Below are 55,260 nucleotides of genomic sequence, written 5' to 3'. Positions count from 1 at the left end.
CCTTGCCGGCGCCGCGGTCAGGCTGTTTTCGCGCGCGTGCCGTCATGGCCCCTGCTCCTGCTGCTGCCCTTGTTGGCGTTGGAGACGTCTCCCTCCGTCATGGCCGCCGGTATCGCATCGTTTCTCTCGCGGGGAAACAGCCGCGGCGGAAATTCCCCGTCATTGTCGAAGACGCACTCGCCGGCCTCAACCGTGCCGGAGCCGTCGGCGGGCAGGCAGACGGTGATGCGCGTGCCCTCGCCCGCATCGCTGCGGATCGTGAAGGAGCCGCCATGCAGGGCGACGAGGCCCTTGACCAGCGACAGGCCGAGGCCGGTGCCCTCGTATTTGCGGGTATACTCGTTTTCCACCTGGACGAAGGGCTGGCCGATCAGGTCGAGCTTTTCGGCGGGGATGCCGATGCCGGTGTCGCTGACGGTGATGACGAGGTCACGCCCGCGGCGGGCCGCATCGATCATGACCATGCCGCCCTTCTCGGTGAACTTGACGGCGTTGCCGACGAGATTGATCAGGATCTGCTGGAGCGCGCGCTGGTCGGCGATCGCCTCACCGACGTCGCAGGGCACGCGGCTCGACAGCTTCACGCCTTTCTGGCGCGCCTGCAGCGCCAGCATCTGCTCGCAGGCCCTGACGCTGTCGGCAACCGCGAAGGGTTCCAGCACCAGTTCGTAGCGGCCGGCCTCGATCTTGCTGACGTCGAGCATGGTGTTGACGACCGACAGGAGATGGCCGCCGGACTGATGGATGAGACCGACATATTCGCGCTGGCGGTCGTTCTCCAGCTTGCCGAAATACTCGCCGGCGAGAATGTCCGAGAAACCGAGGATCGCGTTCAGCGGCGTGCGCAGCTCGTGGCTGACGGCGGCAAGGAAGCGGGTCTTGGCGTCGTTGGCCGATTCCGCCTCGGCGGCCTTGCGGGCGCTGTCGTGGCGCAGTTCCGCCTCGAGCGAGATATCGCGCGACTGGGCGACGACGGAGGCGAGCAGCCCGGCCGTGTCGCGCACCGCCGTCATGTCGGTGCGGACGTGCAGGAACTGCGGGCTGCCCTCGCCGGACTGGCGCTGCTCCAGGCGAAGGTCGACGGTGACATGGGCCTGGCCCTGGCGCAGGCGGTCGATCGCCTGCAGGAAGCCGAGCCGGTCGGAGACGTGGATCTGGTCGATGAAGCCGCGGCCGGCGGGATCGCGCATGGAGCGGAGATAGGTCTCGCGGTCGCGGCCGCGGACGTCGGTGACGTAGCCGCGCGGATCGTGCAGCGTGACGAGACCGGCGAAGAGATCGTAGCAGGCGGCCGGATCAAGGGCGGTGGCCTTCGGGGCGGCTGCGGCCGCGGTCCTGCCGATGCGGCGGCGCGACAGCACCGACGAGGCCGCCGTCGCCAGCAGGCCGCCGGAGGCAGCGAGCGCGGCGCCGGCCGGGAGCGCGGCCGAAACCGGCATGACGGTTGCGAGCGCCAGCGGCAGCAGCGGGACGGCTGCGGCAGAGGAAAGCAGGATCGTGCGCAGGCCGGCGGGTGCCGCGTCACCGTTTGTGGAGACGCATGCCTCACCCGTAACGGCTGCCGCGAAGGCCGCCATCCTGTCAGCGATGTCACTCAAGAGACGCACGCAATACCCTGCCGTCAGTTGTTCTTTTATGTGGCCGCAGAATCGCACCGGCCGCTTAGAAAAGGATAAACAGGCCGGGTCGGAAAAGGGGCAAATAGGCCCAAAAGGGCCGTTTCAAACCGTTGCCGACGGCATTTGAATTTCGTGGTTAATGACGGGTAAGCGTCTAGAAATGCGGCATTTTCTCGTTCGCGTTAACCTCTCGGGCAGGAGGCCGGCGAAGGGAATCCCCAACTTTCCGAGACTTGCCCCGATGCTGCCTGCCTTGATGTTTAACGCCGATCGCTAAATGTTGAGGTAAATGTCCGGCGGCGGGCATTGATTCAAATTTTATGCAGTTTTGAGGAAAAGCCGAGTGATTCCCGCAAAGGGCCGTTTTGGTGTATCCCCTATTGTCACAGCGACGGTCCGAAACGCTTTTGCGGGGCGGACAAGACGGCAGCGGCCGGAAAGAGCGGCGCCGGACAGACAACGAGGATGGGCAAGGCGATGTGGTTTCTGATCAAGGGAGCGTTCTGGTTCTCGCTGGTTCTGGTGCTGCTGCCGCTGTTCGACACGGACGCGACGCAGAAGCTGGAGCAGGGTCCCGCAGTCGAGCTCGGCGATACCGTGAGCGCGGCCAGCGAGGCGATCTCCTACCTGTCGGCCATGTGCCTGCAGAAGCCGGAGGTCTGCGAAAAGGGCGCCGAAGCCTTCGTGGCCCTCGGCCACCGGGCGCGCGAAGGCGCCCACGTCGCCTACAAGCTGCTGGACTCGCAGTTCGCCGACCCGTCCGAACTGGCCGCCGCCCTCGACCAGCCGCTGCCGGCAGCCGCTACCGCCGAAGCGGACGCCGATAACGTCGTTACCGGCACGGTCGCTGCAAAACCGGCAACCCCGGCGCCAGACGCCCTGCTCGAGATCATCGCCATCCCGACGCCCCGGCCCGACCCGGCCGGCTGACAGCATTATCCGCCGCCTTGCCTGGCCGGCGCGCAGAACTGCCTGACTTCTTGCTTTGCAACCGCCGCGAGGACAGCCCATGCCTCGCGGCGTCTTTTTTGTGGCGCGCGATATTCCCGCCGTGCCGGTTCCGCCGCACGGTTCAAATTGCCGTCCAATTGCACTATATGTCCGGCAGGAGCCAATTGGACGCGACATGACAGAGTTTGACCGGATCATCGACGACTTCGCCTTCCTCGACGAATGGGAGGACCGCTATCGCTATGTGATCGAGCTCGGCAAGGCGCTGCCGGAACTGGCCGAAGACAAGCGCACGGCGCAGAACAAGGTGCAGGGCTGCGCCAGCCAGGTGTGGCTCGTCACCCATTCCGACGGCGGTACGGACCCCGTGCTCACCTTCGAGGGCGATTCGGACGCGCATATCGTGCGTGGGCTGGTGGCGATCGTGCTCGCCGTCTATTCCGGCAAGCCGGCCTCGGAGATCGCCCGCACCGATGCGATCGGCGTGTTCGACAAGATCGGGCTCGTCGAACACCTCTCCTCCCAGCGCGCCAACGGCCTGCGCTCGATGGTGCGGCGCATCCGCGAGGAAGCCACGGTCCGGGTCGCCGCCTGATACCAACTAGCCTCGCGCGCCGGTCGCGGCTGCATTCCTCAATCCGGCGCCGCCGGCCGGTCGAGGCGGCCGGCCAGTTCCGGCCGGTATCCCTCCGCACCCCAGGAATGGCTGCGCGGCTTCGGGCTCCTTTCGGGCGCATAGTGGCGCGAGAGCGCCATCAGGGCGGCGCGCAGCATCAGCTTGGCCGAACGCGCCGGCCACTGGCGCTCCCGCTCCACCGTTTCCAGACCCTTCATGAAGCAGCAGACGTCGAGGGCGGCGCCGGACAGCTCCGGCCCCATCGCCGCGATTGCCTGCTGCAGGCGGCCGCGCGCGGCGAGCGCGGTATCGGAGAGTTCGCGCGCCCGGCAGAGGTCGCCGCCGTCGCGCCCGGCGAGCCGCGGCTCCCAGCGCATGGTCAGCCGCGGCTGCAGGCCGGCGCGGGTGAAATCGCGCGCCAGCCGCTCCCCGGCCGCAATCGCAGCCTCGGGAAGAAACGGCGCGCCGGCCTTGTCCTTCAGCCGCGACAGCGCCGCAAGCGGCGATTCCAGCTGGTTGACGCTGACGCGCTCGCTTCCGGCAGCCGTGACAAGGGTGCGTTCGGCGATGTCGCGGTGCTGGTCGAGATAGTTGTCGGCTCCGGCCATGAGCCGCCGCAGGTGGCTGCGGGTCTCGGGGGAGGCGCGCAACATGCCCCCCTCGCGGATCGCAAGGCCAAGGCGAAGCGCCTCGGTGACGACGGAGGCGCTTGCCGTCGCCTGCCGGCCTCCGGCTGCGACGAGACGAACGGGATCCTCGCCGGAGATCTCCGCCTCGCTCGCGGCTGCAAGGAAGCGCAGGAGCGCCGCCAGCGGCCGCTTCGCCGGGATCGCGGACGGCTTGTTCACGCCCGGCCTACTCATGCTCTGCCGCCCCGGAAATGGCGAAGACGGACAGCGTGATGCGCTCGAGCGTCGCCACGAAATCGTCGAAGGCGCGGTCGTCGCGGCGGTCCTCGACCACGTTGCAGGCGTGGCTGACCGTGGTCCGGTCGCGGCCGAAGGCCTGGCCGATGTCGGCGAAGGAAAGCTGCAGCGCCACATGGCAGATATACATGGCGATCTGGCGGACATGGGCGGCCGGCCGCCTGGCGCTGCGCCGCTGCTGCGGCCGGTCGGCGACAAGCTGCAGGAGTTCGGCGACGAGCTGGCGCACAGTGCGGCAGACCGAACGGGCGGACGGTTCGGCGTGGTGGAACCTGCCGGCGCCGGTGAAGGTCACGGCGTGCAGCCGGTCGCTCCTGGCCCGCAGCCTTGCGCCGGCGCGGCTGGTCCGGCCCGGCCGGGCGCCGGGCTCACGATGGACGGGGGTGGAAACGGAAGAGGAAGCTGTGTCTTGCATGGGTGCATCTCCTTTGTAGGAATTTATTCATACACCCTACGAAGGAAACGGGGACGAATGAAGCGTACCGACACAACCATTCCTTGAATTTCCAAAGGAAACCCGAATGATCGTCCCCAATATAGGTTTATTTTCCTTAGATCATATAAAGGCAACGGCCCCGACGGAACCCGCGCGCATCCCCTCGCCGCCGCCGCGGGCCGGAAAACGCCAGCGCGACGCGGACATCATGCCCGCATCGGCGCAAAGGATCGGCTTTTTGGAAAAAGGCGCGCAGGAAGGGACACTGCGCCGGGACCGGGGGAGGTCCCGCAGGAGGCGCGGCGGGGCGATGCCCCGGCCTGCGCATGGTTTTGGCGCGAAGCCCGGCCGGGCTCCGCGGATCGCTTTCTCAGCGCTTGGCGGCGGCCGCCTTGCGGCGCTGGCCGAGGCCCATTTCCTTGGCGAGGCGCGAGCGCGCTTCCGCGTAGGACGGGGCGACCATCGGATAGTCCGCCGGCAGGTCCCACTTCTCGCGGTATTCCTCGGGGGTCATGCCGTAGTGGGTCATCAGGTGGCGCTTGAGCGACTTGAACTTCTGACCGTCCTCGAGGCAGATGATGTAGTCACTCTGGACCGACTTGCGGATCGGAACCGGCGGCTTGGGCTTCTCGGCCTGGACGGGGGCTTCGGCAACGGCGACGGGTTGCGAGGTGTTGTTCAGTGCGGAATGTACATCGGCGATCAAGGTCGAAAGTTCTGCAACCGGAACGACATGATTGCTGACATAGGCGGCAACGATATCGGCTGTCAGCTCAACTAGCAAATTGGAGCCGTTACCGTCGGAAATCTCAGTCATCTTCTTCTCCTGTGGGTCGAACCGCCTGACTCGCGTACGCGAGCGCGGAACAAACTACGCTCTCTTGCAAAGCATACCTTGTTTTGGCTGGGTGAACCTGCCCGCATCCATGAAAGGACGCCCCACGAGGGCAGACTTCACTAATCGCTAATATTACTTCCGTTACCGGAGCGCCCCTCCGCTACCCAAATCTTTGTCACAACCGTGCCTGAAAAAGAGCACTTTAGAATGGTCGCAACTTAGACTGGAGCTCTTCGCGCAAGCAAATTCAACACAGCAGCTTTACTTGAAGTGGAATAGCATCGTTTATCCCAAAGTCCAATATTATTTTGACCAAGATCAAACGATTCTTGTACATCCCCCAGATGGGTGAAATCCCGAGAAAAAAGCGTGTTTTTTGGGGGTGATCGAGCGCCCGTCAGCCCATCACTTCTTCGTGTGATCACGCATGTCGTCGCAGGTGGCGCCGCGCGAGAGGCGATAGCCGGCATGGTGGGCGGCCTTGGCCACCAGATGCGCCGCCACGGGCGCGGTGAGGACGAAGAAGAAGAAGCCGGCGAAGGCGCGGGCGAGCACGGCGAACTCGCCGGCATGCAGGCCGGCGGCGACCAGCATCAGCCCGGATCCGACTGTGCCCGCCTTCGAGGCGGCATGCATGCGGGTATAGACGTCCGGCAGGCGGACGACGCCGACCGCGGCCAAGAGGGTGAAGATGCCGCCGCCGATCAGCATGACGGCGACGACGAGCGCGAGCACGACCGCCATCACCGTGCCCTCCCCCGCCTGGAGGCGCGCTGCTTGCGCGGCGGCGGCCCCTTGCCGTGGCGCGCCGCCGACGCGGCGAGCGGATCCCGGTCGTCCTCCGGCATGCCCTGGGTGAGCACGAAGCGGGCCAGGGCGACGGTGGCCAGGAAGCCGACCAGGCCGAGCGAGATGGCGATGTCGATATAGAGATTGAAGCCGGTCTTAATCGCGATCACCGCCAGGAAGCCGATCGCGATCGCCACCAGCATATCGAGCGCGACGATCCTGTCCGGCAGGGTCGGGCCGCTGATGACGCGCCAGACGGTGAGGAAGAAGGCGACGCACATCAGGGAGAGGGCGACCGAGCAGGCGAAGAACACGACGGTTTGAGCAAAGGTCTCGGCGGTCATCAGCGAAGGGCCTCCAGGATCTTGCGTTCGAAGCCGGTGGCGATGTCTTGTTTGGCGGCTGCGGGATCGGAGCAGTCGAGCGCGTGGACATAAAGGAAGCGGCGATCCTCGGAGACGTCCACCGACAAGGTGCCGGGGGTCAGCGTGATCAGGTTGGCGAGAAGCGTGATCTCGATGTCGCGGTCGACCTTCAGCGGATAGGCGAAGATGCCGGGCCGGAGGTCCATCTTCGGGCTGGCCACGAGGACGGCGACCCGCCAGGCCGACAGCGCCAGTTCCTTGACGAAGAGGACCAGGAGCGAGAGCAGCTTGAACGGCCGGACGACCGTGCGGGTACCGGCGAAATCGCGGCGGATGATCCAGAGCGCGATCAGGCCGAGCAGGAAGCCGAGGACGAGGTTCAACGGCGACAGGCTGCCGGTGACGGCGGCCCAGACGACGGCGAAGACGAGGCCGGTGAAGAGGGTCACCATCATCGCGCTCCTTGCGGGAAGACCGAATTCAGATAGGCGGACGGTTCCACCAGCCCGCTCGCCGCCTGCTGGACCTGCCGCAGCAGCGGATCGGGAAAGAGACCGACCAGCACCGTCACCAGCACCAGCACCGAGAGCGACAGGATGGCGCTCGTGCGGATGGCGTCGTCGCCGCCGGGCGTGGCCGCCGCTCCCGCCGGGCGCCAATAGGCCAGCAGCCAGACGCGGCCGACGGCGATCATGGTGAGGAAACCGGTCAAAAGCACCGTCCCCGCCAGCCACCAGGCGCCGATGTCGAGCGCGGCCCTGGCCACCATCACCTTCGGCCAGAAGCCCGAGAACGGCGGCATGCCGGAGACGGAGAGGAAAAGGATGAACGACAGGGCGGAGAAGAAGGCGGTGCGGCCGTAGAGCCCGCCCGCCCTGTTCAGGTCGAAGGCGCCGGACAGGCGCCCGGCCATGCCCGCCGCCATGTAGAGCGCGGTCATCACCACCATCGAATGGAGCGCATAGAACAGCGCGCCGCCGACGCCGCCGGGGCCGCCGACGGCGATGCCGGCGAGCATCACGCCGATGCCGGAGATCACCAGGTAGCCGAGCAGGCGGCGGGTGTCGCTCTGACCGATGGCGCCGAGCGCGCCGAAGATCATCGTTGCAGCCGCGGCGGCCGCGATCACCACGCTCAGTTCGTCGCCCTCGACCGGAAAGAGCATGACCATGACGCGGATCAGCGCATAGATGCCGACCTTGGTCAGCAGGCCGGCGAACAGCGCGGAGACGACGATGCGCGGGGTGTGGTAGGAAGCGGGCAGCCAGAAATTGACCGGAAAGGCGGCGGCCTTCATGCCGAAGGCGAGCACGAACAGGACGCCGAGGGTCATCAGCGGCAGGCCGGCGCGGCGCTCGACGGCCTTTGCCGCGATGTCGGCCATGTTGAGGGTGCCGAACAGGCCGTAGAGAAAGCCGACCGCGATCAGAAACAGCGTCGTGGCGATCAGGTTGAGGAAGGCATACTTGATGGCGCCGTCGATCTGCTTCGGCTCCGAGCCAAGCACCAGCAGGCCGAAGGAGGAGATCAGGAGCACTTCGAACCAGACGTAGAGATTGAAGATGTCGCCGGTCAGGAACGCCCCGGAGACGCCTGCCATCAGCAGCATCAGGAACGGATAGAAGCCGTAGCGGCGGCCGGAGGCATCGATGCTTTCCGCCGCGTAGATGCCGCCGGCAAGGGCCACCAGCGCCGAAGACAGGGCGAACAGCGCGCCGGCGAGATCGACGGTGAAGGCGATGCCGAAGGGCGGTAGCCACCGCCCCATCACCATGGTCACCGGGCCGCCCTCGACCACCCGCCAGAGCAGGGCCGCATCGAGCACGAGAAGCACGGTCAGGGCCGCGATCGCCAGCGGCGGCTGCAGCCGCAGGTTCTTGCGCAGCATCAGCAGGATGGCGCCGCTCGCCAGGCACCAGGCGACGGGGAGGATCACCAGCCAGTCGGCAAGCGCTGGCGGCGTCAGCACCAGCGCCCTGGAGAGGTCGATCGCGGAAGCGGCAGGAGCGGCCATCTGTCTAGTATCCCGTCGGCGGCGCGCTGTCGGCCGCGGGTTCGGCGACGCGCATCTCATTGGCGTTGTCGGTGCCGAGGTCCTGGAAGGCGCGGTAGGAGAGCACCAGCAGGAAGGCGAAGAACGAGAACGAGATCACGATCGCCGTCAGGATCAGCGCCTGCGGCAGCGGATTGGCGGTGACGGCCACCTGGTGATCGAAGGCGGCGGGCACGATCGGCGGCACCTCGCGCACGATCCGGCCGTTGGTGAAGAGCAGAAGGTTCACCGCATTGCCGAGGATGGCGACGCCGAGCAGGATGCGCACGAGGAACTTCGACAGCATCAGGTAGACGGCGGCGGCGAAGAAGATGCCGATCAGGACGACGAAGGGCACTTCCATCAGATGTCCTCCCTTTCCAACGCCAGCGCGATCGAGGTGACGGCGCCGACCACGACCAGGTAGACGCCGAAATCGAACAGCATCACCGTCGACAGCGGGACCTCCACGCCGAACAGGGCCGGATAGATCCACAGGCCCGTCATGAAGGGGACGGCGGCGAAGATGGAGACGAGGCCGGCGATGCAGGCGAGCAGCAGGCCGAAGGCGGCGATCGTCATCGGATGGAACCACAGCGCCTCGCGCACCGGGCGGATGCCGCGGGCGATACCGTAGATCGCCAGTGCGGAGGCCGCGATCAGCCCGCCGATGAAGCCGCCGCCCGGCTCGTTGTGGCCGCGCAGCAGCACGAAGACGGAAAAGAGCAGCATCAGCGCGGTGAGGAACGGGGCGAGCGTGCGGAAGATGACGGTGTTCACGGCTGACGCTCCTTTGCGACCTTTTCAGCGCCCCGGGCGGCGGACGCGGCGGCCGTCCCCGAAAACCCCTTGCGGATGCGGATCAGCGACAGGATGGCGAGGCCGGTGGTCATGACGACGGCGATCTCGCCCAGCGTATCGGTGCCGCGGAAATCGACGATGATGACGTTGACGACATTGGCGCCGTGGGCGATCGACTTGGAATAGAGGTCGAAGAACTCGGTCAGGACCGGGTCGAAGCGGCCCTGCGTCACCTTCAGGAGATAGAGCGAGAGGCCGAGGCCGCAGGCGATGGCGATCGCCGCATCGGGCAGCCTCTCGGGCAGAGGCCGGGAATCGCGCGGCTGCAGGTGCAGCCGCGTCATGACGAGGGCGAGGATGACGACCGAAAGCGTCTCGACCATGAACTGGGTGAAGGACAGGTCCGGCGCGCCGAAGAGCAGGAACAGCAGGGCGACGGCGAAGCCCTGGATGCCGAGCGCCAGGATCGCGTTCAACCGGTTCTTCGCCGACAGCACGCCGAACACGCCGGCAAGCGCCAGCGCCATCACGGCGAGTTCGTGGAACTGCGCGTCGGCCGGCCAGATCGGCAGCCGCGGCCATTCGCCGTACCAGGCGAGCGGGACGAGGAGCGCCAGCGCCACGACCACGAACGTCACGGTGAGATAGGTCTCCATCAGGCCGGGCTGCAGACGAAGCGACAGCCGGTGGGAGACGCGGACGAGCCCGGCCATGAACTGGTCGAAGCCGCGGTCCGGTCCCCAGCCGAGCGTCAGCACCAGCCGATCCGCGGCGGCGCGCGCACGGTCGAGCAGCAGGAAGGCCGCGATCCCGAGCGCGACCGTGACCGCCGACAAGAGCAGCGGCAGGCTCACATGCGGGATCGCGGAGATGGTCACCGCCTCCGGTTTTCCGGCGATGGCAGTCGCCAGCGGCGAGGAGACGAGCGGATGGACGACACCTGAGAAAAGGCCGGCGCCGAGACCGAGCGCGGCAAGAACCGCCGGCCCCAACCAGAGCAGCAACGGCCCCTCATGCGGCGCCTTCGGCGTCTCGACGCGCGGGCCGAGGAAGGGCTTCAGCGCGACGGCAAAGGCGACTGCGAGCATCAGGGCGTTGCCGATCACGGCCGCGAGCGTGGCGGCGATCGCCGCCAGATTGCCGCCTTCGAGCGCCGCATAGACCTCCTCCTTGGCAAGGAAGCCGAAGAAGGGCGGCAGGCCGCCCATCGACAGCGCGGCGAGCAGCGCTGCGAGGAAGGTCACCGGCATCAGGCGCGCAAGGCCGCCGAGGCGGGTGACGTCGCGCGTGCCCGTCTCGTGGTCGATCACGCCGGCGACCATGAAGAGCGCGCCCTTGAACAGCGAATGGGCCACCAGATAGAGCGCCGCGGCGGCGGCCGCATGTTCCGAGCCGAAGCCGGTCAGCATCACAAGCAGGCCGAGCGAGGCGACGGTGGTATAGGCGAGCATCAGCTTCAGATCGGTCTGGCGGATCGCCAGCACGCCGCCGACCACGAGCGTCAGCCCGCCGAAGACCGGCAGGATCGTCGCCCACGAGGTGGTTTCGCCGAGCACCGGGTTGAGCCGCATCAAGAGATAGACGCCGGCCTTCACCATGGTCGCCGAATGCAGGTAGGCGGAGACCGGTGTGGGCGCCTCCATCGCGTTCGGCAGCCAGAAATGGAACGGGAACTGCGCCGACTTGGTGAAGGCGCCGCCGAGCACGAGCACGAGGATCGCCAGATAGAAGGGGCTGGCCCGCACCGCCTCGCCATGGGAGAGCAGCAGCGACAGCTGCGTCGCGCCGGTGACGTTCCACAGCACGAGCAGGCCGGCGAGCAGCAAAAGCCCGCCGCCGCCGGTGACGACGAGCGCCTGCAGCGCCGCCCGGCGCGAGGCCTCGCGCGCATGGTCGAAGCCGATCAGCAGGAACGAGGTGATCGAGGTGAGTTCCCAGAACACGAACAGCATCAGGAAGCTGTCGGAGGCGACGAGGCCGAGCATCGCGCCCATGAACATCAGGATGAAGGAGAAGAAGCGCCCCTGATGGGGATGGCCCTTCAGGTAACCGCCGGAATAGAGGACGATCAGCGCGCCGATGCCGGAGATCAGCAGCAGGAAGGTGAGCGAGAGGCCGTCGATCAGCCAGGAGAAACTGACATCATAGGCGGGCACCCAGGCATAGCCGCCGGTGACGACGCCGCCGGCTGCCACTTCGGACAGAAAGCCGGAAAAATGCGCAAAGATCGCCGCCGGAAACAGCGCCAGCGGCCAGGCGGCCCGGTGGCCGAGAAGGCGGGTCAGCACAGGGGCAACGAGCGCGCCGAGGAACGGCAGACAGAAGGCGATGAAGGTCATGGCCATCTTATCCGTCTGCATGCGCCCTCCCCCTCAAGTCCTGCGGCACCCGGTCCCCGGCCAAGGCGGAAACCCTCAATTTACGGCCGGCGATCCCATCGTCGCTGTCAGCGGCCGTGCGCCCGCCAACCTCGGTCGCGGGCCGCGATCCCGCCGTGCGGAACGGATCACGGACGCGCGGCGATCCGATTCGGTCGCTCCGTCAACGGGCAGGTTCTATGTCGGTATGGCCGAAATCGCCACCCTTGAAAAGCAGAGGAGCCTGTTTTTCCCGGGCGAGCGCATAGGAGAAGCAATCCCCGTAGTTCAGCTTCGCCGGATGGCCGCTTCCGCGGCCGAAGCGGCGGAAGGCCTCGAAGGCGACCTCGGCCGTATCAGCGCCGACGGGCTCGATCCTGATCGATGCCCGCAGAATGAAGGCATCGACGGCATTCGAGGCCTGCGGTCCGAAGCGGGCGAACAGCACCATCTTCGTCTCGAGCAGGGTCGCGGCGCTGATGGAGCGGACCGGCGCACGCTCGATGATCTCGTTGAAGGCGCGCCGCTCGGGTTCATCGGAGAGAATGGCGACGATCGCAGACGTATCGAGCACGATCATTGCGGCAGGCCATGCTCGTCATAGCCGATGATGTCTTCCGGCGAGCGCCGGTCGAGCACGGGCAAGGCGGCGCAATCCAGCGCAATCCGGTCGAGCTGGTCGGCCAGCCGGGGCACCGGCGCGTCGTCGCGCAGCCGCGCCAGTTTCTCCTCGAGCGCATGACGGACGGCCCGCGTCAGGGATTCGCCGGTCCGTTCGGCCAGTTGCCGCGCCAGCTCATGCGTGGCCTCGTCCTTGATGTTCAGCGGCATTCCACCATTCCTCTCTTTTTTCCTCCAAGCTGGAAGATAGATCGAAGATGCCTGCGGCGCAACGCCCCCCTCGATTGCATTCCGCCCTGCCGGGCCCTACATCAGGCGCAAAGGAGGCTCCCATGAGCGACAAGGCGAACATGAGCGACAATGCGAAGCTGAAGGTCGTCAAGACGGACGAGGAGTGGCGGCAGATCCTGACGCCCGAGCAGTACCGGATCACCCGGCAGCACGGCACGGAACGGGCGTTTTCCAGCCCGGACTTCGACAGTTCCAAGAGCGGCACCTATCGCTGCATCTGCTGCGACCGCCCGCTCTACAGTTCGGAGGCGAAGTTCAATTCCGGGACCGGCTGGCCGAGCTTCACCCAGCCGATCGCGCCCGATGCGGTCACCAACCACCGGGACCTGTCCTACGGCATGAACCGGGTGGAAATCCGCTGCGCCGACTGCGACGCCCATCTCGGCCACGTCTTCCCCGACGGCCCGCCGCCGGCCGGGCTGCGCTACTGCATGAACGGCGTGGCGCTGTCCTTCGAGGAGCAATAGCCAGGCGGTCGCGCGGGGACGAAGACCCCTCCCCACCCTTCCCACAAGGGGGAGGGATTAACCCAGGCGCATCGCCGGGGCTCCAGTCGGGCAGGACGTTGCCGCGGGCTTTCTCCCCCCTTGTGGGGGAGATGCCCGGCAGGGCAGAGGGGGTTGCGCCACCGGCGCCCTGCGACAGGCCACCTGCCCGCACGAAATAAAAAACAATATTAAACAATGACTTGATGGAATCTTACGAGAATTCGATTCCGTTCGGCGGAGCGGTCGGTTCCGCTTCGGATCAGACAAGGATTCGCCTGATCCGCCCACGGCCTTGTCAGGCAACGTTTTTCTGGCGCTTGAGGCAGAGCTCCATGCAGGTCAGGTCGAGCCAGCGGCCGAACTTGGTGCCGACCTCCTCGAACCGGCCGACGACGCGGAAGCCGAGACTTTCGTGCAGGCGGATCGAGGCTTCGTTCTCCGCCTCGATGCCGGCGATCATGACGTGAATGCCGGCATCCTTCGCCCGGGCGATCAGGCTTTCGAGCAGCGTGCGCCCGACACCCCTGCCACGAACGTCCCGATGCACGTAGATCGAGTGCTCGGCGGTGTGGCGGTAGCCGTCGAAGGCGCGCCAGTCGCCGTAGGAAGCATATCCGACCACCCTGCCCTCGATCTCGGCGACGAGCACCGGAAAGCCGCGGGCGCGACGGGTGCGGAACCAGTCGAGCCGGTTTTCCAGATCGACCTGTTCGTCGTTCCAGATGGCGGTCGTGTTGGCGACGGCGTCGTTGTAGATCTCCATGACCGCGCCCATGTCGTCCTCGCGCGCATCGCGGATGAGCGCCGCCTGTTCCGTCGTCGCTTGCCTCATGATCGCCTGTCCACTATTGTTACGATATGTCCATTTTAGCAGATGATTTCGACCGGAGTCTAGGCCTTCGCGTCCGCGCCGAGCGCGAGGGCCGCGGCTGGTCGCTGACCGAGCTTTCCGAACGCGCCGGCGTCTCGCGCGCGATGATCCACAAGGTCGAGCGCGGCGAGAGCAGCCCGACGGCAGCCCTGCTCGGACGGCTGTGCGGCGCCTTCGGCTTTTCCGTCTCCACGCTGATCGCGCGCGCCGAAGCCGGTTCCGAGCGCCTGATGCGCCACGCCGACCAGCCCGTCTGGGTCGACTCGGAAACCGGCTACCGCCGCCGCCAGGTCTCGCCGGTCGCAGCGCCCGCCGAACTGGTCGAGGTGGAACTGCCGCCCGGCGCCCGGGTCGCCTACCCCGCCGCTGCCTTCGTCTTCCAGCGCCAGATGCTGCGCGTCGGCTGCGGCGTGCTGACCTTCGTCGAGGGCGAGACGACCCACCGGCTCGAAGCGGGCGACTGCCTGACCCTCGGCGCGCCGGCCGACTGCGTCTTCGTCAACGACGGCAAGCAGCCTTGCCGCTACCTCGTCGTCCTGCTCAAGGGCGAGCGCCGTTCGCCGGGTCCCTGACCTTGCGCATGTCGTGCCGCAAACCGCAGCCCGGCTTTGGGCGACCTGCCGGCCGCCCTCCCCCCGTCAGGCGCTGACGCAGGAAATCACCGCGGAATAGTGGATGCCGGCGGCTGCGACGACGAAGCCGTGCCAGATCGCGCTCTGAAAGCGCAGGCTCTGCCAGATGTAGAAGACGACGCCGAGCGAATAGACGATGCCGCCGGCGAGGATCAGCAGGATCGTCGTTTCCGACAATGTCGCGCTCAAGGGCCCGGAGGCGATGACGCCGCTCCAGCCCATGCCGAGATAGAGCAGGATCGCCAGCCGGTCGTAGCGTCCCGGCAGCAGGAACTTGAGTGCCACGCCGGCGGCCGCGATCAGCCAGACGGCGACCAGCATGCCCGCCAGCACGGGATCGTGCAGCCCGCGCTGCAGAAACGGCGTGTAGGTCGCCGCGATCAGGACGAAGATCGCCGAATGGTCGAAGCGGCGCAGCATCCACTTCACCTTCGAGGCGGGCCAGAGATTGTAGGCGAAGGATATGCCGAGCGACATCAGCAGGCCGAGGCCGTAGATCCAGGCGGCGGCGATCTGTCCGCTCGTGGTCCAGACGGTGGCGTAGAAGATCAGCGCGGTGACCCCGATGAGGGCAAGCACGACGCCGATTCCATGAACGATGCCGTCGGCGATCAGTTCATGGCGGTCGTAGTCCCATCGGATGCCTTCGAGTTCCATGCGACCCCGTTCCACGCGCTACATTGCCGACGTCAGGCTTCGAAGGCGCGTCCGGCAAGCCAGGACCATCGGCGCCATGCTGCCCCACTCCCCTCCCGGAAGGGAGCGCCCCATAGAGACGTTGCGGGCATCCCATGGTGCCAATTGCGGGCGCAGCCTTCAAGGCCGGCAAGCGCCCGGAAAGCCGCCGGGGCTTCACGTTTGGTAACCTCGGTAACGGTTTGGCGAGGTCTCAAAGCGCGAAAAGCGATCTTTCAGGGTCGCTTCCGCGCTTCGGATTTCTGATCCTGTGCAAGTCGTCGCCGCAAGACCGCTGCACACTTTTGCGTGACATGCATTTTTTGATTGCGCATGTCGTCACCGCAAAACCGCTGCACACTTTTGCGCGACATGCTTGTGAGGAAAAAAACTACGGGTGGATGCACTCCTCGCAGAGCGCCGCATGCGGGACGGCTGCGAGCCGCGCCGGTGAGATCGGGTTGCCGCATTTGGGGCAGATGCCGAAGGTGCCGGCCTCGATGCGGTTCAGCGCGGCGTCGATGGCGGCGAGTTCGCCGAGGCCGGTATTGCCGATCTCCTCCAGCACCTCGTCGTTCTCGCGCTCGGTCGCGCGCTCCTCGGCGTCGGGATTTGGCGTCGCCTCCAGGTCGCCCTCGATCTTGTGCAGGCGGCGATAGAGTTCGTGCTTGCGGCCGAGAAGCCTGTCCTTGAATTGTGCGGTATCCAGCATCGGCTGTCCTTTCCAGAAAATACCCGTCCGTCGGAGACGGCGGGGATGCCCGCCCCGGCGCGGCGGCAACGCGACTGCACGACATGGGAGGAGCCTGCGTCCCACCTCCCATTGCCGCCCCGTCACGGGCCGGCGGTCGGGGCGTCAGCGATCGACGAGAACCGAGATCGGCGCATGGCGTACGACCCGGTCCGCAGTCGAGCCCAGCAGGTAGTTTGCCAGCCCCGGGCGATGCGAGGCAACAATGATGAGATCGCCGCCGTGTTCCTGCGCGGCGGCGAGAATTTCGCGGGCACTGGCGCCGTAGCGGATGTCGATCGTCGCCTTCAGGCCGAGCTTGTCGCGCAGGCGGGCGAGGCGCTCCTCGGCCTGCTTGAGTTCCATTTCGACCATGCCGGCGGGAAACTCGATCGAGATGTAGCTGGTGGCGATCTCGATGACGTTGACCAGAACGACCTCGCCGCCTTCCGACAGGAGTCCGACGGCCCTTTTCAGGATCTGCTCGCCGCGCTCCATCTGGTCCATTGCAACGGGAACGATGATCTTCTTGTACATGCCCGGCTCCCTTTTCTCCTTATCACGGAGCAAACGTCGCATGCCGAGACTGCACGCGACATTGACGAGGATCAAGCCAAAACTGAAGGACCGCGCCAAACCGGCCGCCGGCATGCGGTTACCGAACCGGCGCGGCCTCACCGTCAACTCCATGTTGACAATATTTCGCCGGATCGCCACCTATTCCGAACGACCGCCCGCAGCCATATTCACGACAGATCGGTTTTACCGAAAACCGAAGCCCGAAACCGGCCCGAAGCTCTCGGACCGGCACGATGGAAATCACAGCGGAGTAAGGTTCATGACCGAACAGACGGCGCTCGCCTCGCCCAACCATGCCGTCAACATGCCGGCCCATGTCGACCATGCGCACCTCGTCGTCATGGACCTGCCGATGGTGGCGGACTGGTACCAGAAGATCATGGGCCTCTCGGTGCTGGAGCGTTCGCCATCGGGCCTGACGCTGGGCGTCGGCGGCCGGCCGCTGTTGACGCTGTCCACCGACGGCAAGGCCGCCCGTGCCTCGCGCCGCGCGCCGGGGCTGTTCCACAACGCCTTCCTGGTACCGGACCGCAAGGAACTTTCACGCTGGCTCGCCCATGCCGCCCATGGCGGCGTGCAACTGACGGGCGCCTCCGACCACCTGGTCAGCGAGGCGATCTACCTGGACGATCCGGAAGGCAACGGCATCGAGGTCTATCGCGACCGCAGCCGCGAGGACTGGAACTACCAGCCGGACGGCACGGTGGAGATGGCAACGCTGCCGCTCGACCTGCAGCGGCTCTACGACGAGGCTCCCAAGGACGAAGCCTGGAGCGGCCTTTCCGAGGGAACCGCCATGGGCCACATCCACCTGCAGGTGTCGGACATTCCCCAGGCCGACGCCTTCTTCCGCGACGTGCTCGGCCTCGACCTGATGGCGCGCTATCCCGGGGCAAGCTTCTTCGCCTCCGGCAAGTACCACCACCATGTCGCGGCCAATGTCTGGAATTCGCGCGGGGCGGCCAGGCGGGAGCCGGCGATGAGCGGCCTTGCCGACTACACGATCCGCTTCGCCGAGCCCGGCCGGCTGCAGCAGGCGGTCGACAGGCTCGAGACGATGGAAATCGCAACGACGCGGCAGGGCGGCGTCGTCTCGCTGGTCGACCCCTGGGGGATCGGCCTCAACCTGTCGGCCTGAGGCAAGGCTTCAGGCCGATGCGCCGGGCGTCTCAGTCGTAGAGGTAATGCTCGTCCCAGGCCTCGCGCGGCACCATCTCGCCGATCTTGAACTTGAAGGCGGTAACGTCGAAATGGTCCGGCGTGGTCTCGCACCGGAAGGCGAGTCGATACCATTCGCCCTTGCTGCGGAAGACGGCGCCCTTGGTCTTGAGCATGTTGCCTGACGTCGTCGGATCGCCGAAGGAATAGGCGATCACCTTGTCGGGCTGGTAGCCCTCCTTGGCCTTGCGGATGCGGTTCATCGCCTCCATGTCGCAGCGCTGCTCGAGGCGGGTCTGGGGATCGAGCTTGGACAACTGGCGCCGGATGCTTGCGTCCATTGCGGATGCGGCGGACGCGAGCGCGCAGACGCCGACGAGCAGCGGGATGGCAGTCTTCATGCGTTTGGTTCACTCCGATGCTGGGACAGCCGCTCCTGCGACAGAAATGGGGCGATTACGAGTCCAAAACCGCACCTGGCATGTTTTACACAGGACGGCCGGCCGCAGGATCCCGGCGTTTCAGGGAACCGCGGGCGTTCTTGCGCGTTGTCTTCGCGATCCGGGGACCCGCACCATGCACAAGATTTCGTCGGCAGCCATCCATCAGATTGCGCGCAAGCGAGAAGGACGCGCGCTTGCGCGACAGGACGGCTCTGCGCTGCGCCTGATCGACGGGGCTGCGGAAGACGGGCCGCCGCCGACGATCAGCGGACTGGAACTCTCCTGGCGCTGGGCTATGATCGGCATCTTCGTCATCCTGGCGCTCGGCGTCATCTACCTGATGGCGCATATCCTCATTCCGCTGACGCTGGCGGTCGTCGTCGGCCTCATCCTCGGCGTCGCCGCCGAGAAGCTGAACGACCTCGGCATTCCGCCGCTGCCGACCGCGCTTTTGCTGGCGACCGGCTTCGCCACCGGCGCCTTTTTCGCCGTCGCCGCCCTGTCCGGCCCGCTGATGCGGCTTGCCGCCGAAGCGCCGGACATCGTCAATGCCACGATCGAGCGCTTCGCGCCGCTCCTGGGCAAGCTGGAATGGCTGCATCTCGACCCGCGCAGCCTCACCGCCGGCTCGGTGACGCTGGACGGGCTGCTCGACAAGGCTGGAAGCGTGCTCGGCATGGTCACCGCCGGGATCACGCCCGCCCTGATCCAGGTGCTGATCTTCTTTGCCGCGCTCGTCCTGTTCCTGTCGGGGCGGGTGAAGCTGCGGCGGATGCTGATCCTCGCCTTTCCGCATCGCCGGCAGCGGCTGACGACGATCCGGGTGATGAACGCGATCGACTGCGCGCTCGGCTACTACTTCGCCACCGCATCGCTGGTCTACGGCGCGCTGGGGCTGGTCACGACGCTGATCGCCCTTGCCGGCGACCTCGGCCTTCCCTGGATGTGGGGGCTGTTCGCCTTCGTCTCCTCCTTCGTCCCCTTCCTCGGCGTGACCGTGATGACGCTGGCGCTCGCCGCCGGCGGGCTTCTGGCGCACGACACCGTGCTGCCCGGCCTTATGCCGGCGCTGGCCTTCGTCTCCATTCATCTGGTGATCGAGAACTTCGTGCTGCCGGCGATCATGGGCCGGCGGTTCGAGGTGAACGCCTTCGTCATCTTCACCGCGATCGTGTTCTGGAGCTGGATGTGGGGGGCAGCCGGCGCGATGCTGGCGCTGCCGCTGTCGATCATCGGCATGACGATCGTCGACGAGCTTCGTCCCGGCCGCAAGATCCAGCCCGCGCTTCCCGGCTGACCGCTCCGCGCCTCCTGGCAGACCCGCCGGGACGGCCAGTGCCGGACCTACAGCGCCGGCAGGGCTTCCATTGCCTCGGCATCCGAGAGCCGGACGAAATGCACGCCCCTCGCCTTCAGCGCCAGCCCCCCCGGCCACGCCCTCGCCGGCGGAATGGGTCGGCTGATTGATATGGGCGGTGACGACATCGCCGTCGCGGGCAGCGGCGATGCGCGGTTCCGCCGTGCGGGCGGGCGCCTCCCGCAAGGCGCGCCGGCGCGGGAATATTCGGCGGCCGCCGGTTGTCTGTCAGGACGCCGGGCATAATACGAATGAACAGGGCGTCGACGCGCCGGCACCTGCGCAGGCGGGCACGGATCGGGTATAATGCGGCGGCCGCCCTTTGTCGGCGGCTTCCGGCGCGTCGGCCGGTGCGCCGGTCGGTTTCGGGAGGTCGCGACATGCAGGGGCGACGGCAGGCGGGATACGCCACACCACAGGGCACGACGCAAGACACCCCCTATGGCCCGCTCTCGATCTGCCTGCACTGGCTGATCGCGGCGCTGATCTTCGCCCTGATCGGCATCGGCTTCGCCATGCGCCGGACGGAGATCGACCCGGCGCTGCAGTTCTCGCTCTACCAGTGGCACAAGTCGCTGGGGCTGACCGTGCTGGCGCTCGCGGCACTCCGCGAAATCCATTGGCTGTTCGCCCGCCATCCGCAGCCGGTGGCCGATCTCGGACCGCTCGAACGGCAGGCTTCGCGGACGACGCATGTCGTGCTGGCGCTTCTCTGCCTGTTCGTGCCGCTGTCCGGCTGGGCGGTCGCCTCGACCTCGACGCTGGCCATTCCGACGCTCCTGTTCGACCGCGTACTCGTCCCCGCCCTGCCGCTGGCGCGCAGCGCGGCCGGCGAGGCCTTCTGGTCGCTCGTCCATGCGGGGTCGGCCTATCTGCTGCTGGCGCTCGCGGCCCTGCATGCCGCGGCCGCCCTCCATCACCATTTCATCCGCCGCAACGGCGTGCTCCTGCGCATGCTCGGCCGGCCGGCGGCGGGCAATGCAGGCAGGCCCGATGGCACCCGAGGCCCTGCGCGCAGAGGAACACGACGATGACAGACCGGACCGGCTCGATGGTCGCACGCATTACCCTTCTCCGCACCATGCTTGTCTGCGTGCCGGCGCTGCTGGTCACCGCGCCGGCACTGGCCCGCACGCCGGCGCTCTCGGAAGCGGCCGGGACCTACGACATCAGCAGCGCCTCGCAGATCCGCTTCTCCGTCGACCAGATCGGCGGCGGCGGCATCCGCGGCAGCTTCGGGAAATTCTCCGGCGCGGTGCGGATCGACGGCCGCCGGATCGGCGCCTCGACGGTGTCGTTCACGCTCTACCCGCAGAGCGTTTCCGCCGCGGAGGAGCGTATCGAAAACTTCCTGCGCTCCAGCGCCGTCTTCGACGCGGCCACCTACCCGACCGTGACCTTCCGCTCGACGGCGGTGCGCCAGACCGGCGCGGACGCGGCGGTGGTCGACGGCATGCTGACCGCGCGCGGCATCACCCGTCGCGAGCAGTTCGCCGTGCGGCTGCGGCAGCTCAGCGGCGGCACGATCGCCTTCAACGTCACCGGCAACGTCTACCGCTCGCGCTACCGGATGGACGTCGGCACGCCGATCTACCTCAACGTCGTCAAGTTCGACATGGACATCCGCGCCGTGCGGCGGTGAATGGCGCGCTTCCGGGGCCTGGAGCAACGCCGGACACCTGCGGCCGGCCTCCTCTACCTCCGTCATGCCGGCCTCCGAGCCGGTATCCAGCCCGAGCAAGTCCCTGCGCGAGAAGATCATTCTCCGCGCCGCCGACGCGGCGCCGCTGGATGCCGGATCAGGTCCGGCATGACGGAGGCATATGGTCGCTATCGTGCAGACACCAGCATGCATGCCCCGGTGCAGGGACCGTGGCCGCGTGCGGGGCTCAGGTGCGGTCGGGCATCAATTCAGCGCCGTACACTGCGTTGTCTTTCTCTTCGCGCACCGCCCCTCCTTCGTCATACCGGCCCCCGAACCGGTATCCAGCCCGCGCAAATCCTTGCGCGAGAAGAGCATTTCCCGCGCCGCCGACGCGGCGCCGCTGGATGCCGGATCAAGTCCGGCATGACGGAAGCGTATGTCGCTACCGTGCAGACACCAGCATGCATGCCCCGGTGCAGGGACCGTGGCCGCGTGCGGGGCTCGGGTGCTGCCGGGCATCAATTCAGCGCCGTACACTGCCTTGTCTTTCTCTTCGCACACCGCCCCCTCCTCCGTCATACCGGCCCGCGCAAGCCCTTGCCCGAAAAGAGCATTTCCCGCGCCGCGGACGCGGCGCCGCTGGATGCCGGATCAGGTCCGGCATGACGGAAGCGTATGTCGCTACCGTGCAGACACCAGCATGCATGCCCCGGTGCAGGGACCGTGGCCGCGTGCGGGGCTCAGGTGCGGTCGGGCAACAATTCAGCGCCGTACACTGCCTTGTCTTTCTCCTCGCACACCGCCCGCTCCTTCGTCATACCGGCCCCCGAGCCGGTATCCAGCCCGCGCAAGTCCTTGCGCGAGAAGAGCATTTCCCGCGCCGCGGACGCGGCGCTGCTGGATGCCGGATCAAGTCCGGCATGACGGAAGAGAAGGACGGAAACACTCGCAAACCGGCTGGCGGCAATGGCGGCGACACTGGAGGAGCCGTCGCGGCGGCGGCCGGCTGCTGTCGTCGGCGGCCAAAGCGACTTGATGCGCGGGCGCGCGCTCTCTATCTCTGTCGTTCCCGCCGCACCGGATCCCTATCGATCCACCGGCCCCATCCGGAGTACCGCCTTGTCCGCCTTCAAGTCCCTGCCCGCAGCCCCGATCGCCACGAAGAAGCCGGTGCAGGACACGCGCCACGGCATCACCCGCACCGACGACTACGCCTGGTTCCGCGCCGACAACTGGCAGGCGATGTTCAAGGACACCTCGATCCTCGACCCGGAGATCCGCGCCCATCTGGAGGCGGAGAACGCCTATATGGAAGCGGCGATGGAGGACACGAAGGGCCTGCAGAAAATGCTCTTTTCGGAGATGCGCGGGCGGATCAAGGAGGACGACAGCTCGGTGCCGGTGAAGGACGGCCCCTTCGCCTACGGCACGTCCTACGTCACCGGCGGCGAGCAGCCGCGCTACTTCCGCACCCCGCGCGACGGCGGCGAGCAGACGCTTTTGCTCGACGGCGACAAGGAAGCCGAGGGCAAGGGCTATTTCCGGCTTTCCGGCATCGACCACAGCACCGACCACACGCTCGGCATCTGGGGCTATGACGACAAGGGCTCGGAATATTTCACGCTGAGGGTGCGCGATCTTGCGACGTTCCAGGACCGCGACGACCTGGTCGAGAACACCGGCGGCGGTGGCGTCTGGGCGCCGGACGGCAAGAGCTTCTTCTACACGTTGCAGGACGAGAACCACCGGCCGTCGAAGATCTTCCACCACATCCTCGGCGAGCAGCAGTCGCAGGACCGGCTCGTCTACGAGGAGAAGGATCCGGGCTTCTTCCTGTCGGTCGGCGGTTCGCTGCTCGACGACGTCATCTATATCGACATCCACGACCACGAGACCAGCGAGTACCGGCTCCTGTCGACGAAGGACCTTTTCGCCGAGCCGGCGATCGTCGCGCCGCGCCAGACGGGGCTGGAATATTCGATGACGGAGGGCGGCGACGTCTTCTACATCCTGACCAATGCCGACGGCGCCAAGGACTTCAAGATCATGGAGGCGCCGGTCAATGCGCCGGGCCGCGAGAACTGGAAGGAAGTGGTGCCGCACCGGCCGGGCACGCTGATCCTCAACCACCTCGCCTTTGCCCGCCATCTCGTCTGGCTGGAGCGCCACGAAGGGCTGCCGCGCATCATCGTGCGCGACCGGAAAAGCGGCGAGCAGCACGAGATCGCCTTTGCCGAGGAAGCCTATTCGCTCGGGCTTTCCGGAGCTGCCGAATACGACACCGACGTCATCCGCTTCACCTATTCCTCGATGACGACGCCCTCGCAACTCTTCGACTACGACATGGCGACGCGCAAGCGCACGCTCCTGAAGACGCAGGAGGTGCCGTCGGGCCACGTGATCGACGACTACGTCACCCGCCGCGTCTTCGCGCCCGCCTGGGACGGCGAGCGCGTGCCGGTCACCCTGCTCTACCGCAAGGATACGCCGCTCGACGGCACGGCGCCCTGCCTGCTCTATGGCTACGGCGCCTACGGCATCTCCATTCCCGCCGGCTTCAACACCAACTGCCTGTCCTTGGCCGACCGCGGCTTTGTCTACGCCATCGCCCATATCCGCGGCGGCAAGGAGAAGGGATATGCCTGGTACGAAGACGGCAAGATGGAGAAGAAGACCAATACCTTCAAGGACTTCATCGCAGCGGCGGATTTTCTGAATCAGGAGAGGTTCACCTCCTACGCGAAGATCGTCGCAGAAGGCGGCTCGGCCGGCGGCATGCTGATGGGGGCGATCGCCAACATGGCGCCGGAGAAGTTCGGCGGCATCATCGCCGCCGTGCCCTTCGTCGACGTGCTCAACACCATGCTCGACGACACCCTGCCGCTGACGCCGCCGGAATGGGCCGAATGGGGCAACCCGATCGAGAGCGCCGACTTCTACCGGCTGATGGCGTCCTATTCGCCCTATGACAACGTCGAGGCCAAGGCCTATCCGCCGATCCTGGCGCTGTCCGGCCTGACCGATCCGCGGGTGACCTACTGGGAGCCGACCAAGTGGGTGGCGAAGCTGCGCGAGAAGGCGACCGGCAACCAGCCGATCCTCTTGCGCACCAACACGGGCGCCGGCCACGGCGGCGCCTCCGGCCGCTTCCAGCGCCTGGAGGAAATCGCCTTCGAATACGCCTTCGCGATCAAGGTGGCGGGGAAGATGTGAGGGTCGCAGGCATCCCGGTCATCAATCCGTTTTCGGACCCTTGACGCGGCCCACACACGCAATCGTGACCTTTCCGGCAAGTATTTCTTCAGCCCTGCAACCGAGTATCGCGCGCGAATGATCGGGGCCAGAGGGCCGAAGGCCGGGGGCTGGTGTGCGGGGAAGCAATGAGAGGGAGCAGGACGGCGGAGGACTTGCCGTCCGCGTCCTGACGGACATCGCCGGCATGGAGGCGATCGCGGACGAATGGCGGGCGCTGGAGCGGCGCTGCGACGGCGGGCTGTCGTTCTTCCAGAGTTACCTGTGGTGCAGGGCTTGGGCGGAATGCTTTGCCGGCGGCAGCGGCACCCCCCGGCCCTTCGTCGCCACCGTCCGGGCGGGCGACCGGCTGGTCGCCGTGTGGCCGCTGATGGTGGGCGGCCTGCGCGGGGCGCTGCGCCGCATCGAGACGCTCGGCGGCACGCACAGCCAGTACAGCACGCTCATCCTCGACCCGGAATTCGCCGGCCGGACGGCGGCGATCGCAGACGGGCTGCTCTCTTCGCTGACCGCATCGGGCGGCTTCGACGTCGCGCTGTTCGAGGCGGTTCCGGACGGCTCGGCGCTGGCGGCGATGCTGTCGCGGGCCGCCCCGGCCGCGACCGTGCGCAATGCCGCCTCCCTGCTCGACCTGACCGGATTTTCCTCCTCGGACGCCTATCTCGCCGGGCTCGGCAAGCTGCAGCGGCGCAACCGCAACCGCCGGCGCAACCATCTCGCCCGCCACGGTGACTTACGGTTTTCGGTGCTGTGGCCGGACGAGCCGGCGTTTGCGCCGACCGTCCGGCAGGCGCTGACGATGAAGCGGCGCTGGCTGGCCGAGACGGGACGGCTCGGCATCGGCCTGTCGCAGCCGGGCTTTGCCGGCTTCCTCGCCGGGCTGCAGGGCGACCGGGGCCGCCGCGAGGGCGCCTGCCTGTTCGTGCTGGAAACAGGCGAGCGGATCGCGGCGATTGAGCTGGGCTTTCTGCACGCCGGCCACTATTATTGCTATCTCGGCGCCTTCGACTGGGACCTGCGCGACGCCTCGCCCGGCAAGGTGCAGATGGAGATGACCGTCTGCTGGCTGATCGACAACGGCGTTTCGACCTACGACCTGCTCGCCAACCCGACCGCCTACAAGGACAGCTGGAGCAACCGCATCGTCGGGCTCGGCACCTATACGATCGCCCACACCTGGCGCGGGCGGCTCTATGCCCGGGGCTGGCTGCCGACGCTGCGGCCGGCGCTGAAGCGCGCCGCCGAGGCCGTCTCCTACCGCCTCCGCCGGCTGGCCGCCTTCGGCCAGGGGCTCGGCTGCCTGATGCTCGTGGCGTAGCGCTCCCCTGCCGCGGCCCGCCCGCTCAGGACGCAGCGGCCGCCCGGCGCTCGATGCCGCCACGAAACAGCATCCTGACGAAGGAGCGCAGGACGAGCAGCTGGTCGGGCAGGCTGCTCGGCTCGCGCAGCGCCTTGGACATGACGATGCCGCCTTCGAGCACGGTGGAGACCATGTCGGCGAGCCGGTCGGGGTCGAGGGGCTCGCGCGGCTCGTAGACCTCCATGATCTCGGCAAACATCGCCCGGAACCGGCTGCGCCATGCCAGCGCCGCCTGGCGGTTGATCTCCTGGATGCCGCGGTCGAAGGCGCGCTCGTGCACGCACATGACGGCGACGAGGCAGCCGGGATGGCCGTTCGGCAGGTCGGCGAGTTGCTCGGACAAAAGCTTCAGGCCGAGCAGGAACGCCTGCAGCGGATCGTCCGCAAGTTCGCGGGCGCGGCCGAAGATCTCGTCGTAGATGCGGTTGTCGTTTTCCAGGTAGCGTTCCAGCAGCGCCCTGGCGAGCTCGTTCTTGTCGTGGAAGTGATAGAAGAACCCGCTCTTGGTGATGCCGGTCTCGGTGATCAGTTCCTCGATCGAGGTCGCACCGAAGCCCTTGGCGAGCACGGCGGCCTCTGCCACCTGCAGTATTCGTGCGCGCGTCTCGTCGCCCTTGCGCATGCGCAGCCTCCTGCACCGCCGGTACAGTTTTCGCCCTTCACGCCCCGCCACTAGCATTAACATTGACGTGAAAGCGGCCTCCAAGCAATTGATTAATCGCTCATATGAGCTCTTCCTGCTGGAGCTTGACCACGAGACGCCTAGTTTTACGGGCGGAAAACAGGCAAAAATCCACACGCGTTTCGGAAAATGTGGGAAAAATCCTCAAGACGAAATCGCATTGAGGGATAACCAAAACACTGCTCATGACATGGCTCTCATTTGGCGCGTTCGCAAGACCGCGCCCGCTCCAGGCTTTTCCGGGACGGAAGTGTAACGAGTGGAGAAAGTTATGGCAAAGTACAGACATGGCCTGCCGCTGACGCGGGGAGAACGGTTTCTCACCGACGGCGGCATGGAGACGACGCTGATTTTCCACGAGGGCGTGGATCTGCCGCATTTCGCTTCCTTCGTGCTGATGGCCAGCCCCGAAGGGCGGCGCAAGCTGAAGGACTACTACATCCGCTATCTCGAGCTGGCCCGCAGCGCCGGCGTCGGCTTCGTGCTCGACACGCCGACCTGGCGGGCAAGCCCGGACTGGGCGGACAAGCTCGGCTACGACGCAGACGCACTGAAGGCCGTGAACGAAGAGGCGATCGGCATGCTCGTCCAGCTTCGCAAGCTTTACGAGCGTCCCGGCCAGCCGATCGTCCTGAACGGCGCCATCGGCCCGCGCGGCGACGGCTACAAGGCCGGCACCATGAGCGCCGACGAGGCCGAGGCCTATCACCGGCCGCAGGTCGAGACCTTCGCCGCCACCGAGGCCGACATGGTCAGCGCGGTGACGCTCACCAACATCGACGAGGCTATCGGCGTGGCAAGGGCGGCCCGGAAGGCCGCGATCCCCTGCGTGATCGCCTTCACCGTCGAGACGGACGGCAGGATCGTCACCGGCAGGACCCTGCAGGAGGCGATCGAGGCGGTGGACGCCGCCACCGGCGGCTATCCGCTGTTCTACATGGTCAACTGCGCGCATCCTGTTCATTTCGAGGACGCGCTCGATCACGGCAGCGGCTGGATCCGGCGGATCGGCGGCATCCGCGCCAACGCCTCGGCGCTGAGCCACCAGGAGCTCGACGAGAGCGAGACGCTGGACGCCGGCGACCCCGAAGACTTCGGCCGGCGCTACCGCGCGTTCGTCGGACGGATGCCGCAATTGCGCCTTCTCGGCGGCTGCTGTGGCACCGACCATCGCCATATCGGCGCCATTTGCCGGGCCTGCATGCCGCAGCCGGCCATGAGCGCCTGAGGAGAAGACCTTGAGGAGACATCGTCATGTCGACGAAGGAGCATCAGAGCAAGGGTCATAGACACGCCGCCGGCAAGCGGCACGGCACCGGCCTGTTCGGGCGGCTGTTTTCCGGCTGGCTCGGACGGCCCAACTACGACTGGGGCTGCGGCCCGATCGACCTTGCCGGATCGGAGGGCCTCGACGGCCACATCGCCCGGCGCTCCGAGTTCCGGAACCCGAGCGGTACCGGCCGCAACCGCCGCCACGGCCGGTAGCCCGGAATTCGGCAGTCCACGAAAGCCAGCGGCCCGCCGAAAGGCGGGCCGTTTTCTTGCGGGGGATTCCACGTTCCCGCCGTCTCCCCGAATCCGTGGTCCAAAGGCGTCGCGTCCGCGGCGCGGGGCATGCTCTTTTCGCGCAAGGACTTGCGCGGGCTGGATACCGGCTCGGGGGCCGGTATGACGGTTCAGTTTCGGGGCCTCGGGCGAAGGCGGAGCCTCCGGAGCAAGCCTTTGTCGACAGGATGGCTGCTTGCCGAGAGGCCACCGTTCTGACGCGGCATCCCCACCTCTGCCGTCTCCCCGGACTTGATCCGGGGCCCAGCAGCGGCGCGTCTGCGGCGCGGGAGATGCTTCTTTCGCGCAAGGACTTGCGCGGCTGGATACCGGCTCGGGGCCGGTATGACGGTTCAGTTTGGGGTCTGGGCGAAGACAGGAGAGCCAACAGCAAGACTTCGTCGGCAGCCTCGCTGCTTGCCTGAAGGGCGGCTGTTCTTTTGCGCGACATCCCCACCTCCGCCGTCTCCCCGGACTTGATCCGGGGCCCAGTAGCGCCGCGTCCGCGGCGCGGGAGATGCTTCTTTCGCGCAAGGACCTGCGCGGGCTGGATACCGGCTCGGGGGCCGGTATGACGGTCGCGTTTGGGGTCTGGGCGAAGACATGGCGAATGCCGGCCAGCCATCGCTGCAGCTGCCAGCGGACTTTCGCTCGCCTCGCGCGTTCCTATCTAATAGGCTGGAGACACCACGATCAGGGAAAGCGAGACAGCCATGACCGAGACGGCGACCCTACGAGACCGGATCGATGCGGGGCCGATCGCGTTCGACAATTCCTATGCGCGGCTGCCGCAGGGCTTCTTTGCGCACGTCGAGCCGACGCCAGTGGCGGCGCCGAAGCTCATCAAGTTCAATCGCGCGCTCGCGGAAGAGATGGGGCTCGACGCGGACGCGCTGGAGGCGGACGGGGCGGCGATCTTTTCCGGCAACCGCATCCTGCCCGGCTCCGAGCCGATCGCGATGGCCTATGCCGGCCACCAGTTCGGCCAGTTCGTGCCGCAGCTCGGCGACGGGCGGGCGATCCTGCTCGGCGAAGTCGTGCGCCCGGACGGCGCCCGGCGCGACATCCAGCTGAAGGGATCAGGCCCGACCCCGTTCTCGCGGCGCGGCGACGGGCGGGCGGCGCTCGGCCCGGTGCTCCGCGAATACATCGTCAGCGAGGCGATGGCGGCCCTCGGCATCCCGACCACCCGGGCGCTGGCGGCGGTGACCACCGGACAGCCGGTCTACCGCGAGCGGGTCCTGCCCGGCGCGATCGTCACCCGCGTCGCCGCGAGCCATATCCGCGTCGGCACCTTCCAGTTCTTCGCCGCGCGTAGCGACACCGACAGCATCCGCATCCTCGCCGACCACGTCATCGACCGGCATTATCCGGAACTGAAGGAGGCGGATGGCCGCTACCTGAAGCTTCTCGACGCGGTGGCGGCGCGGCAGGCGGCGCTGATCGCCCGCTGGCTCGGCGTCGGCTTCATTCATGGCGTGATGAACACCGACAACATGGCCGTGTCCGGCGAGACGATCGACTACGGCCCCTGCGCCTTCATGGACACTTACGATCCGCGCACGGTGTTCTCCTCGATCGACCAGACCGGGCGCTATGCCTATGGCAATCAGCCGATGATTGGCCAGTGGAACATCGCCCGCTTCGCCGAGACGCTGCTTGCGCTCCTGCACGAAACGCCCGGCGAGGCGGTGGACCTCGCCAATGATGCGGTCGACCGCTACATGCAGCGCTTCCAGGCGGAATGGGACGGCGTGATCCGCGCCAAGCTGGGGCTCGGCGGGACGGCAGGCGAAGGCGGTGGCGAAGCTGGAGACGACGAGGACACCGAGCTCGTCCGCGCCTTCCTGGCGCTGATGGCCGGGCAGAAGGCCGATTTCACGCTCTCCTTCCGCAGGCTCTCGGACGCAGCCGCCGGCGAGGCCGCCGATCCCGCCTTCGCCGCCCTTCTGGCCGATCCCGAGGCGGCAGCGCCCTTCCTCGCCCGCTGGCGCGCCCGGCTTGCGCGCGAAGCCCGGCCCGCAACCGAGCGCGCCGCCGCCATGCGCGCCGTCAACCCCGCCTTCATCCCCCGCAACCACCGCATCGAAGAGGCGATCGCCGCCGCGATCGAGGAGCAGGACTTCTCGCTGTTTGCGGCGATGAACGACGTGCTGGCCCGCCCCTATGACGACCGGCCGGCCCTCGCCGCCTTCGCCGAGCCTCCGAAGCCCGGCGAGGAAGTGCTGCAGACCTTCTGCGGGACGTGAGGCGGTCGGGGGGACGGAGGGGCGGCAGGGGAAGCCCGAGTTGTGGTGTTGCACGTCTGCACCAGCGGTTGCTCAAGTCGGGCCGCGTCCCTGTTCGGGTAGCATTCGACCTCGCGATCAACTAGCGTGTGCATTAGCGTGCAGGCGTTCAATCACCGATAACATCGCGAGGGGTCAGGCTCTATGGCAACACCAAACTCGAACTCGGTTTCGGCCAGGTTTTTCGATACCGCTTCGACCGGTGCTGCCAAATACCTGCTCTCCGGCTCAAAATGGGGTGGAGCAGTCGGTTCGGGCGTGACCCTCACCTACAGCTATTACGAAGGAAATCCGTCGGATCCCACCTATCTCGACGGGTACTGGTCCAATTCCTACCCAGGCTATATCGACACCAGCCGTGCCGACAGCCTCAACGGGGGCGCAGCCTCCGCCGACCCGTGGATACGGGACTGGAACACCGAGGCCCTCAAGGCGTGGTCCAAGTCCGCAAACGTGACTTTCAAGAAGGTCGCAGATACTCCGGACCGGGTGGGCGAGCTCCGGTTTTCCAAGATCAACAATCTGCGAAACGAACACGGCGAGAACGGGCGCGGCCTGGCGTTCTTTCCGGGCAACAGCCCCAATGCGGGCGACGTCTGGTACGACGATCACCTGTTCATAGACATGGCAACCGGCATGTATGTGCCGCACGACCGGTCCCTCATGAAGGGATCGGAGGTCTATTTCGTGATGTTGCACGAGATAGGCCATGCGCTTGGCCTCAAGCATCCACATGAGGGGACCCGGATGCCAAGCCAGTACGACAGCATCATGCACACCGTCATGAGCTACAACAAGAACCTTCCCGGCGTCACCGGCAGCCTTCTTCAATTCTTCCCGACAACGCCGATGTATTTCGACCTTCTCTCCATCAAGGAGCTTTATGGAGCGAGAAAGGTCAACAAAGGGAACACGACCTATTCCTACGACGAAGGAAAGAAGTATTTCGAGACGATCGACGATTCCGGCGGATACGACAAGATCGTCTACAACGGATCGAAATTCGCCTGGATAAGGTTGACGCCCGGTGAATTCAGCACGCTCAGCGAGAACATCGCCGGCGCCGGGGAAATGAGGAACTCCGTCACCATCGGGCCGGGTGTCGTGATCGAGGCTGCAGTCGGCGGAAGCGCCAACGACCGCCTGGACGGCAACAGCGCGGACAACACGCTCAACGGCCGCGGTGGCGACGACATCATGCAGGGCGGATCGGGCAACGATATCTACATCGTGAACTCCGCCGGGGATCAGACGATAGAGCTGGCCCGCGGGGGCACCGATACCGTTCGCTCCAGTATCGACTGGAAGCTCGGGGCGAATGTCGAGAACCTCGAGCTGCTGGGCACGACTGCCATCCACGGCAGCGGAAACGGAGCTGCCAACAAGATCACCGGCAACGCGGCCAACAATGTCCTGCGCGGCGGGTCGGGGCAGGACACGCTGGAGGGCGGGGTCGGCGCCGACAAGCTGGAGGGCGGCAGCGGGACGGACACGGCCTCCTATGCCGATGCGTCCAAGGGCGTTACCGCGAGCCTGCAGCGGCCATCCTCCAACACCGGCGAGGCGAAGGGCGACACCTATTCCTCGATCGAGCGGCTGACCGGCTCCGACCGTTCCGACAGGCTCGAAGGCAACGCCCTTGCCAACCGGCTGTCCGGCAAGGACGGCAACGACGTCCTGATCGGCGGCGCCGGAGCCGACCAACTCAGGGGCGGTTCCGGCCGCGACACGGCATCCTATGAGGGCGCCCAAAAGGGCGTCGTCGCCAGCCTGGCGAACCGTTCCTCCAACACGGGGGATGCAAAAGGCGACACATACTCCTCCATCGAAAGCCTGCGCGGCTCGTCCTTCGCCGACCGGCTGGAGGGCAATTCTGGGGCGAACACGCTCAGCGGCGGCGCCGGCAACGATCGCCTCACCGGCGGATCCGGGGCCGACAAGCTCTACGGCGGATCCGGCGCGGACCGGTTCATCTTCAAGAAGGTCTCGGACAGCACGGCGAACAACCCCGACACGATCTACGATTTTTCACGCGGCGCCGGAGACCGGATCGATCTTTCCAGGATCGACGCCCGCAGCAACAGTTCGGGCGACCAGGCCTTCACCTTCATCGGCGAGAAGACCTTCAGCGGCAAGGCGGGCGAACTGCGCTATGTCAACCAGAAGGGCGACACCTACCTTCGTGGCGACGTGGACGGCGACCGGAAGACCGAATTCTCCCTCCGGCTCGATGCCACCATCGACTTCAACAAAAGCGATTTCATCCTGTAGTCGGGACTGAGGCAGGCGGCGGGCGGGACATGAACGGCAGGTCGCCATCGCCCGGCCTCGCGGAAGTTTCGGGCAAGGATCGATCGCCGGCACCCCTCCGGGTGGCCGCGGAAGCGGGCTTCGCGCTTCGGTGAAATATCGTCCTGGTACAACCGTCCTTTCCATTCGCCGTCACGGCCCTAATTTAACGCTTGCCATGCTCATGGCGGGTGTGGCGAGGATTGAGTGGGAGCCTCCGCATGCGTGACGACAGCACCAATGAAAGCCCGGCGTCCGCGCCAGGCAAAATTTCTTTGACCAGACGAAACATTCTTCTAGCAGGATCGGCACTGGCCGCCGCCGGCATCGTCGGCACGGCGGGGACAGACGACGCAAATGCGCAGCAGGCGGCGAGCCCGGCGCCTTCCGGTTCGCCGACGGATCGGCCCAACATCCTCGTCATTTTCGGGGACGACATCGGCCTGACCAACGTCAGCGCCTATTCGATGGGCCTGATGGGCTTCGAGACACCAAATATCGATCGCATCGCGAAAGAAGGCACGATCTTCACCGACTACTATGCCGAGAACAGTTGCACGGCGGGCCGGTCTTCCTTCATCACCGGCCAGACGCCGAAACGCACCGGCCTGTCCAAGGTGGGCGTCCCCGGAGCGACTGTCGGCCTGCAGGATCGCGACATCACTATCGCCCAGGCCTTGAAGCCGCTGGGCTATGCCACCGGCCAGTTCGGCAAGAACCATCTTGGAGACCGCGACGAGTATCTGCCGACCAACCACGGTTTCGACGAGTTCTTCGGCAACCTCTACCACCTGAACGCGGAGGAAGAACCGGAGAACCCGACCTGGCCGAAGGACGATGAAGCCTTCACGAAGATGAACTCTCCACGGGGCGTCGTCAAAGCGACGGCCGACGGCAAAATCGAGGACACCGGCGCGCTGAACAAGAAGCGCATGGAGACGATCGACGACGAAACGACGGATGCCGCGATCGACTTCATCAAGCGCCAGGTCGAGCAGGGAAAACCGTTCTTCACCTGGATGAACGCGACCCGCATGCACCTCTTCACGCATGTGCGGGAATCGATGCTCGGCCAGAGCGGCATGCCCGGCAATTTCTATGCGGACGGCATGATCGAACACGACGGGCACGTCGGCAAGCTGCTCAAGACGCTGGACGACCTCGGCATCACCGAAAACACCATCGTCGTCTACACCACGGACAACGGCCCGAACAAATGGTCATGGCCGGACGCTGCGAGCTCGCCGTTCCGGAACGAAAAGGACTCCAACTTCGAAGGCGCCTTCCGCGTCCCCGCCATGGTTCGCTGGCCCGGAAAAATTCCCTCGGGCAAGATCTCCCGCGAGATGTTCTCCGGCCTCGACTGGTTCCCCACGCTTCTTGCGGCTGCCGGCGATGCCGACATCAAGGATCGGCTGCTTCAGGGGGCCGACGTCAGCGGCAAGACCTTCAAGGTGCACCTCGACGGCTACAACCAGCTACCCTACCTCACCGGATCGGAACAGAAGGGCGCGCGCGACGCGTTCGCCTATTTCAACGACGACGGCGTTCTCGTCGCCTACCGGCTTGGAGACTGGAAGGCCGTCTTCGTTGAAATGAAGTTTCCGGGAGGCTTTCAGGTGTGGCAGGAGCCCTTCACGCCGCTCCGGGTCCCGAAGCTGTTTCATCTGCGCATGGATCCTTACGAACAGGCCGACATCGTTTCGGATCAATACAACGACTGGCTCGTCAGGAACGATTTCAAGATCGCCCAGATCACGCTACATGCGGCCCAGTTCCTTGAAAGCTTCATCGAGTACCCGCCGAGCCAGGAGCCGGCATCGTTCTCGATCGACCAGATCGCCCGAAACGTCGAGGCCGCGATCAAGGAAAATGCGGCGAAGGCAAAAGCCACCGCACAATAAGGCCGGGTGAACGCTCGCCGGCCCGGATTGTCCGGGCCGGTCTTTCTGAACGTCGGCCTACTCGGTCACTTCTGCCGTTTCCGGCTCCGTCTCTGTCGGCTGTTCGGCGGCCATCACGTCGCGCACCTCGTCGATCTTTCCGACGGCCGGGCCGACGCCGAGGACATCCTTTGCCCACGCCATCACTTCCGGATCCGTCACCACGACGTCGCCGGGCTGCTGCACGGTGCCGATTTCCTTGTTGGATGCGGCCAGCAGGGCCGCATTCAGGGCCTCGTCGCCGAGGGCGGGATCGGTCGGGACCGCATCGACGCCGTTGTCGAGCTCAAACTGCGCATAGGAGACGACATAGGCGCGGATCGCGGCCATGCGCGGATCGCTGGAATTGAGGTAGGCATGATAGTTGCGCTTCAGCGAGTTCAGCCCCCCGAGCCTGGCAGCCAGGTTTGGCTTCGCCTTCAGGGTCGCCTCTTCCACTTCAACCGCGGCGACTTCCGTCACCACCTTGGGCTTTGGCGTGGGCTTGACGGCCTTCACGATCGCCTTGTCGGCCCTCGGCGAAACCCTGGTCTTTTCCGTCACGGTCTTCTTCGAGGCAACGCGCCTTTCCTCGCTCTTGCGGGTGCCGAAGATCTTTCCGAATGCATTCGCTACAGGATCGTTCGACCTGGCGGTTTCGCTCTTGCCGCGGGACGGTTGTCCGGATTTTCCGCGATCGGACGAGGCATGGCTTTCGCTTTTGCCCTTGCCGCCACCGTTGCCGCCGCCATTCCCGCCGCCGTTGCCGCCACCATTCCCGCCGCCGTTGCCACCGCCGTTACCACCGCCATTGCCATTGCCGGCTAGCGCCGCCGATGTGGTCAGCTTCAGGGGGCTTTTCAGGTCCAGGACGACAGGCGTGGCAGCGAGTGTTGCCGACACGCAGGCCACGAGCGTCAGAGTGCCAATTTTTCGCATGCACCATTCCTCCGAATCATACGCTTGGCGAGCCCCGCCACAAGGATTGTCGATATTCTGGCGCCGAATTGTGGCAACGCCCCATTGGTTGCACCCCGACTAAATTAGGGTGCATCTCGTGCATGAAGGGTTGGAAATATCGTTAGACTTGTCGCGACGGCCACTTGAGGCGATCGTAGAGCGACGATTTTCGGCTGCGCCGAACAGGCATGGCATGGTCGTGCAGCGGGGGTCCCATGGCGATGAAACGGCAATGTGCGCTTCTTGTCTGCCTTGGCCTTCTGGGAGGCAGCGTGCCCGCCCGGACTGCTCCGGTCGTGGTCGATCTCGCGCTGGTGCTTGCCGTCGACGTCTCCTATTCGATGGAGATTGACGAGCAGCGGATGCAGCGCGAGGGCTATGTGAACGCGTTTCTCCAGCCCGTGCTCGTCAGCGCGATCGAGAGCGGCGCGGTCGGCAGGATCGTGGTGACCTATGTCGAGTGGGGTGGCTCGGCGGTGCAGACCGTCCCCTGGACGCTGATCGACGGCGCGGGCAGTGCGGCCCGGTTCGCCGAGGCGCTGCGCCGGCAGCCGCTGCGGCGGATATCGTTCACCTCCATTTCCAACACGCTTGCCTTTTCGCGAAACCTCTTTGCGATCAACCCGTTCCCGGGCGTGCGGCGGGTGATCGACCTATCGGGGGACGGGCCGAACAATGCGGGTGTGCCGGCGCCCGTGGCCCGCAATTCGACCGTCGCCCGGGGCATCGTGATCGACGGGCTTGCCGTGATGCTGGCGCGGGATTCCGCATCGATCCCCGACCTCGACGCCTATTACGAGAACTGCGTGATCGGCGGCGACGGGGCCTTTCTGCTGACGGTCAAGGATCCCGGCGACTTCGCAGACGCCATTCTGAAGAAGCTCGTCATCGAGATCCTCGGGCCGGTCATCGGCGGGCTGCCGCGACCCGATCCGCTCGTCAAGCGCGTGGCCGGCTGGGCGGACTACAATTGCTTCGTGGGCGAGGAGATGCAGGAGCGCCGCATCGGACAGTAGAGCGCGTCGCGTGATTTCTCCTGCGCGTGTGCTAAGCTGCAACACCGTTGCACTTCGTGGAGGACCCGACATGAACAGCTTCATCGCCAGCCTGATCCCCGGCCTGATCCGAGGCGTCGCGGCCTGCGCCCTTCTCGCCGTGGTCCACGCAGCACCCGTCCATGCCGAGGACATGATGAAGTCCGACATCCTGCAGTCGGATACCATGAGCACCGAGGCGACGCAGCCCGGCGCGGCGCCCGCGGCAGGGACGACTACGGGAACCAAGGCCGACTGCCTGCACATGGCCGAAATGGAGACGGACAGCGTGAAGAAGGCGGAGATGACGAAGGCCTGCGAGGTAATGCAGTAAGGCCCTACTCGCCGACCTTGACGACGTCGGACAGCACCCACTTCCGGTCGAAGAAATCCTTCGTCGGCCCGTAGGCGCGGAACATCAGCTCGAAGTTCCGCTTGGGATCGGTCGGTACCCAGTTCGCCTCCTGGCCCTCGGGCGCCTTCGGGCCGAAATAGAGGTCGATCGAGCCGTCGGCGTTCTTTTGAAGCTCGGGGATCTGCGACGAGCGGCTGGCGCGGGCGACATTCCTGATCAGCGCGTGGGTTTCCCGGTCATAGGCGGTCACCGACCAGTATTGCTGGACGGGAACGTCCGGCGGCACGTTCAGCCGATAGGTGCCGGCGCCGTCGAAGGCGTTGCCGTCGCGGTCGCGGATCGAGATCGAATAGAACTGCCCCGCCCCGAGCCGCTTGATGCCGATATAGGCATAGCTGTAGGTGACGCCGCGGTGGTCGACGGGATAGGCGTTCTCCTCGTCGAAGCCCCGACTACCGGCCTGGATGAGGTCCGGGTAGGTCGGGAAGGTCCAGCGGCTCGTCTCGGAGAAGAACGGCGGCAGGCCGGCGCCGTATTTCGCCTCCAGCAGCGCCCGACCCTCTTCGATCGCCGACGTCATCAGCGCCTTCATGTGTCCGTCGGGCTGGTAGGGTTTGCCCTTCTCGATGCCGAGCGACGCCAACTGGTCGATCATCACCCGGTCGCGGACGATCCACGGCTCCTCCTGGACGACGCGGTTCAGGTTTTCGAAGAAGCCCGCATCCCACTTGATGGTGGAATCGAAGAGGATGTCCTTGACGTCGGTGAACACAGTCTCGGGCGGATCGGCGGCCGCAGACAGCGGGTAGACCTTCATCTTTTTACCGTAGTCGATCGAGGCCCGTACGTCGGCGTCGTCGTGGCTCTTCAGGTTCGAGCGGAACAGCATGTAGCCGCCGAACACCTCCGACGGCAGCGGGATGAAGCCCTCGGGCAGTTTCTCCGCATAGCCGGGCGGCAGCACGACGTACCGGCCGCCCTTGCCCTTGTCGAGACCGAGCAGGCCGGCGTCTTCCAGCGGCAGTTGCCAGGCGTTGACGATGTTGCCGTTGAAGGAGGCGCCGGCTTCGGCCGGCGGCAGATCGAGCACGACGGGGCCGTCCCTGGTGGTGAAGAAGACCATGAAGTAGAGGGCGTCCGGATTGGGCGTCAGCGTCTGGTTCCGCCAGTCAAGCGGGCGGCCCCAGTAGATCACCTGGCCGACCTTGCCGGGCGTCTTCGACAGCATCTCCTGGCGCATCAGGTCGTAGTTGACGGCGGGCATGCCCCAGATCACCGCCTGTACGGCCTTGCGCCCGATTTCCCGGTCGGCGATCTGTTGCGGTATCCGTTCCGCTCCGAATGCAGCGCCGCCGACCAGCAACAGGCTCAAGAGCACGATGAATTTCATCAGAGATCCCCCCACGCGAACTGCACCGCGATGGGGCGGGAGGATATCATATCGCACAGGCCTTGTCGGGATGGCGGTGCGCCATTCGTCCTCGGAAGGACAGGGGCAGGACCCGGCCATGGAGGAGAGCGATGACGATCACCCTTACCGCCTTCGAGAATTCGCCCGACCGCGGCAGGGGGCTGGCGCGGGACATGCGCGTGCGCTGGGCGCTCGAGGAGGCGGGCCTGGCCTACGAGGTCCGCCTTCTGTCGTTCAGGGCGATGAAGGAACCGGCGCATCTGGCGCTTCAGCCCTTCGGGCAGATCCCCACCTATGAGGAGGGCGATCTTTCGCTGTTCGAGTCCGGCGCGATCGTGCTCCATATCGCCCAAAACCATGCCGGCCTGCTTCCCGACGACGCCACTGCCCGGGCGCGGGCGATCATGTGGATCTTCGCTGCGCTCACCACGATGGAGCCGGTGATCGTCGAGCGCGAGACGGCCCGGTATGCGGAGGGCGACAAGAGCTGGACCGAGGCGCGCCTGGCGCTCATCGACGACCGCATCCGCACGCGGCTCGGCGAACTCTCCACCCGGCTCGGCAACGGCGAATGGCTGGACGGCGCGTTCAGCGCCGGCGACCTCGCGATGGTGTCGGTGCTGCTGCGGGCGAGCGGATCGGGACTGATGGAAGCCTATCCGAATCTTGCGGCCTATGTCGCCCGCGGACAGGCGCGGCCGGCCTACAAGCGCGCCTTCGAAGCCCAGCGCGCGGTCTTCCTCGCGAGATCGGCCCGCTGATCGGGGCCGGCGGCTTGTGGAATGAAGGCCCCTCTCCGCCCGCTCCACATGGAAGAGGGCCAGAGGGGTTTGCCATCGGCGACGGCCCGATGCATCCCCGCGCGGCCCCGGCCCGCGCCCTGCCGAAAGCGCTGTCGCGCGCACCTGTTGATTGAACGAAAGCGAGCACTAGTTCTTCGTTTGAGGTTCCCGGTCCGAGGTCCCGGCCGGCCTATCCCGTGTCGCCACCTGCGCTTTTTGGAGAATGCCCATGCTCCTCATCCTCACCGCCATCCTGTTCGACATCATCGGCATCGTCCTCCTTGCGGGCGGCGGCTGGCTGGTGGCGCTGGGGGGCAGCCCCTACTATCTGGTGGCCGGGCTGTTCTTCCTGGCGACCGGCATCTTCCTGTTCCTGAAGCGGCCGCCGGCGATCTGGATCTATGCGGCGCTTATCCTCGGCTCGCTCGCCTGGGCGGTGTGGGAGGTCGGGTTCGACTGGTGGCAGCTCGGCCCGCGCGGGGGCATCATCGTACTGCTCGGGCTGTGGCTGATGCTGCCGGCGATCCGCCGGCCGCTCGGCTTTTCGAGCCCGACCGGGCAGGTCTACCCGGCCTCGTGGCTGCCGCTCGCGGTCGCCTGCGGCGTCGCCGTCGTGGTCGCGGCCTATGCGATGACCCAGGACGTGCGCGACATCCGCGGCAGCCTGCCGGTGACGGCGCTGAACACCACGCCGGCGCTCGGCGGCGACGTGCCGCCCGGCGAGTGGCACCAGTACGGCCGCACGCCCTACGGCCAGCGCTATTCGCCGCTCGACCAGATCACCACCGGCAATGTCGGCACGCTTCAGGTCGCCTGGCAATACCAGACGGGCGACGTGAAGCTGCCGGACGACGTCGGCGAGACCACCTACCAGGTGACGCCGCTCAAGATCGGCGACACGCTCTACCTCTGCACACCGCACAACTGGGCGATCGCGCTCGACGCGGCGACGGGGCAGGAGAAATGGAAGTTCGACAGCAATTCCGGCATGAACCCCGACCGCCAGCACCAGACCTGCCGGGGCGTCACCTACTGGAAGGACCCGGCGGCAGCCGCCGGCGCGCCCTGCGCCGAGCGCGTCTACCTGCCGACCTCGGACGCGCGGCTGATCGCGCTCGACGCGGCGAGCGGGGAGATCTGCACGACCTTTGCCGACAACGGCGTGCTGCACCTGGAAACGGGCATGCAGTACAATCCGGCCGGCTACTATTATTCGACCTCGCCGCCGGTCGCCGTCGCCGGCAAGATCATCGTGGCGGGCGCGGTCAACGACAACTACTCGATCCACGAGCAATCCGGGGTGATCCGCGCCTTCGACATCGCCACCGGCGCGCTCGTGTGGAACTGGGACAGCGGCAATCCGGACGTCACCACGCCGTTGCAGCCGGGACAGACCTACACCACCAACTCGCCGAACAGCTGGTCGGTTTCCAGCTATGACGAGGCGCTCGGGCTCATCTACGTGCCGCTCGGCAACCAGGTGCCGGACCAACTCGGCATGAACCGCAGCGACAATGTCGAGAAATATTCCTCCTCCATCGTCGCCCTCGACATCGAGACCGGGCAGGTGCGCTGGGTGCGCCAGACCGTGCACCACGACCTGTGGGACATGGACGTTCCCGCCCAGCCGGCCCTGCTCGACATCACCAAGGAGGACGGCACGGTGGTGCCGGCGCTGGTCGGCCCGACCAAGCAGGGCGACATCTACGTGCTCGACCGGCGCACCGGCGAGCCGATCCTGGCGGTGACCGAGTTCCCCGCGCCTTCGGGCGCGATCCCGGAGGATTTCACCGCGCCGACGCAGCCGGTCTCCGACCTCACCTTCATGCCGGATCCTCTGACGGAAAAGGACATGTGGGGCGTGACGATGTTCGACCAGCTCGCCTGCCGCATCGACTTCCGCCGGCTGAAATACGAGGGACGCTACACGCCGCCCTCGCTCGAGGGCACGCTCGTCTATCCCGGCAATTTCGGCGTGTTCAACTGGGGCTCGGTCGCCGTCGACCCCGAACGGCAGATCATGTTCGGCATGCCGACCTATCTCGCCTTCACCTCCAAGCTCGTGCCGCGCGACCAGATCCCGCCGAAGGAGCAGGACGAAAAGGGCTCCGAGCAGGGGCTGAACCGCAACGAGGGCGCGCCCTACGGCGTCTACATGGGGCCATTCCTCGGTCCGCTCGCCATCCCCTGCCAGGCGCCGCCATGGGGCTATGTCGCCGGCGCCGACCTGCGCACCGGCAAGATCGCCTACAAGCTGAAGAACGGCACGGTGCGCGACATGGCGCCGGTGCCGCTGCCCCTGAAGGTGGGCGTGCCCGGCATCGGCGGGCCGATCATCACCAAGGGCGGCGTCGCCTTCCTGGGGGCCGCCGTCGACGACTACTTGCGCGCCTACGACGTGACCACCGGCGAGGAACTCTGGCAGGCCCGCCTTCCCGCCGGCGGCCAGTCGACGCCAATGACCTATACGGTGGGCGACAAGCAGTACGTGCTGATCGTGGCCGGCGGACACGGCTCGATCGGCACCAAGCCGGGCGACTACGTGATCGCCTATACGCTGCCGTAGCGACAGCAAGGCTCGCATAAGCTGTGCAACCTAGCGTGCCCCCGTTCCCGCGACATGCGCGGGAATCGCAACCAGACGATCGCGCGGGGCTCCCGCGCCACGGGGAGAGATCCGATGAAGATCGATAGCGGCCGCCTGACGGCCTACTCATATTCCTTCCAGCAGCCGCGCAACTTCGCCAATGACGGCGACGGCCCCGGCCGCACCGCCTCGGTCGCCAGCGCGGGCGCGCCGACCGTCGGGCCCTCGCTCGGCACCTCGAGCCTTGCCAGTTCGCTGTGGACGCTCAAGGCATCCGAGGACAGCCCCCTCCCCAGCCCGCGCGACGAGTTCCTCGAATGGGCGGACATGGACCCGACCGAGCGCCTGCGCGCGCAGATCCTGCAGTCGCTGGGGATATCCGAGGACGACCTGGAGGCGATGTCGCCCGAGGAACGCGCGGCGGTCGAAGCCGACATCCGCAAGGCGATCGAGGAGAAGATCGGCATGGCGGAAGACCCCACCGAGGCTGCAGACGACGTCGCGGGCACCGATCTCTGATCGTGATGAATGCGATCCCGAGGCGGACGCTGAGGGAAGAAAACCGCTCCCCAACCCTCCCCGCAAGGGGGAGGGTTTAGCCCGGACGCGCCACCAAGGCCTTCGATCGGACAAGCGCATGCCTCTGGTTTTCCTGCCTTTTTCGGGGAGATGCCGGCCGGGCATCGGGCGTGGCGTCACACGCGATTGCCCTGGCCGCGTCCCCGCATCCGTGGCGGCAATGCCGGCGGGCGCGGCCTCAGGCATGTCCGCGAAAATCGCCGACGCAAGAGAAAATTAACATGTGAACATTGCCTGTCGTCGCACATGGGGATAGGAGGATGCCATCCGCTGAACCGTCGCCCTCCCGCCGGTTCCTGGCAGTTTGCGGACAACATCAACGACCGGGCCGACCGGCCGCGCAGCCAAGCGCACGAAGGCCAGCCCGCAGTTCCATGTGGACCCATCAATGACAGTTACACTTCGAGACGTCGGGGTACCGGCCGCACCGGACCAGCGCACGCGTCTGAAATCCATCATCGGCGGCTCTGCCGGCAATCTCGTGGAATGGTACGACTGGTACGTCTATTCCGCCTTCACGCTCTACTTCGCCCCCGTGTTCTTCCCCTCCGGCGACCAGACGGCCGAGCTTCTGAGCGCTGCCGCCGTCTTTGCGGTCGGCTTCCTGATGCGGCCGATCGGGGCCTGGTTCATGGGGATCTACGCCGACCGGCGCGGCCGCAAGGCGGGCCTCACCCTGTCCGTCACGCTGATGTGCCTCGGCTCGCTGCTGATCGCGGTCACCCCCGGGCATGCGACGATCGGCGTCCTGGCCCCGGCCATCCTCGTCTTCGCCCGCCTCTTGCAGGGCATCAGCGTCGGCGGCGAATATGGCGCCAGCGCCACCTATCTCTCCGAAATGGCCGGCAAGAGCCGGCGTGGCTTCTTCTCGTCCTTCCAGTACGTGACGCTGATTTCCGGGCAGTTGCTGGCGCTCGCCGTGCTGCTCGTGCTGCAGCGGGTGCTGACGCCCGAGCAACTGACGGACTGGGGCTGGCGCATTCCGTTCTTCATCGGCGGGGTGCTGGCGATCGTGGTCTTCTACATCCGTCGGGGCCTGGCCGAGACGCAGTCGTTTGAAAACGCCAAGGCGGGCGGCACCCCGAAGTCCTCGGGCTGGACGCTGTTCGTCAAGTATCCGAAGGAAGCCTTCATGGTGCTGGCGCTGACCGCCGGCGGCACGCTGGCCTTCTACGCCTACACGACCTACCTGCAGAAGTTTCTGGTCAACACCTCGGGCTTCAGCAAGGAGGTGGCGACGGAGATCACCACGGCGGCGCTGTTCATCTTCATGCTCTGCCAGCCGCTCGCCGGCGCGCTCTCCGACCGCATCGGCCGCAAGCCGATCATGGTCGGTTTCGGCGTGCTGGGCGTCCTGTTCACGCACCTGATCTTCTCGACGCTGTCAGGCACCAGCGATCCCTATGTCGCCTTCGGCCTGGTGCTCGCCGGCCTTCTGATCGTCACCGGCTACACCTCGATCAACGCGGTGGTGAAGGCCGAGCTGTTCCCGGCCCATATCCGCGCGCTCGGCGTGGCCCTGCCCTACGCGCTCGCCAACACCATCTTCGGCGGCACGGCGGAATGGGTGGCGCTGAAGTTCAAGCAGATCGGCCACGAAAGCTGGTTCTTCTGGTACGTGACGATCATGATCGGCCTGTCGCTGATCGTCTACATCCGCATGCGCGATACCCGCGACCACAGCCTGATCCACGAGGACTGAGGGCGGGCCCCGCGCCCGAAGTCGCGAGGCTGCCCCTCACCTGAGGTCGCGAGGCTGCCCCTCTCCCCGCAGGCGGGGAGAGGGTGCCGGCAGGCGGATGAGGGGCGGCGGTGACGGCGGCGCGGTTCGTGCCGCCGGCGTGCACACACGGCCTCGTGCAAACGCTGTGATACCGTTGGCACCTACCCCCTCCGTCACGCCGGACTCGATCCGGCGTCCAGCCGCGCAAGTCCTTGCGCGAATGAATCACTTCCCGCGCCGCAGACGCGGCGCTGCTGGACGCCGGATCAGGTCCGGCGTGACGGTGGTGTATGTGGCGCCCCCCCGACAAACGGATCTTCGGCGGCGGTCATATGCGGCACTCTTACGATTGCCAACCTTCGCGCGATTTTCCCGATTGACATCCGCAGGAATTCGGAGAATATCGCCGCCATGATCACGAACGCACCCATCGCGCATACGTATTTTTGGCTGTTCCGATAGGAGCGGCTGTTCGATCATCATGTCAACAAGCCGCCATCAGGCGGCTTTGTTGTTTTAAGGCACCTGGTGGCACAAGAGACCCGAAGGAGCCCGACCATGACCGCCGTCCTCAAGCTTGAAACACCACCCGTCGAACGCCCTGCCGTGCTGACGATCCGCGCCGCGCGGCCCGGCGACCTGCGGCCGCTGCTCGACATGATCGCGCTGCATGCCGAATGCCACGGCGAAGCGGCGAAGATCACCGCCACCGACCTCGACCGCGACCTGTTCGGCACCTCGCCCTGGATCACCGCGCTCGTCGCGGAGGCCGGCGGCCAGCTGATCGGCTATGCCATCCTCGTGCCGCTCTACCGCGCCATGGAAGGCCGCCGCGGCATGGAGCTGCACCAGATCTTCGTGCGCGAGGGGCACCGCGGCACCGGCATCGGCCGCCATCTCGTCGCCCGCGCCCGCGAGCAGGCCCGCATGTCCGGCTGCTCGTATCTGTCGGTCAGCGCCGCCACCGGCAATTTCGGCGCGCATCGCTTCTACGAGGAGATGAACTTCCAGGCCGGCCCCGTCACCGGCATGCGCTACGTCCAGCAACTGGCATGATGCGGCGTGCCGCGCCCGGGCTCCGGCGCGGCACGCCCCTGCCCTGTCCGCGCCTTCGGCTGCGGCTTTCTCTGCTCCTTGACGTCAATGCGCCGGGATCGCCTTCAGATAGGCAGCGATGGCCTCGCGGTCGGCGGCCGGCAGGCGCGCCATGTTCTTCTGCACCGCCACCATCGCGCCGCCCACCGAATCATAGTCCGGCGTGAAGCCGGTCTCGAGATAGGAGGCGATGTCGCCGGCGCTCCAGCCGCCGATCCCGCCCTCGCCGGCGGTGATGTTCGGCACCCGCCCCGGGCCGCCCTCCGGGTTCGGCGCACCGGCGAGCCATTGCGCCGTCTCGAGACCGCCGAGGGTCGTGCGCGGCGTATGACACTCGCCGCAATGGCCGGGCCCCTCCACCAGATACTGGCCGCGCTCGATCTTGGCATCGGCACCGGCGAGCGTCACGCGCGGCGCATCGTTCAGGTACAGGAACTTCCACGCGCCGAGCAGCGGCCGCAGGTTGAACGGAAACGGCAGGTCGTGCGGCGGGGCGACGTTGTCGCTGGCGGAGAGCGTGCGCAGGTAGCCGTAGAGATCGTTGATGTCGCGCGGCGTCATCCGCGCATAGGAGGCGTAGGGAAAGGAGGGATAGAGATGCTCGCCGCGCCGGCCGACGCCGCCAAGCATGGCATCGCCGAATTCCTGCAGAGTCCACGCCCCGATGCCGGCCTCGGGATCGGAGGAGATGTTGGGCGGATGAAACGTGCCGAAGGGGCTCTTGAGCGGCGCTCCACCAGCAAGGACGAGCCGGTTTTCCTCGCCGGCACCGGGGGCGGCATGACAGCTGGCACAGCCGCCTTCGGAGAAGACGCGCTCGCCGTTTGCGATGTCGGGCTCGCCGAGCCCCTGCCAGCTTTCCGAAGCGCTGCGCGCCGGCGCCGTGATCCACGCGAAGGCGCCGATGCCGACAACGCCTGCGAGGAGTGCTGCGGTGGCAAGACTGCGAAGTTTCATGGTCTCGTTCCAGGGCTCATGGCGCCGGCCCGCACACCCGGCCCGAATGTGTGGTCCGCATGGATGGAAAGACGCCCGTCCGCATCGTCGCACGGAGGCGGCAAAAGGCAACCTTTCCGGGGTGCGGTCCCGGAAAGGTCCCGGGCCTTGAAGCGCGCCGCGATCCTCCGGATCGCCTTGCGCGCTTCAAATCGTTTTCTTTTCTCATGTCGTTGTCGCAAGACCGTGGTCCGCTCCTGCGCGACCTGCTCCGGACCCGCGCTACTTCTTGATGCGGTAGGTCTCGTGACAGGCGCCGCAGTTCTTGCCGATCGGGCCGATCGCGGCGGCCACCGCGGCCTGATCGCCCGGCAGGGCGGCGAGCGCTGCATCGGCGTCCTTGCCGAGCTGGGCCGACTTGGCGTGGAAGTCGTCCGGGTTCTCCCAGATCTTCGGGCTCGCCTCGGTTTCGGCGCCGGTCTCGGTGCCGGCCGGGAACTGGTCGGGGAAGGTCTTGGAAACCTCGCTGATCGTCGCAAGCGAGACGCGCACCACCTCGGCGTCATAGGGCTTCTCGCCCTTGGCGATGCCGGCCAGCGCGCCCATCGAGCGGCCGACGTCCTTCATCATCTGCTGGCGGGCGGCCTGCGGCTCCTGCGCCACCGCGACACCCGTGGCAGCGGCGGCGCCAAGACAGAGAAAGGTGGCCGCGGCAATTGTCTTCAGGTTCATGGATCACTCCCGGTAAGATCTCGTGCCCGCCGGTACCCCCGCCGGGCGGCGGCATGATTGCATGCGGGCGGCCCAGTCCAAGTAACAATATGTTGACCCGCGCAGAGGCCGAGGGCGACGGGGTCGTGCCGCATTCGCGGCCACGCCGGGACGTTTCATTTGCCGGCCCTCACACCGTCCCCCAGCCGCGCCAGACCGTGACCACGGCGATCGCGACGAGCAGCACGCCGGCGGCGCGGCCGATGAAGCGCGTGGCGGCGGGGCTGCCGGTCAGGGCGTCGCGGCTGCGGGCGGCGGCGAGCGCCAGGCCGCCATAGACGGCAAGCTGCGTCGCCCAGATCATCGCCAGCATGACGAGCGTCTGACGCCAGAGCGGGCCGAATTCCGGGCGCAGGAACTGCGGGAAGACGGCGAGCATGAACAGATAGGCCTTCGGGTTCATCAGGCTCGTCAGCGCGCCCTGGCGGAAACGGGCGACAAGGCCGCGCCGGTCGAGGGAACCTACGGCATCGACGACGATCGAGGAACGGAAGAGCTGCCAGCCGATGTAGGCGACATAGGCGGCGCCGACGAGCAGCAGGCCGTTGAAGAGGCCAGGCGCGAAATGCAGCAGCATGCCGACGCCGAGCGCGGCATAGAGCGTGTGCACGAGCCCGCCGGCCATGATGCCGAAGGTCGCCGAGAGCCCCGCCTTGCGCCCGCCGGAGAGCGAGCTCGCCAGCACGAAGACCATGTCCATGCCCGGCACGATGATGATGCCGGAGACGAGCAGGAAGAAAAGCCAGAGGTTTTCCGTGTAGGTCATGTCAGTTGTCCATTGCCTTCGCCTGGATCGCCGCCCCATGCGGCCTTTTGTTTCAAGCGCTTGAGGCATGGTATAAGGAAGGCCAACTGACAGCGCTGTGTCAGTTGTGACGGAGGACACCATGCGCAAGGCCTCGCGGCTGTTCGAGATCATCCAGATCCTGCGCCTCGCGCGCCACCCGGTCACCGCCGCCGACATCGCCGGGCGGCTGGAGGTGACGGTGCGCTCGATCTACCGCGACATCGCCGCGTTGCAGGCGATGCGCGTGCCGGTGGAGGGCGAGCGGGGCATCGGCTATATCCTGCGCCCCGGCTTCGACCTGCCGCCACTGATGTTCTCCATCGAGGAGACGGAGGCGATCGTGCTGGCGCTGGCGCTTCTGGAGCGTACCGGCGATGCGGAACTGAAGGCCGCCGCCCGCCGGGTCGGCGACAAGATCGCCGGCGCGGTACCGCCGCCGCTGCGCCAGACGCTGTCGGCCCGCGCCCTGCACGCCTGGGGCACGACGCCGCGCCAGCCGGACGGTATCGACCTTGCCACCGTGCGACGCGCGATCCGCGACGAGGAGAAGCTCGTCATCGACTACCGGGACGAACAGGGCCGCGCGAGCGGGCGCACCGTCCGCCCCATCGCCCTCATCTACTATTCCGAGACGGCCAACATCGTCGCCTGGTGCGAATTGCGCGAAGCCATCCGCAACTTCCGCGCCGACCGGGTGGAGGCCTGCGCGGCAACCGGCACGCATTTTCGCGGCGGCGGCGACAGGCTGCGGCAATTGTGGATTTCCGGCTGGGCGGAGAGCCGGCGGGATGCGGGGTGAGCGCTATTCCGGCCACGCGTCCGCGGGCCAGTTGCGTGCCGTGTGAATGACGCGGAGGATGAACACGGTCTCCCGGTCATCCCGCGTGCCGATGCAATAGGCGATGACGTAGGGCAGCCCGTTCACGGATTTCTCGTAGGTTCCGCCGACCCGGCCCGGCCTGCCGACTGGCCGCTCGCCGAGCAGGATGGCGGCGGCATCGATCCGGCCGGCGACGGAACGGGCCGCCGCGGGATCGTCGCGCGCAATATGGCCTATCTGCCGCTTGAGATCGTCGAGAGCGGAAAGCGACCAGCGGACGGGCCGCTTCACCGGCGATCGCGCTCGGCCGCATCCACGACGGACGCCAGTTCGGCCATGGCCTCCTCATGGGAGGCCGTGCGGCCCTGGCGGACGTCCTCCAGGCCCTGATTGACGCCTTCGACGATCGCGAGTTCGCGGGCGACATAGGCGGAGACCGCCTCGGCCGCAAGAAAGGACCGGCTGCGCCGCGTATCGGCGGCCAGCCGGTCGAGTTTCTCCTTGAGGTCCGCGCTCACACGGATCGTCATCGTCGTGCTGCTCATGCCCGTCGCCTGTGCTCGTTTGTGTACATGCTAGCACAGGCGGCCCGACCCCTCCAAGACAGGAAAAGCCCCGACCGTTTCCGGCCGGGGCTTTTCGAATGCCAAGGGTCGAAGCGCCTTACTTCGTCGCGGCTTCGTACATTTCCAGGACATAGTCCCAGTTGATCAGGCTGTCGACGAAGGCTTCGAGGTACTTCGGGCGGGCGTTGCGGTAGTCGATGTAGTAGGAGTGCTCCCAGACGTCGACGCCGAGGATCGGGGATGCGCCGTGGACCAGCGGGTTCTCGCCGTTCGGGGTCTTGGAGATGGCGAGCTTGCCGTCCTTGACCGAGAGCCAGGCCCAGCCGGAGCCGAACTGGGTGGTGCCGGCGGCGACGAAATCGGCCTTGAACTTGTCGTAGCCGCCGAGATCGCTGTCGATCGCCTTCTGCAGCGCGCCCGGAAGCGACTTGCCGCCGCCGCCCTTCTTCATCCACTTCCAGAAATGGACGTGGTTGTAGTGCTGGCCGGCATTGTTGAAGAGGCCCTGGTTGGTGCCGTAGGATTTCTTGACGATCTCTTCCAGCGTCAGGTTGGAGAGACCGGCTTCCTCGGCGAGCTTGTTGCCGTTGTCGACATAGGCCTTGTGGTGCTTGTCGTGGTGATATTCGAGCGTTTCGCGCGACATGAACGGGGCAAGGGCATCGTAGTCGTAGGGAAGCGGCGGAAGTTCGAAAGCCATGGGTCGTCTCCTCTTAATCGCGGAATTTTAAAAAGAAATCCGTGAAGCGGAACATAGGGGGATGCCCCCTCCCCGGCAACCGGCTGGATGCCAAAATTTGCGCTTGGTCAGGAATTTCCTTCCCCGCACAAGTTGCGCGCCTGCCTTGGAACCGCCCCGGGCTTCGGCCATTCCTGACCATGCGTGATTCGCATCATGAAAGGCTCTGACCATGACCGATTTCTCCCTCCGCCCCCTTCTCCTCGCCCTTCCGCTCGCCGCAGCCCTTGGCGCCGCGCCCGCACTCGCCTCCTCAGACGAAGCCTGGGCGGCGTTCAAGGCGGACGTCGAGGCGAAATGCGTGGCCGCACTGCCGGAAAAACTGAAGAACCAGACCGTGTTCGTCGACGAGACCGGGACCGAGGCCTATGGCGTGGCGCTGATCGCCGGTCGCTCGGCCAGCGAAAAGGCACGCGTGACCTTCGCCTGCGTCTACGACAAGCAGGCAAAGACCGCGCAACTGACCGGGCCGATCGGCCGCGAATTCGTCCGCGTCATCACCGACAAGCAGCGCGCGGCGATGGAGGAACGGCGGAAGGCGGGTGCCGGGGCGGACGACGACAACGGCGCTGAATGACGCTGACCGCGGCTGTCCGCTCGGGATAGCCCGTCATCCCGGCCCTCGAGCCGGGATCCAGCAGCGCCGCGTCGGCGGCGCAGGAAAAGCTTTATAGCGCAATGGCTTGCGCGGCTGGATGCCGGCTCGGGGGCCGGCATGACGGAGAGAAAGGGGACGGTCTCACCTGCCGGCAGGTCCCAAGACCTCCGTCATCCTCGGCTCTGTGCCGTACAACGCCCAGGATGACGTCGCCCGGGTTCCACGGCCCGTCGACGACCCGGGCGCAGTGCCCCGCCCCGCCTCAGCCGTTGGCGCTCGAGTGGGCCCAGTCGAAATAGAGCTCACGCGCCTTGGCCGTTACCGGGCCGGGCTGGAGGTGGCGGTCGTCGAGGCGGTTGACGGGGACGACCTTGGAATAGTTGCCGGAGGTGAAGATCTCGTCGGCGGTCTGGAAATCCTGCACCGTCAGCGTCTTCTCGACGACCTCGAAGCCCTCCTGGCGCATCAGCGTCATGACCCGGTAGCGGGTGATGCCGGCGAGGAAGGTCTGGTTGGCGGCGGGGGTGAAGACGACGCCGTCCTTGACCATGAAGACGTTGGAGGCGCCGGTCTCGGCGACGTTGCCGAGCATGTCGCGCACCAGCGCATTGTCGAAACCACGCTTCTTCGCCTCGACGATGATGCGGCCGTTATTGGGATAGAGGCAGCCGGCCTTGGCGTCGGTCGGCATGCACTCGATCGTCGGGCGGCGGAAGGGCGAGACGGTCAGCGAATTGCCGGCATGGGCGTCGCCCATCGGCGCCTCGAACAGGCACAGCGCAAAGCGGGTGGACTCCGGATCGGCCGGGACGACGCCGAAGGCGCCGTGCTCGGCCCAGTACATCGGCTTGACGTAGATCGCCGTCCTGCCGTCGAACTTCTCCACGCCCTCCCAGGTGAGCGCCTGGATCTCCTCGGCGCGCATCGTCGCGTTCAGGCCGAGGCTCACGGCCGAGCGGTTGACGCGCTGGCAATGCAGGTCCAGATCCGGGGCGATGCCGTCGAAGAAGCGGGCGCCGTCGAACACCGTCGAGGCGAGCCACATCGCATGCGAGGTGGGGCCGATCAGCGGCGGGTTGCCGGGAAGCCACTCGCCGTCGACATAGGTCCAGGTGGGGGTCCGCGGGGATGTATCGACTGCCATCTTGTTACTCCTTTTCTCTCCGGCGTGCCGCATTTCGATTGTCTCCGGCGTGCCGCATGTCCGGCCTGACGCTCCGGGGCAAGCTGCCTCTGGCCTGAACCAATCGGCGGGCGCTGTCCACTCACGATCTTAGATGAATGTATCAGCCATTGTCATGGGTGGTGCGGTGGCAGGCGGGGCCGGCGCGTGGCATAGAGGGGCAAGAGAGACCTGGAGGGACCGCCCGTGAAAGCGATGTACTACGAGGCCTTCGGTGCGGTGCCCGAGATCCGCGAACTGCCGGATCCGACGCCGACGCGCAACGGCGTGGTGGTCAAGGTCGAGGCGACCGGGCTCTGCCGCTCGGACTGGCACGGCTGGCAGGGGCACGATCCCGACATCCGGCTGCCGCACGTGCCGGGCCACGAACTCGCCGGCACGGTGCTCGCCGTCGGCAAGGACGTGTCACGCTTCAAAATCGGCGACCGGGTGACCGTCCCCTTCGTCTCCGGCTGCGGCCATTGCCACGAATGCCGCTCGGGCAACCAGCAGGTCTGCGAGGAGCAGTTCCAGCCGGGCTTCACCCACTGGGGTTCGTTTGCCGAATATGTCGCGCTCGACCATGCCGACCAGAACCTCGTCCATCTGCCGGAGAACGTCTCCTTCGCCACCGCCGCCAGCCTCGGCTGCCGCTTCGCCACCTCGTTTCGCGCCGTCTGCGACCAGGCGAAGGTCAAGGGCGGCGAATGGGTCGCCGTGCACGGCTGCGGCGGCGTGGGGCTGTCGGCGATCATGATCGCGGAAGCCCTCGGCGCCCGGCCGATCGCGATCGACATCTCCGAGGAGAAGCTGTCCTTCGCGCGCAAGATGGGCGCGGTCGCGGCCGTCAACGCGCGTGCCGTGACCGATGTCGCCGAGGCCGTGCGCGAGATCACCGCCGGCGGCGCGCATGCCTCGATCGACGCGCTCGGCTCGCCCGTTACCTGCTTCAATTCGATCAGGAACCTGCGCCGGCGCGGGCGGCATGTGCAGGTGGGGCTGATGCTCGGCGACGACGCCACACCGCAGATCCCGATGGCGCAGGTGATCGGCCACGAACTGGAGATCTACGGCAGCCACGGCATGCAGGCCTGGCGCTACGACGCCATGCTGTCGATGATGGCGGCGGGCAGCCTGCAGCCGGAGCGGCTGATCGGCCGAGAAATCAGCCTCGCCGAGGCCATTCCCGCGCTGATGGCGATGGACGGCGCAGCCGACCTCGGCATCAGCGTGATCACGACATTCTGAGGCGGCCGCCGCCGGACGAGCCTTGCCGCCGCAGCAGGACCCGCCCTATGACCATCGCGCGTCCCCCGCCGGGATGCGGGCCGGCGAATGGGAGGAAGACGATGGCTAACGGGACGAGCAAGAAGACGGGTAAGGGCGCCGATGCGACCGGGGCTGAAAATGGTCCGGTGCTGCTGTCGGGCGGCAATCCGCAGATCGCCAAGGGCTATGGCGACGCGCCCGTACAGGCCTATATCGCCGCCATGCCGGGATGGAAGAGTGCGGTGGGACGCCGGATCGACGCGCTGATCGTCGCCGCCGTTCCGGAGGTCACTAAGGCGGTCAAGTGGAACTCGCCGTTCTACGGGCTGGAGGGACAGGGCTGGTTTCTCAGCCTGCATTGCTTCACGAAATACATCAAGGTGGCCTTCTTCCGCGGCACCGCACTCGACCCCGTCCCGCCGGAAGCGTCCAAGAGCGGCGACACGCGCTATTTCCATATCCACGAGGGCGAGGCGCTCGACGAGGAGCAGTTTTCCGGCTGGGTGAAGCAGGCGAGCCGGCTGCCGGGCGAGAAGATGTGAGGCCAGGGAGGGAGGAACGCGGATGACGACCAGCGGTTCGAAGACGGCGCCTGTGGGCGAAGATCCCGCGCAATTGATCGATGCGCGGATCGCCGAACTCGGCGACTGGCGCGGCGAGGCGCTGGCGCAGGTGCGAAGCCTCGTCAGGGAGGCGGTTCCCGACGTGATCGAGGAATGGAAGTGGCGCGGGGTGCCGGTATGGTCGCATAGCGGCATCCTCTGCACGGGCGAGACCTACAAGGACGTCGTCAAGCTGACCTTCGCCAAGGGGGCCGCCCTTGCAGACCCTTCCGGCCTCTTCAACGCCAGCCTGGAGGGCAATACCCGGCGCGCCATCGACATCCGCAAGGGCGAGGCCATCGACGGCGAGGCGCTGAAGGCGCTCCTGCGCGCCGCTGCCGACCTGAACGCCGCAGCACGTCCGCGAAAGGCCAGGGGTGGCTGAGCGCGCAACGGGGCGGCAACCGGCCGACGCTGGCGCATGTCGGCGCCGGGTATTGTGCGGCGCACCGAATATTGCCATGATCGGAGACCAATGATCTGGTGCTAGCGATCTGGAATGTCAGCGCTTTCGGAAAGTTGAGCCATCGCCTTGTCCTATGCCGCCTATGTCTTCGATGCCTATGGCACCCTGTTCGACGTCCATGCGGCGGTCCGCCGCCATGCCGGCGACGTCGGCCCGGACTCCCAGCGTTTCTCCGAACTGTGGCGGGCCAAGCAGCTCGAATATTCCTGGACCCGGGCGCTGATGGGTGCCTATCGCGACTTCTGGCAACTGACCGAGGAGGCGCTCGACTTCACGCTCGAACGCATCCCGGGCGTCGATCCGGGCTTAAGGGGCCGGCTGCTGGAGGCCTACTGGAAGCTCGACTGCTATCCGGAGGTTCCGGCCGTGCTGAAGGCGCTGAAGGCCCGGGGGGCGCGGGTGGCGATCCTGTCCAACGGCTCGCCGGCGATGCTGCGATCGGCGGTCGCCAATGCCGCGCTCGACACGGTGATCGACGACGTCTTCTCCGTCGATGCCTTGCGCACCTACAAGACGGCGCCGGCCGTCTACGACGTGGTGACGACCAGCTACCGGCTCTATCCGGATGCCGTGTCGTTCCAGTCCTCCAACCGCTGGGACGTGGCCGGAGCCACGAAATTCGGCTTCCGCACCGTCTGGATCAACCGCAGCGGCATGCCGGACGAATATGCCGACCTCAAGCCGTCGCTGATCCTGCCGACGCTGGAGGCGTTGTAGCAAGGATGCCGGCAGCGGCCGGAAAAGGTTAGAGATCGGGAGGACAGGATGGGCTGGTCGGCGGCGCAATATCTGCAATTCGAGGACGAGAGGACGCGGCCGGCGCGCGACCTGCTCTCGCAGGTGCCGGACCTGCCGGCGGGCACCGTCTACGACCTCGGCTGCGGGCCCGGCAATTCGACGGAACTGCTGCTGGCGCGCTTTCCCGGCCATGCCGTCACCGGCATCGACAGCGACGCGGACATGCTGGCCGCCGCCCGCAGGCCACTGCCGCAGCTCGCCTTCGACTTCGGCGACCTTTCCGGCTGGACCCCGCCGGCCCCGGCGGCGCTCCTCTATGCGAACGCGGTGTTCCAGTGGGTGCCGGAGCACCTGGCGGTGCTCTCGCGGCTGATGGACCACCTCGTGCCCGGCGGGGTGCTGGCCGTGCAGATGCCGGACAACCGGACAGAACCGAGCCATGTTGCGATGGACACCGTGGCCGAGGACGGTCGTTTCGCGCGGTATTTCGCGACCGACCACCCGCGCCGCCCGACGCTGCCGCCGCCGCTCGCCTATTACGACGCGCTCTCGGCCAAGGCCGCACGCGTCGACATCTGGCATACGATCTACAACCACCCGATGCGCGATGCGGCGGCGATCGTCGAGTGGGTCAAGGGCACGGGCATCCGGCCCTATCTGGCGAAACTGCCGGCAGAAGAGCAGGACGGATACCTCGAAGCCTACCGGCAGAGGATCGAGCA

59 protein-coding genes and 1 pseudogene (2 of these 60 running past the window's edge) are annotated in these 55,260 nt (G+C 66.6%); 29 read left to right on the top strand and 31 right to left on the bottom strand.

What is annotated here, in order from left to right; all coding sequences use genetic code 11:
- Together LQK81_RS02705 and LQK81_RS02700 are read right to left on the bottom strand one after the other, a co-directional pair.
- Positions 1-46 carry the start of a peptidoglycan-binding domain-containing protein gene (locus tag LQK81_RS02705; RefSeq protein ID WP_230803148.1) on the bottom strand. It extends 899 nt beyond the left edge of the window, so the window shows 46 of its 945 coding nt (coding positions 1-46); it begins with the start codon at positions 44-46; its stop codon lies off the left edge, out of view.
- On the bottom strand, positions 18-1,607 hold the full coding sequence (locus LQK81_RS02700) for a sensor histidine kinase (RefSeq protein ID WP_442967057.1): 1,590 nt from the start codon (positions 1,605-1,607) through the stop codon (positions 18-20). The genes LQK81_RS02705 and LQK81_RS02700 overlap by 29 nt, the downstream gene beginning before the upstream one ends.
- A gap of 489 nt (positions 1,608-2,096) precedes the next feature.
- Between LQK81_RS02700 and LQK81_RS02695 the strand changes: the two genes are divergently transcribed.
- Together LQK81_RS02695 and LQK81_RS02690 are read left to right on the top strand one after the other, a co-directional pair.
- Entirely contained in the window at positions 2,097-2,549 is a 453-nt protein-coding gene (locus tag LQK81_RS02695) for a DUF5330 domain-containing protein (protein ID WP_230803146.1), read from the top strand.
- A 196-nt stretch (positions 2,550-2,745) separates the two neighbouring features.
- Positions 2,746-3,165: a SufE family protein gene (locus tag LQK81_RS02690; protein ID WP_230803145.1), complete on the top strand. Its 420-nt coding sequence runs from the start codon at positions 2,746-2,748 to the stop codon at positions 3,163-3,165.
- A 38-nt stretch (positions 3,166-3,203) separates the two neighbouring features.
- Here the strand turns inward: LQK81_RS02690 and LQK81_RS02685 are convergent, their stop codons facing one another.
- The 12 genes from LQK81_RS02685 to LQK81_RS02630 form a co-directional block, all read right to left on the bottom strand.
- Positions 3,204-4,034, bottom strand: a complete 831-nt coding sequence (locus LQK81_RS02685; RefSeq protein ID WP_230803144.1) for a DUF6456 domain-containing protein — start codon at positions 4,032-4,034, stop codon at positions 3,204-3,206.
- 7 nt (positions 4,035-4,041) lie between these two features.
- Positions 4,042-4,527, bottom strand: coding sequence for a helix-turn-helix domain-containing protein (locus LQK81_RS26320; protein ID WP_330166529.1), 486 nt, complete (start codon positions 4,525-4,527; stop codon positions 4,042-4,044).
- 391 nt (positions 4,528-4,918) lie between these two features.
- Complete coding sequence (locus LQK81_RS02675; RefSeq protein WP_230803141.1) at positions 4,919-5,365, bottom strand: MucR family transcriptional regulator; 447 nt, start codon at positions 5,363-5,365, stop codon at positions 4,919-4,921.
- Between the two features lie 426 nt (positions 5,366-5,791).
- Positions 5,792-6,133, bottom strand: a complete 342-nt coding sequence (gene mnhG, locus LQK81_RS02670; RefSeq protein WP_230803139.1) for a monovalent cation/H(+) antiporter subunit G — start codon at positions 6,131-6,133, stop codon at positions 5,792-5,794.
- Positions 6,130-6,519, bottom strand: a complete 390-nt coding sequence (locus LQK81_RS02665; protein WP_230803138.1) for a cation:proton antiporter — start codon at positions 6,517-6,519, stop codon at positions 6,130-6,132. Before LQK81_RS02665 ends, mnhG begins: the two co-directional genes overlap by 4 nt.
- Positions 6,519-6,992, bottom strand: coding sequence for a Na+/H+ antiporter subunit E (locus LQK81_RS02660; RefSeq protein WP_230803132.1), 474 nt, complete (start codon positions 6,990-6,992; stop codon positions 6,519-6,521). Before LQK81_RS02660 ends, LQK81_RS02665 begins: the two co-directional genes overlap by 1 nt.
- Positions 6,992-8,554: a Na+/H+ antiporter subunit D gene (locus tag LQK81_RS02655; protein WP_230803131.1), complete on the bottom strand. Its 1,563-nt coding sequence runs from the start codon at positions 8,552-8,554 to the stop codon at positions 6,992-6,994. Before LQK81_RS02655 ends, LQK81_RS02660 begins: the two co-directional genes overlap by 1 nt.
- 4 nt (positions 8,555-8,558) lie before the next feature.
- Positions 8,559-8,936 (bottom strand): Na+/H+ antiporter subunit C, encoded by a 378-nt coding sequence (locus LQK81_RS02650; protein ID WP_230803130.1) that lies wholly within the window; start codon positions 8,934-8,936, stop codon positions 8,559-8,561.
- Positions 8,936-9,352, bottom strand: coding sequence for a Na+/H+ antiporter subunit B (locus LQK81_RS02645; RefSeq protein ID WP_230803129.1), 417 nt, complete (start codon positions 9,350-9,352; stop codon positions 8,936-8,938). The genes LQK81_RS02650 and LQK81_RS02645 overlap by 1 nt, the downstream gene beginning before the upstream one ends.
- A complete protein-coding gene (locus LQK81_RS02640; protein WP_230803127.1) occupies positions 9,349-11,733 on the bottom strand; it encodes a putative monovalent cation/H+ antiporter subunit A in 2,385 nt (794 codons plus the stop codon). Before LQK81_RS02640 ends, LQK81_RS02645 begins: the two co-directional genes overlap by 4 nt.
- Before the next feature lie 181 nt (positions 11,734-11,914).
- Positions 11,915-12,310 (bottom strand): type II toxin-antitoxin system VapC family toxin, encoded by a 396-nt coding sequence (locus LQK81_RS02635; protein ID WP_269064596.1) that lies wholly within the window; start codon positions 12,308-12,310, stop codon positions 11,915-11,917.
- Positions 12,307-12,561 carry a type II toxin-antitoxin system VapB family antitoxin gene (locus LQK81_RS02630; protein WP_230803126.1) on the bottom strand — a complete coding sequence of 85 codons (255 nt, stop codon included), beginning with the start codon at positions 12,559-12,561 and terminating at the stop codon, positions 12,307-12,309. Before LQK81_RS02630 ends, LQK81_RS02635 begins: the two co-directional genes overlap by 4 nt.
- Before the next feature lie 140 nt (positions 12,562-12,701).
- Between LQK81_RS02630 and msrB the strand changes: the two genes are divergently transcribed.
- A complete protein-coding gene (gene msrB / locus LQK81_RS02625) occupies positions 12,702-13,109 on the top strand; it encodes a peptide-methionine (R)-S-oxide reductase MsrB (RefSeq protein ID WP_230804390.1) in 408 nt (135 codons plus the stop codon).
- Positions 13,110-13,425: 316 nt separating this feature from the next.
- Here msrB and LQK81_RS02620 read toward each other — a convergent pair whose 3' ends face one another.
- A complete protein-coding gene (locus LQK81_RS02620; RefSeq protein ID WP_230803125.1) occupies positions 13,426-13,962 on the bottom strand; it encodes a GNAT family N-acetyltransferase in 537 nt (178 codons plus the stop codon).
- Positions 13,963-13,988: 26 nt separating this feature from the next.
- Between LQK81_RS02620 and LQK81_RS02615 the strand changes: the two genes are divergently transcribed.
- Positions 13,989-14,573: a helix-turn-helix domain-containing protein gene (locus LQK81_RS02615; protein WP_230803124.1), complete on the top strand. Its 585-nt coding sequence runs from the start codon at positions 13,989-13,991 to the stop codon at positions 14,571-14,573.
- Positions 14,574-14,639: 66 nt separating this feature from the next.
- On the opposite strand, the gene trhA is transcribed toward LQK81_RS02615, so the two are convergent.
- The 3 genes from trhA to LQK81_RS02600 form a co-directional block, all read right to left on the bottom strand.
- Positions 14,640-15,290, bottom strand: coding sequence for a PAQR family membrane homeostasis protein TrhA (gene trhA / locus LQK81_RS02610; protein WP_230803119.1), 651 nt, complete (start codon positions 15,288-15,290; stop codon positions 14,640-14,642).
- Between the two features lie 409 nt (positions 15,291-15,699).
- The gene (locus LQK81_RS02605) at positions 15,700-16,020 is read right to left on the bottom strand and encodes a TraR/DksA family transcriptional regulator (protein WP_230803117.1); all 321 of its coding nucleotides are present in this window, start codon (positions 16,018-16,020) and stop codon (positions 15,700-15,702) included.
- A 144-nt stretch (positions 16,021-16,164) separates the two neighbouring features.
- Positions 16,165-16,575 carry a universal stress protein gene (locus LQK81_RS02600; RefSeq protein WP_230803116.1) on the bottom strand — a complete coding sequence of 137 codons (411 nt, stop codon included), beginning with the start codon at positions 16,573-16,575 and terminating at the stop codon, positions 16,165-16,167.
- A gap of 301 nt (positions 16,576-16,876) precedes the next feature.
- Between LQK81_RS02600 and LQK81_RS02595 the strand changes: the two genes are divergently transcribed.
- Complete coding sequence (locus LQK81_RS02595) at positions 16,877-17,755, top strand: VOC family protein (RefSeq protein WP_230803110.1); 879 nt, start codon at positions 16,877-16,879, stop codon at positions 17,753-17,755.
- A gap of 31 nt (positions 17,756-17,786) precedes the next feature.
- On the opposite strand, the gene LQK81_RS02590 is transcribed toward LQK81_RS02595, so the two are convergent.
- Positions 17,787-18,176: a DUF930 domain-containing protein gene (locus LQK81_RS02590; protein WP_230803109.1), complete on the bottom strand. Its 390-nt coding sequence runs from the start codon at positions 18,174-18,176 to the stop codon at positions 17,787-17,789.
- A gap of 175 nt (positions 18,177-18,351) precedes the next feature.
- Here LQK81_RS02590 and LQK81_RS02585 point away from each other — a divergent pair, with 175 nt between their 5' ends.
- A complete protein-coding gene (locus tag LQK81_RS02585) occupies positions 18,352-19,515 on the top strand; it encodes an AI-2E family transporter (protein ID WP_230803108.1) in 1,164 nt (387 codons plus the stop codon).
- 47 nt (positions 19,516-19,562) lie between these two features.
- Here LQK81_RS02585 and LQK81_RS02580 read toward each other — a convergent pair.
- Positions 19,563-19,749, bottom strand: a pseudogene (locus LQK81_RS02580) (polysaccharide deacetylase family protein); the annotation flags it as partial.
- A 206-nt stretch (positions 19,750-19,955) separates the two neighbouring features.
- Between LQK81_RS02580 and LQK81_RS02575 the strand changes: the two are divergent.
- Together LQK81_RS02575 and LQK81_RS02570 are read left to right on the top strand one after the other, a co-directional pair.
- On the top strand, positions 19,956-20,609 hold the full coding sequence (locus LQK81_RS02575) for a cytochrome b (protein ID WP_230803107.1): 654 nt from the start codon (positions 19,956-19,958) through the stop codon (positions 20,607-20,609).
- Positions 20,606-21,217, top strand: a complete 612-nt coding sequence (locus tag LQK81_RS02570) for a YceI family protein (protein ID WP_442967055.1) — start codon at positions 20,606-20,608, stop codon at positions 21,215-21,217. The genes LQK81_RS02575 and LQK81_RS02570 overlap by 4 nt, the downstream gene beginning before the upstream one ends.
- Positions 21,218-21,960: 743 nt before the next feature.
- Here the strand turns inward: LQK81_RS02570 and LQK81_RS26200 are convergent.
- Positions 21,961-22,092: a hypothetical protein gene (locus LQK81_RS26200; protein ID WP_269064595.1), complete on the bottom strand. Its 132-nt coding sequence runs from the start codon at positions 22,090-22,092 to the stop codon at positions 21,961-21,963.
- Positions 22,093-22,339: 247 nt separating this feature from the next.
- On the opposite strand from LQK81_RS26200, the gene LQK81_RS02565 reads away from it, so the two are divergent.
- Together LQK81_RS02565 and LQK81_RS26315 are read left to right on the top strand one after the other, a co-directional pair.
- The gene (locus LQK81_RS02565) at positions 22,340-24,433 is read left to right on the top strand and encodes a S9 family peptidase (protein WP_230803106.1); all 2,094 of its coding nucleotides are present in this window, start codon (positions 22,340-22,342) and stop codon (positions 24,431-24,433) included.
- A gap of 154 nt (positions 24,434-24,587) precedes the next feature.
- Positions 24,588-25,790, top strand: a complete 1,203-nt coding sequence (locus LQK81_RS26315) for a GNAT family N-acetyltransferase (protein ID WP_230803105.1) — start codon at positions 24,588-24,590, stop codon at positions 25,788-25,790.
- 25 nt (positions 25,791-25,815) lie between these two features.
- Here LQK81_RS26315 and LQK81_RS02555 read toward each other — a convergent pair whose 3' ends face one another.
- Positions 25,816-26,454: a TetR/AcrR family transcriptional regulator gene (locus LQK81_RS02555; protein ID WP_230803104.1), complete on the bottom strand. Its 639-nt coding sequence runs from the start codon at positions 26,452-26,454 to the stop codon at positions 25,816-25,818.
- A 331-nt stretch (positions 26,455-26,785) separates the two neighbouring features.
- On the opposite strand from LQK81_RS02555, the gene LQK81_RS02550 reads away from it, so the two are divergent.
- The 5 genes from LQK81_RS02550 to LQK81_RS02530 all read left to right on the top strand — a co-directional run bounded on the left by LQK81_RS02550 (position 26,786) and on the right by LQK81_RS02530 (position 34,540).
- A complete protein-coding gene (locus LQK81_RS02550) occupies positions 26,786-27,742 on the top strand; it encodes a homocysteine S-methyltransferase family protein (RefSeq protein WP_230803103.1) in 957 nt (318 codons plus the stop codon).
- A gap of 26 nt (positions 27,743-27,768) precedes the next feature.
- Positions 27,769-27,999 (top strand): hypothetical protein, encoded by a 231-nt coding sequence (locus LQK81_RS02545; RefSeq protein WP_230803102.1) that lies wholly within the window; start codon positions 27,769-27,771, stop codon positions 27,997-27,999.
- A 773-nt stretch (positions 28,000-28,772) separates the two neighbouring features.
- Positions 28,773-30,308, top strand: a complete 1,536-nt coding sequence (locus LQK81_RS02540) for a protein adenylyltransferase SelO (RefSeq protein WP_230803100.1) — start codon at positions 28,773-28,775, stop codon at positions 30,306-30,308.
- Positions 30,309-30,491: 183 nt separating this feature from the next.
- Positions 30,492-32,618, top strand: coding sequence for a M10 family metallopeptidase C-terminal domain-containing protein (locus LQK81_RS02535; RefSeq protein ID WP_230803098.1), 2,127 nt, complete (start codon positions 30,492-30,494; stop codon positions 32,616-32,618).
- A gap of 239 nt (positions 32,619-32,857) precedes the next feature.
- Positions 32,858-34,540 carry an arylsulfatase gene (locus tag LQK81_RS02530; RefSeq protein WP_230803096.1) on the top strand — a complete coding sequence of 561 codons (1,683 nt, stop codon included), beginning with the start codon at positions 32,858-32,860 and terminating at the stop codon, positions 34,538-34,540.
- 57 nt (positions 34,541-34,597) lie between these two features.
- Here LQK81_RS02530 and LQK81_RS02525 read toward each other — a convergent pair whose 3' ends face one another.
- Positions 34,598-35,497 (bottom strand): hypothetical protein, encoded by a 900-nt coding sequence (locus tag LQK81_RS02525; RefSeq protein WP_230803094.1) that lies wholly within the window; start codon positions 35,495-35,497, stop codon positions 34,598-34,600.
- Between the two features lie 293 nt (positions 35,498-35,790).
- Between LQK81_RS02525 and LQK81_RS02520 the strand changes: the two genes are divergently transcribed.
- A complete protein-coding gene (locus LQK81_RS02520; protein ID WP_230803093.1) occupies positions 35,791-36,534 on the top strand; it encodes a DUF1194 domain-containing protein in 744 nt (247 codons plus the stop codon).
- Positions 36,535-36,604: 70 nt separating this feature from the next.
- Positions 36,605-36,886 (top strand): hypothetical protein, encoded by a 282-nt coding sequence (locus LQK81_RS02515; protein WP_230803092.1) that lies wholly within the window; start codon positions 36,605-36,607, stop codon positions 36,884-36,886.
- Positions 36,887-36,890: 4 nt separating this feature from the next.
- Here LQK81_RS02515 and LQK81_RS02510 read toward each other — a convergent pair whose 3' ends face one another.
- Positions 36,891-38,297 (bottom strand): DUF1254 domain-containing protein, encoded by a 1,407-nt coding sequence (locus LQK81_RS02510; protein WP_230803091.1) that lies wholly within the window; start codon positions 38,295-38,297, stop codon positions 36,891-36,893.
- Positions 38,298-38,428: 131 nt separating this feature from the next.
- Between LQK81_RS02510 and LQK81_RS02505 the strand changes: the two genes are divergently transcribed.
- From LQK81_RS02505 to LQK81_RS02485, 5 genes are all read left to right on the top strand, one after another.
- Positions 38,429-39,079: a glutathione S-transferase family protein gene (locus LQK81_RS02505; RefSeq protein ID WP_230803090.1), complete on the top strand. Its 651-nt coding sequence runs from the start codon at positions 38,429-38,431 to the stop codon at positions 39,077-39,079.
- Between the two features lie 250 nt (positions 39,080-39,329).
- Positions 39,330-41,666 carry a glucose/quinate/shikimate family membrane-bound PQQ-dependent dehydrogenase gene (locus LQK81_RS02500; RefSeq protein ID WP_230803089.1) on the top strand — a complete coding sequence of 779 codons (2,337 nt, stop codon included), beginning with the start codon at positions 39,330-39,332 and terminating at the stop codon, positions 41,664-41,666.
- A 114-nt stretch (positions 41,667-41,780) separates the two neighbouring features.
- Complete coding sequence (locus LQK81_RS02495; protein WP_230803088.1) at positions 41,781-42,206, top strand: hypothetical protein; 426 nt, start codon at positions 41,781-41,783, stop codon at positions 42,204-42,206.
- Between the two features lie 448 nt (positions 42,207-42,654).
- Positions 42,655-43,968, top strand: a complete 1,314-nt coding sequence (locus LQK81_RS02490; protein WP_230803087.1) for an MFS transporter — start codon at positions 42,655-42,657, stop codon at positions 43,966-43,968.
- A gap of 579 nt (positions 43,969-44,547) precedes the next feature.
- Positions 44,548-45,045: a GNAT family N-acetyltransferase gene (locus tag LQK81_RS02485; RefSeq protein WP_230803086.1), complete on the top strand. Its 498-nt coding sequence runs from the start codon at positions 44,548-44,550 to the stop codon at positions 45,043-45,045.
- 84 nt (positions 45,046-45,129) lie between these two features.
- On the opposite strand, the gene LQK81_RS02480 is transcribed toward LQK81_RS02485, so the two are convergent.
- The 3 genes from LQK81_RS02480 to LQK81_RS02470 form a co-directional block, all read right to left on the bottom strand.
- Positions 45,130-46,041 (bottom strand): c-type cytochrome, encoded by a 912-nt coding sequence (locus tag LQK81_RS02480; RefSeq protein ID WP_230803085.1) that lies wholly within the window; start codon positions 46,039-46,041, stop codon positions 45,130-45,132.
- 261 nt (positions 46,042-46,302) lie between these two features.
- Positions 46,303-46,752, bottom strand: a complete 450-nt coding sequence (locus LQK81_RS02475; RefSeq protein WP_230803084.1) for a c-type cytochrome — start codon at positions 46,750-46,752, stop codon at positions 46,303-46,305.
- 169 nt (positions 46,753-46,921) lie between these two features.
- Positions 46,922-47,557: a LysE family translocator gene (locus tag LQK81_RS02470; protein WP_230803083.1), complete on the bottom strand. Its 636-nt coding sequence runs from the start codon at positions 47,555-47,557 to the stop codon at positions 46,922-46,924.
- A 121-nt stretch (positions 47,558-47,678) separates the two neighbouring features.
- On the opposite strand from LQK81_RS02470, the gene LQK81_RS02465 reads away from it, so the two are divergent.
- Positions 47,679-48,377: a helix-turn-helix transcriptional regulator gene (locus LQK81_RS02465; protein WP_230803082.1), complete on the top strand. Its 699-nt coding sequence runs from the start codon at positions 47,679-47,681 to the stop codon at positions 48,375-48,377.
- Positions 48,378-48,380: 3 nt separating this feature from the next.
- Here the strand turns inward: LQK81_RS02465 and LQK81_RS02460 are convergent, their stop codons facing one another.
- The 3 genes from LQK81_RS02460 to LQK81_RS02450 all read right to left on the bottom strand — a co-directional run bounded on the left by LQK81_RS02460 (position 48,381) and on the right by LQK81_RS02450 (position 49,664).
- Complete coding sequence (locus tag LQK81_RS02460) at positions 48,381-48,689, bottom strand: type II toxin-antitoxin system RelE/ParE family toxin (protein ID WP_230803081.1); 309 nt, start codon at positions 48,687-48,689, stop codon at positions 48,381-48,383.
- On the bottom strand, positions 48,686-48,943 hold the full coding sequence (locus tag LQK81_RS02455; RefSeq protein WP_230803080.1) for a CopG family ribbon-helix-helix protein: 258 nt from the start codon (positions 48,941-48,943) through the stop codon (positions 48,686-48,688). Before LQK81_RS02455 ends, LQK81_RS02460 begins: the two co-directional genes overlap by 4 nt.
- A 118-nt stretch (positions 48,944-49,061) precedes the next feature.
- Positions 49,062-49,664 (bottom strand): superoxide dismutase, encoded by a 603-nt coding sequence (locus LQK81_RS02450; protein WP_230803079.1) that lies wholly within the window; start codon positions 49,662-49,664, stop codon positions 49,062-49,064.
- 211 nt (positions 49,665-49,875) lie between these two features.
- On the opposite strand from LQK81_RS02450, the gene LQK81_RS02445 reads away from it, so the two are divergent.
- Positions 49,876-50,280, top strand: a complete 405-nt coding sequence (locus LQK81_RS02445) for a hypothetical protein (RefSeq protein WP_230803078.1) — start codon at positions 49,876-49,878, stop codon at positions 50,278-50,280.
- A 283-nt stretch (positions 50,281-50,563) separates the two neighbouring features.
- On the opposite strand, the gene LQK81_RS02440 is transcribed toward LQK81_RS02445, so the two are convergent.
- Positions 50,564-51,445: a branched-chain amino acid aminotransferase gene (locus LQK81_RS02440; RefSeq protein WP_230803077.1), complete on the bottom strand. Its 882-nt coding sequence runs from the start codon at positions 51,443-51,445 to the stop codon at positions 50,564-50,566.
- A 225-nt stretch (positions 51,446-51,670) separates the two neighbouring features.
- On the opposite strand from LQK81_RS02440, the gene LQK81_RS02435 reads away from it, so the two are divergent.
- From LQK81_RS02435 to tam, 5 genes are all read left to right on the top strand, one after another.
- Entirely contained in the window at positions 51,671-52,711 is a 1,041-nt protein-coding gene (locus LQK81_RS02435) for a zinc-dependent alcohol dehydrogenase family protein (RefSeq protein ID WP_230803076.1), read from the top strand.
- Between the two features lie 101 nt (positions 52,712-52,812).
- Entirely contained in the window at positions 52,813-53,274 is a 462-nt protein-coding gene (locus LQK81_RS02430) for a DUF1801 domain-containing protein (protein WP_230803075.1), read from the top strand.
- Between the two features lie 22 nt (positions 53,275-53,296).
- Entirely contained in the window at positions 53,297-53,719 is a 423-nt protein-coding gene (locus tag LQK81_RS02425; protein WP_230803074.1) for a DUF1801 domain-containing protein, read from the top strand.
- A 147-nt stretch (positions 53,720-53,866) separates the two neighbouring features.
- Positions 53,867-54,517, top strand: a complete 651-nt coding sequence (locus LQK81_RS02420; protein ID WP_230803073.1) for a haloacid dehalogenase type II — start codon at positions 53,867-53,869, stop codon at positions 54,515-54,517.
- 48 nt (positions 54,518-54,565) lie between these two features.
- Positions 54,566-55,260, top strand: the 5' portion of a protein-coding gene (gene tam / locus LQK81_RS02415; protein ID WP_230803072.1) for a trans-aconitate 2-methyltransferase. It continues 76 nt past the right edge of the window; the window shows 695 of its 771 coding nt (coding positions 1-695); its start codon is at positions 54,566-54,568; its stop codon lies beyond the right edge, outside the window.

This window comes from Rhizobium sp. GN54 (assembly GCF_021026345.1).
Classification (GTDB): domain Bacteria; phylum Pseudomonadota; class Alphaproteobacteria; order Rhizobiales; family Rhizobiaceae; genus Mycoplana.
The sequence above is the reverse complement of the archived record's forward strand: the minus strand, read 5'-3'. Positions and strand labels throughout refer to the sequence as shown.

Coding starts and splice junctions, on each gene's coding strand:
- LQK81_RS02695 (WP_230803146.1), top strand. CDS start 2,097: ATGTGGTTTCTGATCAAGGGAGCGTTCTGGTTCTCGCTGGTTCTGGTG.
- LQK81_RS02690 (WP_230803145.1), top strand. CDS start 2,746: ATGACAGAGTTTGACCGGATCATCGACGACTTCGCCTTCCTCGACGAA.
- LQK81_RS26320 (WP_330166529.1), bottom strand. CDS start 4,527: ATGCAAGACACAGCTTCCTCTTCCGTTTCCACCCCCGTCCATCGTGAG.
- LQK81_RS02675 (WP_230803141.1), bottom strand. CDS start 5,365: ATGACTGAGATTTCCGACGGTAACGGCTCCAATTTGCTAGTTGAGCTG.
- LQK81_RS02665 (WP_230803138.1), bottom strand. CDS start 6,519: ATGACCGCCGAGACCTTTGCTCAAACCGTCGTGTTCTTCGCCTGCTCG.
- LQK81_RS02660 (WP_230803132.1), bottom strand. CDS start 6,992: ATGGTGACCCTCTTCACCGGCCTCGTCTTCGCCGTCGTCTGGGCCGCC.
- LQK81_RS02655 (WP_230803131.1), bottom strand. CDS start 8,554: ATGGCCGCTCCTGCCGCTTCCGCGATCGACCTCTCCAGGGCGCTGGTG.
- LQK81_RS02650 (WP_230803130.1), bottom strand. CDS start 8,936: ATGGAAGTGCCCTTCGTCGTCCTGATCGGCATCTTCTTCGCCGCCGCC.
- LQK81_RS02640 (WP_230803127.1), bottom strand. CDS start 11,733: ATGCAGACGGATAAGATGGCCATGACCTTCATCGCCTTCTGTCTGCCG.
- LQK81_RS02635 (WP_269064596.1), bottom strand. CDS start 12,310: ATGATCGTGCTCGATACGTCTGCGATCGTCGCCATTCTCTCCGATGAA.
- LQK81_RS02630 (WP_230803126.1), bottom strand. CDS start 12,561: ATGCCGCTGAACATCAAGGACGAGGCCACGCATGAGCTGGCGCGGCAA.
- msrB (WP_230804390.1), top strand. CDS start 12,702: ATGAGCGACAATGCGAAGCTGAAGGTCGTCAAGACGGACGAGGAGTGG.
- LQK81_RS02620 (WP_230803125.1), bottom strand. CDS start 13,962: ATGAGGCAAGCGACGACGGAACAGGCGGCGCTCATCCGCGATGCGCGC.
- LQK81_RS02615 (WP_230803124.1), top strand. CDS start 13,989: ATGTCCATTTTAGCAGATGATTTCGACCGGAGTCTAGGCCTTCGCGTC.
- trhA (WP_230803119.1), bottom strand. CDS start 15,290: ATGGAACTCGAAGGCATCCGATGGGACTACGACCGCCATGAACTGATC.
- LQK81_RS02605 (WP_230803117.1), bottom strand. CDS start 16,020: ATGCTGGATACCGCACAATTCAAGGACAGGCTTCTCGGCCGCAAGCAC.
- LQK81_RS02600 (WP_230803116.1), bottom strand. CDS start 16,575: ATGTACAAGAAGATCATCGTTCCCGTTGCAATGGACCAGATGGAGCGC.
- LQK81_RS02595 (WP_230803110.1), top strand. CDS start 16,877: ATGACCGAACAGACGGCGCTCGCCTCGCCCAACCATGCCGTCAACATG.
- LQK81_RS02590 (WP_230803109.1), bottom strand. CDS start 18,176: ATGAAGACTGCCATCCCGCTGCTCGTCGGCGTCTGCGCGCTCGCGTCC.
- LQK81_RS02585 (WP_230803108.1), top strand. CDS start 18,352: ATGCACAAGATTTCGTCGGCAGCCATCCATCAGATTGCGCGCAAGCGA.
- LQK81_RS02575 (WP_230803107.1), top strand. CDS start 19,956: ATGCAGGGGCGACGGCAGGCGGGATACGCCACACCACAGGGCACGACG.
- LQK81_RS02570 (WP_442967055.1), top strand. CDS start 20,606: ATGACAGACCGGACCGGCTCGATGGTCGCACGCATTACCCTTCTCCGC.
- LQK81_RS26200 (WP_269064595.1), bottom strand. CDS start 22,092: ATGCTCTTCTCGCGCAAGGACTTGCGCGGGCTGGATACCGGCTCGGGG.
- LQK81_RS02555 (WP_230803104.1), bottom strand. CDS start 26,454: ATGCGCAAGGGCGACGAGACGCGCGCACGAATACTGCAGGTGGCAGAG.
- LQK81_RS02550 (WP_230803103.1), top strand. CDS start 26,786: ATGGCAAAGTACAGACATGGCCTGCCGCTGACGCGGGGAGAACGGTTT.
- LQK81_RS02545 (WP_230803102.1), top strand. CDS start 27,769: ATGTCGACGAAGGAGCATCAGAGCAAGGGTCATAGACACGCCGCCGGC.
- LQK81_RS02540 (WP_230803100.1), top strand. CDS start 28,773: ATGACCGAGACGGCGACCCTACGAGACCGGATCGATGCGGGGCCGATC.
- LQK81_RS02535 (WP_230803098.1), top strand. CDS start 30,492: ATGGCAACACCAAACTCGAACTCGGTTTCGGCCAGGTTTTTCGATACC.
- LQK81_RS02530 (WP_230803096.1), top strand. CDS start 32,858: ATGCGTGACGACAGCACCAATGAAAGCCCGGCGTCCGCGCCAGGCAAA.
- LQK81_RS02525 (WP_230803094.1), bottom strand. CDS start 35,497: ATGCGAAAAATTGGCACTCTGACGCTCGTGGCCTGCGTGTCGGCAACA.
- LQK81_RS02515 (WP_230803092.1), top strand. CDS start 36,605: ATGAACAGCTTCATCGCCAGCCTGATCCCCGGCCTGATCCGAGGCGTC.
- LQK81_RS02510 (WP_230803091.1), bottom strand. CDS start 38,297: ATGAAATTCATCGTGCTCTTGAGCCTGTTGCTGGTCGGCGGCGCTGCA.
- LQK81_RS02505 (WP_230803090.1), top strand. CDS start 38,429: ATGACGATCACCCTTACCGCCTTCGAGAATTCGCCCGACCGCGGCAGG.
- LQK81_RS02500 (WP_230803089.1), top strand. CDS start 39,330: ATGCTCCTCATCCTCACCGCCATCCTGTTCGACATCATCGGCATCGTC.
- LQK81_RS02495 (WP_230803088.1), top strand. CDS start 41,781: ATGAAGATCGATAGCGGCCGCCTGACGGCCTACTCATATTCCTTCCAG.
- LQK81_RS02490 (WP_230803087.1), top strand. CDS start 42,655: ATGACAGTTACACTTCGAGACGTCGGGGTACCGGCCGCACCGGACCAG.
- LQK81_RS02485 (WP_230803086.1), top strand. CDS start 44,548: ATGACCGCCGTCCTCAAGCTTGAAACACCACCCGTCGAACGCCCTGCC.
- LQK81_RS02480 (WP_230803085.1), bottom strand. CDS start 46,041: ATGAAACTTCGCAGTCTTGCCACCGCAGCACTCCTCGCAGGCGTTGTC.
- LQK81_RS02475 (WP_230803084.1), bottom strand. CDS start 46,752: ATGAACCTGAAGACAATTGCCGCGGCCACCTTTCTCTGTCTTGGCGCC.
- LQK81_RS02470 (WP_230803083.1), bottom strand. CDS start 47,557: ATGACCTACACGGAAAACCTCTGGCTTTTCTTCCTGCTCGTCTCCGGC.
- LQK81_RS02465 (WP_230803082.1), top strand. CDS start 47,679: ATGCGCAAGGCCTCGCGGCTGTTCGAGATCATCCAGATCCTGCGCCTC.
- LQK81_RS02455 (WP_230803080.1), bottom strand. CDS start 48,943: ATGAGCAGCACGACGATGACGATCCGTGTGAGCGCGGACCTCAAGGAG.
- LQK81_RS02450 (WP_230803079.1), bottom strand. CDS start 49,664: ATGGCTTTCGAACTTCCGCCGCTTCCCTACGACTACGATGCCCTTGCC.
- LQK81_RS02445 (WP_230803078.1), top strand. CDS start 49,876: ATGACCGATTTCTCCCTCCGCCCCCTTCTCCTCGCCCTTCCGCTCGCC.
- LQK81_RS02440 (WP_230803077.1), bottom strand. CDS start 51,445: ATGGCAGTCGATACATCCCCGCGGACCCCCACCTGGACCTATGTCGAC.
- LQK81_RS02430 (WP_230803075.1), top strand. CDS start 52,813: ATGGCTAACGGGACGAGCAAGAAGACGGGTAAGGGCGCCGATGCGACC.
- LQK81_RS02425 (WP_230803074.1), top strand. CDS start 53,297: ATGACGACCAGCGGTTCGAAGACGGCGCCTGTGGGCGAAGATCCCGCG.